Origin of the sequence: Seonamhaeicola sp. NFXS20, from assembly GCF_049132085.1 — a bacterium.
Taxonomy (GTDB): domain Bacteria; phylum Bacteroidota; class Bacteroidia; order Flavobacteriales; family Flavobacteriaceae; genus Seonamhaeicola.
This window is the reverse complement of the sequence record NZ_JAFMPU010000010.1, coordinates 1-57671: the sequence shown is the minus strand read 5'-3', so window position 1 is coordinate 57671 and position 57671 is coordinate 1. Positions and strand designations below refer to the sequence as shown.

At 32.2% G+C, this 57671-nt stretch carries 42 protein-coding genes and 1 tRNA gene; 13 read left to right on the top strand and 30 right to left on the bottom strand.

The genetic code is table 11. The features are described from left to right. The first annotated feature begins 150 nt into the window (after positions 1 to 150). The 4 genes from J1D01_RS13470 to J1D01_RS13455 all read left to right on the top strand — a co-directional run bounded on the left by J1D01_RS13470 (position 151) and on the right by J1D01_RS13455 (position 2373). Positions 151 to 789, top strand: a complete 639-nt coding sequence (locus tag J1D01_RS13470) for a peroxiredoxin (RefSeq protein ID WP_372938055.1) — start codon at positions 151 to 153, stop codon at positions 787 to 789. 12 nt (positions 790 to 801) lie between these two features. After that, a complete protein-coding gene (locus tag J1D01_RS13465) occupies positions 802 to 1116 on the top strand; it encodes a thioredoxin family protein (RefSeq protein ID WP_372938056.1) in 315 nt (104 codons plus the stop codon). Continuing rightward, on the top strand, positions 1097 to 1354 hold the full coding sequence (locus tag J1D01_RS13460; protein WP_372938057.1) for a DUF6952 family protein: 258 nt from the start codon (positions 1097 to 1099) through the stop codon (positions 1352 to 1354). The genes J1D01_RS13465 and J1D01_RS13460 overlap by 20 nt, the downstream gene beginning before the upstream one ends. 167 nt (positions 1355 to 1521) lie before the next feature. Further along, complete coding sequence (locus J1D01_RS13455) at positions 1522 to 2373, top strand: hypothetical protein (protein WP_421151182.1); 852 nt, start codon at positions 1522 to 1524, stop codon at positions 2371 to 2373. Positions 2374 to 2529: 156 nt separating this feature from the next. Here J1D01_RS13455 and katG read toward each other — a convergent pair whose 3' ends face one another. After that, positions 2530 to 4659, bottom strand: coding sequence for a catalase/peroxidase HPI (katG, locus tag J1D01_RS13450; protein WP_421151237.1), 2130 nt, complete (start codon positions 4657 to 4659; stop codon positions 2530 to 2532). A gap of 396 nt (positions 4660 to 5055) precedes the next feature. Between katG and tpx the strand changes: the two genes are divergently transcribed. The 6 genes from tpx to ribB all read left to right on the top strand — a co-directional run bounded on the left by tpx (position 5056) and on the right by ribB (position 12275). Beyond that, entirely contained in the window at positions 5056 to 5556 is a 501-nt protein-coding gene (gene tpx, locus J1D01_RS13445; RefSeq protein WP_372938243.1) for a thiol peroxidase, read from the top strand. A gap of 9 nt (positions 5557 to 5565) precedes the next feature. Next, positions 5566 to 5934: a diacylglycerol kinase gene (locus J1D01_RS13440; protein ID WP_421151181.1), complete on the top strand. Its 369-nt coding sequence runs from the start codon at positions 5566 to 5568 to the stop codon at positions 5932 to 5934. Between the two features lie 109 nt (positions 5935 to 6043). After that, positions 6044 to 8431, top strand: coding sequence for a DNA translocase FtsK (locus J1D01_RS13435; protein WP_372938245.1), 2388 nt, complete (start codon positions 6044 to 6046; stop codon positions 8429 to 8431). A gap of 19 nt (positions 8432 to 8450) precedes the next feature. Next, positions 8451 to 9107: a LolA family protein gene (locus J1D01_RS13430; protein ID WP_076702569.1), complete on the top strand. Its 657-nt coding sequence runs from the start codon at positions 8451 to 8453 to the stop codon at positions 9105 to 9107. An 8-nt stretch (positions 9108 to 9115) separates the two neighbouring features. After that, the gene (locus tag J1D01_RS13425; protein WP_421151180.1) at positions 9116 to 11095 is read left to right on the top strand and encodes an LptF/LptG family permease; all 1980 of its coding nucleotides are present in this window, start codon (positions 9116 to 9118) and stop codon (positions 11093 to 11095) included. Positions 11096 to 11111: 16 nt separating this feature from the next. Then, positions 11112 to 12275 (top strand): 3,4-dihydroxy-2-butanone-4-phosphate synthase, encoded by a 1164-nt coding sequence (ribB, locus tag J1D01_RS13420; RefSeq protein WP_372938296.1) that lies wholly within the window; start codon positions 11112 to 11114, stop codon positions 12273 to 12275. Here ribB and J1D01_RS13415 read toward each other — a convergent pair. From J1D01_RS13415 to J1D01_RS13385, 7 genes are all read right to left on the bottom strand, one after another. Next, a complete protein-coding gene (locus tag J1D01_RS13415; protein WP_421151179.1) occupies positions 12272 to 13237 on the bottom strand; it encodes a hypothetical protein in 966 nt (321 codons plus the stop codon). The two genes, ribB and J1D01_RS13415, sit on opposite strands and share 4 nt — an antisense overlap. Before the next feature lie 31 nt (positions 13238 to 13268). Then, positions 13269 to 13901: a T9SS type A sorting domain-containing protein gene (locus J1D01_RS13410; RefSeq protein WP_421151178.1), complete on the bottom strand. Its 633-nt coding sequence runs from the start codon at positions 13899 to 13901 to the stop codon at positions 13269 to 13271. Positions 13902 to 14038: 137 nt separating this feature from the next. Continuing rightward, the gene (locus J1D01_RS13405; RefSeq protein ID WP_421151177.1) at positions 14039 to 14608 is read right to left on the bottom strand and encodes a hypothetical protein; all 570 of its coding nucleotides are present in this window, start codon (positions 14606 to 14608) and stop codon (positions 14039 to 14041) included. 254 nt (positions 14609 to 14862) lie between these two features. Then, positions 14863 to 16551 (bottom strand): hypothetical protein, encoded by a 1689-nt coding sequence (locus tag J1D01_RS13400; protein ID WP_421151176.1) that lies wholly within the window; start codon positions 16549 to 16551, stop codon positions 14863 to 14865. A gap of 342 nt (positions 16552 to 16893) precedes the next feature. Beyond that, complete coding sequence (locus J1D01_RS13395) at positions 16894 to 20769, bottom strand: hybrid sensor histidine kinase/response regulator transcription factor (RefSeq protein WP_421151175.1); 3876 nt, start codon at positions 20767 to 20769, stop codon at positions 16894 to 16896. A 42-nt stretch (positions 20770 to 20811) separates the two neighbouring features. After that, positions 20812 to 22005, bottom strand: coding sequence for a DegT/DnrJ/EryC1/StrS family aminotransferase (locus J1D01_RS13390; protein ID WP_421151174.1), 1194 nt, complete (start codon positions 22003 to 22005; stop codon positions 20812 to 20814). A 110-nt stretch (positions 22006 to 22115) separates the two neighbouring features. Next, complete coding sequence (locus tag J1D01_RS13385) at positions 22116 to 22745, bottom strand: NAD(P)H-dependent oxidoreductase (RefSeq protein ID WP_421151173.1); 630 nt, start codon at positions 22743 to 22745, stop codon at positions 22116 to 22118. Positions 22746 to 22932: 187 nt separating this feature from the next. On the opposite strand from J1D01_RS13385, the gene J1D01_RS13380 reads away from it, so the two are divergent. Continuing rightward, positions 22933 to 23017: transfer RNA gene (locus J1D01_RS13380), tRNA-Ser, on the top strand. A 443-nt stretch (positions 23018 to 23460) separates the two neighbouring features. On the opposite strand, the gene J1D01_RS13375 is transcribed toward J1D01_RS13380, so the two are convergent. Genes J1D01_RS13375 through J1D01_RS13350 form a run of 6 tightly spaced genes read right to left on the bottom strand, consistent with a single transcriptional unit; the run spans position 23461 to position 33550 of the window. After that, a complete protein-coding gene (locus tag J1D01_RS13375) occupies positions 23461 to 24165 on the bottom strand; it encodes a M48 family metallopeptidase (protein WP_421151172.1) in 705 nt (234 codons plus the stop codon). A gap of 1 nt (position 24166) precedes the next feature. Continuing rightward, positions 24167 to 27430, bottom strand: coding sequence for a type I restriction endonuclease subunit R (locus J1D01_RS13370; protein WP_421151171.1), 3264 nt, complete (start codon positions 27428 to 27430; stop codon positions 24167 to 24169). Further along, entirely contained in the window at positions 27427 to 30306 is a 2880-nt protein-coding gene (locus J1D01_RS13365) for an NACHT domain-containing protein (protein WP_421151170.1), read from the bottom strand. The genes J1D01_RS13370 and J1D01_RS13365 overlap by 4 nt, the downstream gene beginning before the upstream one ends. A gap of 10 nt (positions 30307 to 30316) precedes the next feature. Further along, positions 30317 to 31489: a restriction endonuclease subunit S gene (locus tag J1D01_RS13360; protein WP_421151169.1), complete on the bottom strand. Its 1173-nt coding sequence runs from the start codon at positions 31487 to 31489 to the stop codon at positions 30317 to 30319. A 1-nt stretch (position 31490) separates the two neighbouring features. Beyond that, positions 31491 to 32978 carry a type I restriction-modification system subunit M gene (locus J1D01_RS13355; RefSeq protein ID WP_421151168.1) on the bottom strand — a complete coding sequence of 496 codons (1488 nt, stop codon included), beginning with the start codon at positions 32976 to 32978 and terminating at the stop codon, positions 31491 to 31493. Continuing rightward, a complete protein-coding gene (locus J1D01_RS13350; protein WP_421151167.1) occupies positions 32975 to 33550 on the bottom strand; it encodes a restriction endonuclease subunit S in 576 nt (191 codons plus the stop codon). Before J1D01_RS13350 ends, J1D01_RS13355 begins: the two co-directional genes overlap by 4 nt. 212 nt (positions 33551 to 33762) lie before the next feature. On the opposite strand from J1D01_RS13350, the gene J1D01_RS13345 reads away from it, so the two are divergent. Then, positions 33763 to 34827 carry an endonuclease gene (locus J1D01_RS13345; protein ID WP_421151166.1) on the top strand — a complete coding sequence of 355 codons (1065 nt, stop codon included), beginning with the start codon at positions 33763 to 33765 and terminating at the stop codon, positions 34825 to 34827. Between the two features lie 99 nt (positions 34828 to 34926). On the opposite strand, the gene J1D01_RS13340 is transcribed toward J1D01_RS13345, so the two are convergent. The 4 genes from J1D01_RS13340 to J1D01_RS13325 all read right to left on the bottom strand — a co-directional run bounded on the left by J1D01_RS13340 (position 34927) and on the right by J1D01_RS13325 (position 38872). Further along, positions 34927 to 35889 (bottom strand): NAD(P)-dependent alcohol dehydrogenase, encoded by a 963-nt coding sequence (locus J1D01_RS13340; RefSeq protein ID WP_421151165.1) that lies wholly within the window; start codon positions 35887 to 35889, stop codon positions 34927 to 34929. Positions 35890 to 35965: 76 nt separating this feature from the next. Further along, the gene (locus J1D01_RS13335) at positions 35966 to 36763 is read right to left on the bottom strand and encodes a CPBP family intramembrane glutamic endopeptidase (protein WP_421151164.1); all 798 of its coding nucleotides are present in this window, start codon (positions 36761 to 36763) and stop codon (positions 35966 to 35968) included. 151 nt (positions 36764 to 36914) lie between these two features. Further along, a complete protein-coding gene (locus J1D01_RS13330; protein ID WP_421151163.1) occupies positions 36915 to 37817 on the bottom strand; it encodes a hypothetical protein in 903 nt (300 codons plus the stop codon). A 26-nt stretch (positions 37818 to 37843) separates the two neighbouring features. Beyond that, the gene (locus J1D01_RS13325; protein WP_421151162.1) at positions 37844 to 38872 is read right to left on the bottom strand and encodes a serine hydrolase domain-containing protein; all 1029 of its coding nucleotides are present in this window, start codon (positions 38870 to 38872) and stop codon (positions 37844 to 37846) included. 472 nt (positions 38873 to 39344) lie between these two features. Here J1D01_RS13325 and J1D01_RS13320 point away from each other — a divergent pair, with 472 nt between their 5' ends. Then, complete coding sequence (locus J1D01_RS13320) at positions 39345 to 39614, top strand: helix-turn-helix domain-containing protein (protein ID WP_421151161.1); 270 nt, start codon at positions 39345 to 39347, stop codon at positions 39612 to 39614. 112 nt (positions 39615 to 39726) lie between these two features. Here J1D01_RS13320 and J1D01_RS13315 read toward each other — a convergent pair whose 3' ends face one another. From J1D01_RS13315 to J1D01_RS13260, 12 genes are all read right to left on the bottom strand, one after another. Further along, positions 39727 to 40362 carry a DUF6266 family protein gene (locus tag J1D01_RS13315; RefSeq protein WP_421151160.1) on the bottom strand — a complete coding sequence of 212 codons (636 nt, stop codon included), beginning with the start codon at positions 40360 to 40362 and terminating at the stop codon, positions 39727 to 39729. 775 nt (positions 40363 to 41137) lie between these two features. Then, a complete protein-coding gene (locus J1D01_RS13310; protein WP_421151159.1) occupies positions 41138 to 41440 on the bottom strand; it encodes a GIY-YIG nuclease family protein in 303 nt (100 codons plus the stop codon). 530 nt (positions 41441 to 41970) lie between these two features. Continuing rightward, a complete protein-coding gene (locus tag J1D01_RS13305; protein WP_421151158.1) occupies positions 41971 to 43248 on the bottom strand; it encodes a hypothetical protein in 1278 nt (425 codons plus the stop codon). 97 nt (positions 43249 to 43345) lie between these two features. Then, positions 43346 to 44842 carry a DUF4832 domain-containing protein gene (locus J1D01_RS13300; RefSeq protein ID WP_421151157.1) on the bottom strand — a complete coding sequence of 499 codons (1497 nt, stop codon included), beginning with the start codon at positions 44840 to 44842 and terminating at the stop codon, positions 43346 to 43348. 98 nt (positions 44843 to 44940) lie between these two features. Beyond that, a complete protein-coding gene (locus J1D01_RS13295) occupies positions 44941 to 46044 on the bottom strand; it encodes an acyltransferase family protein (protein WP_372938160.1) in 1104 nt (367 codons plus the stop codon). A gap of 109 nt (positions 46045 to 46153) precedes the next feature. Then, positions 46154 to 47056: a PKD domain-containing protein gene (locus J1D01_RS13290; protein ID WP_421151156.1), complete on the bottom strand. Its 903-nt coding sequence runs from the start codon at positions 47054 to 47056 to the stop codon at positions 46154 to 46156. A gap of 32 nt (positions 47057 to 47088) precedes the next feature. After that, entirely contained in the window at positions 47089 to 48456 is a 1368-nt protein-coding gene (locus tag J1D01_RS13285; protein ID WP_421151155.1) for a DUF4832 domain-containing protein, read from the bottom strand. An 11-nt stretch (positions 48457 to 48467) separates the two neighbouring features. Further along, positions 48468 to 49826 (bottom strand): Gfo/Idh/MocA family protein, encoded by a 1359-nt coding sequence (locus J1D01_RS13280; RefSeq protein WP_421151154.1) that lies wholly within the window; start codon positions 49824 to 49826, stop codon positions 48468 to 48470. Between the two features lie 94 nt (positions 49827 to 49920). Further along, positions 49921 to 51393, bottom strand: a complete 1473-nt coding sequence (locus tag J1D01_RS13275; protein ID WP_421151153.1) for a RagB/SusD family nutrient uptake outer membrane protein — start codon at positions 51391 to 51393, stop codon at positions 49921 to 49923. 18 nt (positions 51394 to 51411) lie between these two features. Then, on the bottom strand, positions 51412 to 54726 hold the full coding sequence (locus J1D01_RS13270; protein WP_421151152.1) for a SusC/RagA family TonB-linked outer membrane protein: 3315 nt from the start codon (positions 54724 to 54726) through the stop codon (positions 51412 to 51414). 578 nt (positions 54727 to 55304) lie between these two features. Then, positions 55305 to 56690, bottom strand: a complete 1386-nt coding sequence (gene glmM, locus J1D01_RS13265) for a phosphoglucosamine mutase (RefSeq protein WP_372938810.1) — start codon at positions 56688 to 56690, stop codon at positions 55305 to 55307. A 13-nt stretch (positions 56691 to 56703) separates the two neighbouring features. Then, positions 56704 to 57671 (bottom strand): PIG-L family deacetylase (locus J1D01_RS13260; protein WP_421151151.1); only part of this gene is annotated, 968 nt, incomplete at its 5' end.

Below are 57671 nucleotides of genomic sequence, written 5' to 3'. Positions count from 1 at the left end.
TTCTTATAAAACACCCTCTTTTTTTTTACCCATATTTAAACGCTATTGTTATATAAAATTTAATAATTGAAATCTATTTTTGAGGTTTGATTATAGTTATATTTTTGTCCGAGAAATAATTTAATAACCTAATTTATAAAATAGAATCTTATGTCATTAGTAGGAAAAAAATTTCCAGATTTAAATGTAGACGCCATGAACGAAATGGGCGACACTTTTAAGTTAAACGTATTAGAAGAAGCTGTAAACAACAAAAAGAAAGTAGTTCTTTTTTGGTATCCAAAAGACTTCACTTTTGTTTGTCCAACAGAATTACATGCTTTTCAAGCAGCATTACCAGAGTTTGAAAAACGCAACACTATTGTAATAGGAGCTTCTTGTGATACTCCAGAAGTACACTTTGCTTGGTTAAATACTTCAAAAGATAACGGAGGTATAGAAGGTGTTACTTACCCAATTCTTGCAGATAGTAACAGAAACCTTTCTAGCATTTTAGGTATTTTAGATATTACTAATGAGCAATACGATGAAGAAACTGGTACCGTTCAAGTAGAAGGTGATAACGTAACTTACAGAGCCACTTACATTATTGATGAAGAAGGTACTGTACAACACGAAAGTATTAACAACATGCCTTTAGGAAGAAATGTTGGTGAATACATAAGATTAATTGATGCCTTAACTCACGTACAAGAAAAAGGTGAAGTATGTCCTGCTAACTGGGAAGAAGGAAAAGAAGCCATGAGCGCTAATCGCGATGGTGTTGCTGAGTATCTTGCAGCCCACTAAAACACAACAATCATGATTAAAGAATTAGATCAAGATAATTTACCTGAATTAGTTTCAGGAAACGACACTGTAATTGTACAGTATTCTGCAACATGGTGTGGAAACTGTAGAATTATGAAGCCTAAGTTTAAAAAATTGGCTTCAGAAAACGAAAACATCACATTTGTAATTGCAGATGCTGAAAAATTTCCAGAATCTAGAAAACTTGCAACTGTTGATAATTTACCAACCTTTGCTACGTTTAAAAATGGCACATTTGTTAACCAAGTTCAAACTAATAAGTTTGACGTTCTAAAAGATTTAGTTAATGAAGTTACCAGTAATTAAGCACCTTACAAATTTCATTGAAGAAAATGATGAAGATTTTGTAGGAGAAACTATTGAAACTTTAGAAGCATTAACTGAAGTTCCGTCTCTTAAAGACGAAGAGTTAGACGTTATTGGAGAGCTCATTTCTAATATGTATGGAGCCATAGAGGTTAATAAAATGATTAAAGAAGGCACCCCTAAAAAGGAAGCTTTAAATAATTTTATGTCTCGTGTTCTAGGTTCTATTGATAAATAATACAGAAAAAGAAAAATTGGAACTAAAAACCACTTCAAATTGAAGTGGTTTTTTTATTTCTTATATTGATTTTGTAAAAATTTTCAGCTACTTTCGTTTAACGTTGGATTTAAATTGTTAAAAACAATGTCCTACTTTAAGTTATAATTATTAAATTAAAAAAAATAATGAATGAAAATAAAATTGATGTAAAGTTCATTAATGATGAAAATATTAATGAAAATGCATATTTATGGAGATATATGGATATCCATAAATTCCTTTCTTTCATTTTTAACAAATCCCTTTATTTTACAAGACTAGACAAATTCGAAGATAGTAAAGAGGGAATAAAAATTAATCACTTATTTTATCTTAATTTAAAAAGACAACTTGATAATCTTCAAATATTTGATAATTTACGAAAATATGTTTCTGTTGACTCTTTAGGCGGAGAAATGAATAAAATAGATGCTGAACTCGAAAGAATTCAAAAAAGTAATTTTGCTAACTGTTGGTTTATAGGTGAAAATAGTTATGAATCCGTTGCAATGTGGAATTTATATAGCGAACCAAATAGTTTAGCTATAAAAATAAAATACTCTGACTTTAAAAAACTTTTAACTGAAAAAGGATTACTTTGTTTTGATTCGACAAGAAAAGTTTTATGCAGTCCTATAAATTATATTGACTTTCAAAAACCTGATTTAAAAAAAATAAAAAATATTGATTCTGTGTTTACTAAAGATATTAGTTTTAAACACGAAAATGAATTTAGAATAATTGTAAAAGAAAAAGAACGAGAAATTTCCGAAATAAATTATAAACCAAATTTACACAGAAAAAAGATTGAAAAGCTACATAATGAGCTTTGGAATTACTTCGGAATAGAATTAGATTTTATTGATTTTGATGATTTTAATTTTGAAATAGTACACCATCCTAAATCTCAAGATTGGGCAAAAAAAAATATAGAAGAAATACTAAACATTTCAGATATCAAATTTAAAGTTAATGAATCAATATTAGAACTTAAATAACTAGTTAACAACAAAGTGCTTAATTAATCTAGGAATTTATACTTGCTTTTCATTTACTAAATTAGTTGTTAACATACTAAACAAAAACTACCTCATAAAAAAAGGATAAACATAATGCTTATCCTTTTTTAAATAGTGTATTTAAATTAAGGTTACTTAAATATCAAATCTATCGGCATTCATTACTTTTACCCAAGCCGCAACAAAATCGTTCACAAATTTTTCCTTGTTATCATCTTGCGCATAAACTTCGGCGTAACTGCGTAAAATAGAATTAGAACCAAATACAAGATCTATTCTTGTGGCTGTCCATTTAACCGTTCCTGTTTTACGGTCACAAATTTCATAAATACCATTTTCAGCTCGGTTCCACTTGTTAGCCATATCGGTTAAGTTTACAAAGAAATCGTTAGTTAAAGCACCTTCGTTATTAGTAAATACACCGTGTTTTGTACCGCCATAATTGGTTCCCATAACACGCATACCTCCTAGTAACACTGTCATTTCTGGTGCTGTAAGTCCCATTAATTGTGTTCTATCTAACAGTAACTCTTCCGGACTCACCACATAATCTTTTTTCTGCCAGTTTCTATAACCATCGGCTAAAGGTTCTAATGGTTCAAAAGATTCTACATCGGTCATATCTTGTGTAGCATCGCCTCGTCCAGGAGCAAAAGGTACTTCAATATTCATACCTGCATTTTTAATTGCTTTTTCTACTCCAACATTTCCAGCTAAAACAATGGTATCTGCAATACTAATTCCAAATTCATCTGCTATAGGCTCAAGAACAGATAGAACTTTTGATAATCTTTCTGGTTCATTTCCTTCCCAATCTTTTTGTGGTGCTAAGCGTATACGAGCACCATTAGCACCTCCTCTATAATCTGATCCTCTAAATGTTCTTGCACTATCCCAAGCGGTAGAAACTAATTCTGCAATTGTTAAATCTGTAGCAGCTATTTTATTTTTAACAGCATTTACATCATAATTGTAATTTCCTTTAGGTACTGGGTCTTGCCAAATTAAATCTTCTTGTGGTACATCTGGACCAAACCAACGGTCTTTAGGTCCCATATCACGATGCGTTAGTTTAAACCACGCACGTGCAAAGGCATCAGAAAAAGCTTCAAAATCATCTTTGAATTTTAATGAGATTTCTTTGTAAATAGGATCCATTTTCATTGCCATATCTGCATCTGTCATCATTGGGTTATGTCTTGTAGTCATATCTTCTACATCAACAGGCATGTCTTCTTCTTTAATACTAACAGGTTCCCATTGCCATGCTCCGGCAGGACTTTTACGTAATTCCCACTCATGATTGAAGAGCATTTCAAAAAAGCCATTATCCCATTTTGTTGGATGGGTTGTCCAAGCGCCCTCTAATCCGCTTGTAACGGTATCTCTACCTTTACCAGTTCTTGTTGGGTTAAACCACCCTAAACCTTGTTCTTCTACAGGTGCTGCTTCTGGATCTGGTCCTAAAATACTAGCATCTCCATTTCCATGAGTTTTACCTACGGTATGTCCACCTGCAGTTAGCGCTACAGTTTCCTCATCATTCATTGCCATACGTTTAAAAGTTTCACGTACTTGCGCTCCTGTTTTTATAGGATCTGGTTTTCCATTCACACCTTCTGGATTTACGTAAATTAATCCCATTTGTACAGCTGCTAATGGATTTTCCATTGTTTCTGGAGCATCAACACTGCCATAACGCTCATCACTTGGTGCTAACCATTCTTTTTCTGCTCCCCAATACACGTCTTTTTCTGGATGCCAAATATCTTCACGCCCAAATGCAAAACCGTAAGTTTTTAAGCCCATGCTTTCGTATGCCATGGTTCCTGCTAAAATAATTAAGTCTGCCCAACTTATTTTATTACCGTATTTTTTCTTTATTGGCCATAATAAACGTCTAGCTTTATCTAAACTTACGTTATCTGGCCATGAATTTAATGGAGCAAAACGCTGGTTTCCAGTTCCTCCTCCGCCACGTCCATCTGCCAATCTATAACTACCTGCAGCATGCCACGCCATTCTAATCATAAGCCCTCCATAGTGTCCCCAATCTGCTGGCCACCAATCTTGACTATCAGTCATTAAATTTTTAAGATCTTTTTTTAGCGCTTCTACATCTAATTTCTTTAACTCTTCTTGGTAATTAAAATCTTGTCCAAGCGGGTTGGTTTTAGTATCATGCTGATGTAAAATATCTAAATTAAGGCTATTAGGCCACCAATCTGTAACAGTTTTTTCTGTTGTGGTAATAGATCCATGCATAAAAGGGCATTTGCCTGATGTGGTACTACCACCGTGTTTTAATTCTTTGTTTTCAGCGTGAATTGAATTTGCTGAATCATTAGATAAATTTTCCATATTTATAGTTTTAAAGCATTTGAATTTGAATACATCCAAAGATATAATGCGATTTAGTACAAAAAGAGAATAGTTAATTCTTATGATCTATAATAATATTGATAAAAATTATCGATAATTAAATTATAATAATAACTTCTTATAAAGATAAAAAATTCTATTCTGATAACTAAATTTTATTAGTTAATAAATACTTATATTTTGTAAAATTGATTTATTTGCAATTAAATTTTTAACGTTAGTTTAAAAGACTATCATTTTAATTATTCTTATTTTTAAAAAAATTTAAAAACATAATTTATGGCAACAGTAACCTTAAAAGGAAACACAATAAACACCTCTGGAGAATTACCTAAAGTTGGAACCAAAGCTCCTGATTTTACTTTAACAGCAACCGATTTATCATCTAAAACTTTAAATGATTTTTCAGGGAGCAGAGTAGTTTTAAATATATTCCCAAGTGTAGATACGGGTACATGCGCAGCGTCTGTTAGACAGTTTAACACTGAAGCTAGCGAATTAGAAAACACTAAAGTACTTTGTATATCTAAAGATTTACCCTTTGCCCTTGCGCGTTTTTGTGGTGCAGAAGGTTTAGATAATGTGGTAAGCTTATCTGATTTTAAAACAGGTGATTTTGGAACATCATATGGCGTAAACTTTGTTGATGGTCCATTAGAAAGTTTACTTTCTAGAAGTGTTGTAGTTTTAGATGAAAACGGAACTATTTTATACACAGAGCAAGTTGCTGAAACTACAGAAGAACCTAATTACAAAGCAGCTTTAGAGGTTCTTTATTAGTATTACCTAATGAATAAAAAAGAATCCTTCTTAGTAAATAGGCTTAAGAGTGTTGGATACGCTTTTAAAGGTGCTATATACCTTATTAAAACTGAATCTAGTATTAAAATTCAGTTAATTATAGCTATTTTAGTTACTATAGCAGGATTCTTTTTTAACATATCTGTTACAGAATGGATTCTTCAATGTATTGCTATTGCTTTGGTTATGTCTATTGAAGGTGTTAATACCTCTATTGAAGCCATAGCAGATTTTATTCATCCTGAACATCATAACAAAATTGGAATAATCAAAGATACAGCTGCAGGAGCTGTTTTTATTTCTGCTTTTTTTGCCGTAATAATTGGTTTAATTATATACATACCCAAGATTTTTTAAAATAATAATCTAACTAGGATTAACGTTAGTAATTTGTATTTTTGCTCAATCATGATTACGAATCAACTCTAAACTAGTTTTAGAATTAATTTGATACCTTAAACCATTAATGGCAAAGAAAAAAACCAACACAAAAAAAACACCGAAGAAAAAACTTAAAGCTCCAAGTTTTAAACTATCAAGCCAGCAAAAACTGGTATTAGGTAGCTTTTTGGTAATTTTTGGTATTGTATTGTGTATTGCCTTTATTTCTTTCTTTTTTACTGGCGATATTGATCAAAGTACACTATCTAACTTTACTTCCAGAGAAGCTAAAGCTAAAAACTGGTTAAGTAAATCTGGTGCTTGGTTAAGCCACTTTTTTATTCAAAAAGGTTTTGGTGTAGCTGCTTTCATTATTTCTGGGCTTATATTTCTATCGGGAGTTTATGTTTTAATGAATCTGCCCAAAGTACGTTTAAGAAAACATTGGTTTTGGGGTTTATTAATAATGGTATGGTTGTCTATCTTTTTCGGTTTTTTCGCAAAAACTAACGATGTTCTTGGGGGCACTATTGGGTTTGAAATTAACACCTTTCTTCAAGATTATCTAGGTAAAATAGGTACTTCGCTCCTATTACTTTTTGGCTTAATCACTTATTTAGCTATTCGTTTTAAAGTAACTTTTGAAAGTATTACAAACCTTTTCAAATCTGCAAAAAAAGACATAAAACAAGAGTTTTCAGATTTAAAAGAAGACAATGTGGTTGTGGTTGATAATAACTTATCTGAAGAAGCCGAAGCTATTAAATCGGCCTTTGAAGTTTCTTTAGACAATAAAGAAGAAACCATAAATAAAACAACTTCTAATAAAGAAAAGCCTGCTGTAAAAGTTGAAGTAACTCCGCAAACGCCAGAAGAAGAAAATGATATTGAAATAAAAGTAGAAAAAGTAGCCGAAGAACAATCAGAAACTGATAATCTTTCTAATAAACTGGTTGAAGACTTCGGGTATTTTGACCCTACTTTAGAACTTAGTAAATACCAATTTCCTCCATTAGATCTTCTAAAGAAATATGATACAGAGGGTATTACAATAAATCAAGAGGAATTAGAAGAAAATAAAAACAGAATAGTTGAAACTTTAAACAACTATAAAATTGGTATAGCAAGTATAAAAGCAACAATTGGGCCAACAGTTACACTTTATGAGATTGTACCAGATGCAGGGGTTAGAATTTCTAGAATTAAAAATCTGGAAGATGATATTGCTTTGTCGCTATCGGCATTAGGTATTCGTATAATTGCTCCTATTCCTGGTAAAGGTACTATTGGTATTGAGGTGCCTAATAAAAAATCTACCATTGTTTCTATGCGTTCTGTTATTGCTTCAAAGAAATTTCAAAGTTCAGAAATGCATTTGCCTATTGCTTTAGGTAAAACTATTAGTAATGAAACTTTTGTTGTAGACCTTGCTAAAATGCCTCACTTGCTTATGGCAGGTGCCACAGGACAAGGTAAATCTGTTGGATTAAATGCCGTTTTAACATCATTACTTTACAAAAAGCATCCTGCTGAAGTTAAATTTATTTTAGTAGATCCTAAAAAAGTAGAGCTAACACTTTACAACAAAATAGAACGCCACTATTTAGCCAAATTACCTGATAGTGAAGAAGCAATCATCACAGACAATACTAAAGTTATTAATACGCTAAATTCACTTTGTATTGAAATGGACAACCGCTATGAGTTGTTAAAAAATGCCATGTGTAGAAACATTGCAGAGTACAATGCTAAATTTAAAGCCAGAAAACTAAACCCAAATGATGGGCACCAGTTTTTACCATACATTGTTTTAGTTGTTGATGAGTTTGCAGATTTAATAATGACTGCAGGAAAAGAAGTTGAAACCCCCATTGCGCGTTTAGCGCAATTAGCACGTGCTATTGGTATTCATTTAATTATAGCAACACAACGTCCTTCTGTAAACGTTATTACAGGTATTATAAAAGCAAATTTCCCTGCAAGAATAGCGTTTAGAGTAACATCAAAAATTGATTCTAGAACCATTTTAGATGGTGGTGGCGCAGACCAATTAATTGGTCGTGGTGACATGTTGTTTACCCAAGGTAATGATATGATTAGAATTCAATGTGCATTTGTTGATACTCCAGAAGTAGAAAAAATAACCGATTATATTGGGGCTCAAAAAGCCTATCCAGATGCTTATCTTTTACCAGAATATGTTGGTGAAGAAAGTGGCACAGGTATTGATATAGATATTGCAGATAGAGATAAACTATTTAAAGAAGCCGCTGTGGTAATTGTAACCGCACAACAAGGCTCTGCTTCATTGTTACAAAGAAAATTAAAATTAGGGTATAATAGAGCTGGCAGATTAATAGATCAATTAGAAGCTGCTGGTATTGTTGGTCCGTTTGAAGGTAGTAAGGCAAGACAAGTTTTAATACCAGATTTAGTAGCATTAGATCAGCATTTAGAAAATGAAAGTCTTTAATGACATTAAAAAAATGAAAATGAAATACTTTAAAATGAATCTTAAACTTTTTATCACACTAATAGTTTTAGTGTTATCGGTTAATGTATTTGCACAAAATAAAGGTAAAGCTTTATTAGATGAAGTTTCTAAAAAAGTGAAAAGTTATGACAACATTTCAATAGATTTTAAATACACACTAGAAAACCTTTCAGAAAATATAAAACAAGAAACCAGAGGCGATGTTATCATGCAAGGTGAAAAATACAAATTAAACATACTTGGTGTAACTAGACTTTTTAATGGCTCTAAACTTTACACTATTAGTCCTGAAGATGAAGAAGTAACCATTTCTAGTGAAGGTGAAAACGAAGAAGACGCTATTACTCCAAGTAAAATGCTATCTTTTTATGAAGATGGTTATACTTACCAATTAGATATTCAGCAAAATATAAAAGGTAGAAAAATTCAATATGTAAAACTTACTCCAATAGATTCAAACTCAGAATTAGAAAGCATTTTATTAGGTATAGATGCTCAAACCAAACACATTTACAACCTAATACAAATTGGTAAAAATGGGGCTAAAACCACTTTAACAGTTAATTCTTTTAAAACAAATCAGCCTATATCAAATTCCTTATTTACCTTTGATGCCAACAAATATCAAGATTATTACATCAATAATTTAGACTAGGTTATCTCTTGAAAATACTAGACAGATACATACTAACCACTTATCTTAAAACTTTTATCAGTGTATTTGTAATACTCATACTGATATTTATTTTACAAACGCTGTGGTTATATATTAAAGAATTAGCAGGTAAAGATTTAGATTTAGAAATAATAGCTAAATTTCTTTTATATTTCTTACCAAAATTAATCCCTTTAATATTACCGCTTACCATACTACTATCCTCTATAATGGTTTTTGGTAATTTTGCCGAAAATTATGAGTTTGCTGCAATGAAATCTACTGGTATTTCATTACAGCGTGCTATGTCTGGTCTAAGCATATTTATTGTAGGGCTTGCTATTGTTACCTTTTTCTTTTCAAATAATGTTATTCCGTGGGCAGAACTTAACTCTTATAATTTAAGACGAAATATTGCCAAACTTAAACCTGCCGCAGCAATTGCAGAAGGTCAGTTTAACGAAATAATGAATTATAACATTAAAGTAGAAAAGAAAAGTGGAGATAAAGGGCAATATCTTGAAGATGTTATAATACATATTAAAGGGTCTGATGGTAGAAAGAATGCCACAACAATTAAATCTAAAACTGGAGAATTTGTAAGTGATGAAAAATCAGAAGTAATAAAATTAATTCTTTTTGACGGAAACTATTACAGTGACGTATACCCCTCTAAACAAAAAGAAAGACTAAAACATCCATTTGCAAAAAGCACATTTGAAAAATATATCATCAATATAGATATATCTCAAATGGATGATGTTGATTTAGATGAAAAATCACAAACAGACAAATATAACATGCTAAGTATTAGCGGACTAAACAAAGCTATAGATTCACTAGAAATAAGAAAAAAACATGAGCATGAATCTTTGTCTAAAATTTTGTTACAACGGTCTTCAGTTATTCCTAAACCTAAGCCGGTATCTGTAAATAAGCACAATACCGAGAAAAAAATTGATTCTGTTTATACAGGAAACGTTTTAGACTTGTTAGACACAAGAAGAAAAAACGAAATGATAGACGCCGCAATAAGAGGCATTACTAGTGCAAAGCAAATTCTTATAACTAAAAAATCTAATCAAAAAAAATCTAGAGAGTGGTTAAACAAACACTACATATCATTACATGAAAAATTTGCTCTTGGGTTTGCTTGTATTATTCTGTTTTTTGTGGGAGCTCCTCTTGGTGCCTTAATAAGAAAAGGAGGCATTGGCTTACCAATGGTTATTGCTATACTCCTATTTTTAACATATCACTTTATAGGTATTTTTGCCACAAATAGTGCCAAAAACGGAAGCTTGAGTCCTATTTTAGCTAGTTGGTTTTCTACATTAATTATGCTGCCTCTAAGTGTATACCTTACCAGAAGAGCAACAGCAGATAGAACTTTATTTGAATTTGGAAATATAAGCACACCTCTTAAAAAGATTTTCAAAATAAAAGAGAAAGATAGTGTTGATTATAAATTCTTAAATTCATTAAAAAATGAAGAACTTTTCAATATTATTAAAAATTATGACACTTTAGGTCATGAAGAAAATGTAAGATTTGAAGCCGTTAAAATACTTAACAGTAAAGGTATTCATAATGATGAATTAAGAGCTAACGGTATCAATATTAATTCTAATTTTGACACCACTAAAACAATTGTTAACAACTACCAAGATCATTCTAAATTTGCTATAACATTATACGCCATTGGTATAGTTTTATTGGTTTTATTCTTTGTGTTTAAAAACAATAAACTTCCACATTTAGCATCAGCTTCTATACAGTTAAGCATTGTTTCTCTTATTTTGTTTGTAATATATTATGTAAAATCAATAATAAACATGCGCCAACTATATAACCATATTAATAAAGGTAATAAATTAGTAGCGCTGTTTTTAATACTAGGAATCCCCTTTTACATGATTGTATACCCTTTTTTAAATGTAAAAATTAAGGAAGACTTAAGACTTAATTGTTTAGAATCTTTAAAATAAACAATATCTTTGTTACATGATAGCACAAACTATGACAAAAGACACAGCAGCCAAAACGTTTAAACTAAACACCATACAAGAAGCTATTGATGATGTTAGAAAAGGCAAAGTAATAATTGTTGTTGATGATGAGAATAGAGAAAATGAAGGCGATTTTGTAGCTGCAGCCGATAAAGTTACCCCTCAAATGATAAACTTTATGGCAACCCATGGTAGAGGACTTATTTGCGCTCCACTTACTGAAAACCGATGTAAAGAACTAGACCTTAACATGATGGTTAGAAACAATACAGACCACATGGAAACGGCTTTCACCGTATCTGTAGATTTAAGAGGTGGTGGCGTTACAACAGGTATTTCTGCTAACGACAGAGCAAAAACCGTTAAGGCCTTAATAGACCCTAACACAAAGCCTTTTGAGTTGGCTCGTCCTGGTCATATTTTCCCTTTAGTAGCAAAAGAAGGTGGGGTTTTACGTAGAACTGGACACACCGAAGCCGCTATAGATTTTGCTAGATTAGCTGGTTTAAATCCTGCTGGTGTTATTGTTGAAATTATGAATGAAGATGGTAGTATGGCAAGACTACCAGAACTTATAGAAGTTGCAAAAAAACTAGACTTAAAAATTGTTTCTATTGAAGATTTGGTAGCTTACAGAATGCAACACGATTCTTTAATTGAGAAAAAAGAAGATTTTCAAATTGAAACTCGCTTTGGAAGTTTTAGATTAAGAGCCTACAAACAAACCACAAATAACCAAGTACACATAGCTTTAACTAAAGGGCAATGGAAAAACGATGAAGTGGTTGCTACCAGAATTAATTCTACATTAGTAAATAATGATATTTTAGGAACACTTACCAACAACGTTGATGAGCAACTTAATGATATGTTTAGGGTTATTGAAAAAGAAGGTAAAGGGGCAATTATCTTTATTAATCAGGAATCTCAATCCATGAATATTTTAAAACGTTTATCATATTTAAAAGAAAATCAAGTAACTAACACCGTTACTAAAGCTCCAAGAATAAACATGGATAATAGAGATTTTGGTATAGGTGCTCAAATTTTACATGATTTAAATATCCATAAATTAAAATTAGTAACAAACTCTTCACAAACTAAACGTGTTGGTTTAATTGGATATGGCTTAGAAATTGTAGATTATATAAATTATTAATCTTTTACTTCAAAAACCCTAAATAGTCCTTTGCTTTTAGTGTTTGGAACCTCTGAAATAAGAGCGTATTTACCAGGTTTTAAGTCGGCATAAAAATAACCTGTACTACCTGCTGGCATATCATTAACGCCTCCTAAAAAGGTAATACCATGAGGCACAGGTGTAATTAAGCCTTTAGGGTCTGACCAATCCATCCATGCTTCTAAAGCGTCTTCACTGGCATCATCCTCTAACTTTACTAAATTAACATCGTGTTGCATAAAGTTTTCGTGATGTTTTTGTTCTTTATAAAACACAGAAAATATATGTTTACCCTTAGTAATGCTTTTATCATAAACTATACCTGCATCATTAGATACAACAATGTTAACAGTAGATTCTGGTGGTGTATTTCCGCTATCTTCTTGAGTAACTATGATAGGTTTTGCCATTCCCATAAGTGTATGAAATTTTCCATTAGGCATTTTCACATAACATTCCATAATGTAATAACCAGGTTCTAACTTTACTGTTATTACAGCGGTGTGTTTAGGAGCAATTAAACCAGATCCGCCAGAAAATACAATGTCTCCAAACCATGCGGGCAATTTACCAAAGGCAGCAAATCCTTCTTCTGGTTTTCCTTGATTAATTAAATCCATTCCTTCAGCAAAAACAGGTGCTACATCTGTTAAGGTATTTGCCACAGTTTTTCCTTCAGGATATTTATCTAATAAAAAGAAATGGGTTTCGTTAGAAAGATTCTGGTATTTAAAGGTGTTCCACCCTGATGGTATAGTATCTACACTTTGAAATTCCATGCTATGTGTTATAATATCAATAACATTGGTTGGTTCTTTTACTACTTCTTCTACATCAACTATAGGGTCATCAATGAGGTTTGTTTTTTTGTTGTTTTTGCAATTGAAAAGAAAAGAAGATATTATAAGAAACAGAAAAACTGGTTTGCGAGATTTTTTCATGACTTGGTTTTTAATGGTTAGACTCAAATTTTTAGTTAATTATTATATTTTTTGCTACACTACCTTTATCTGTTTCTATTTTAAGCAAATAAATTCCGGATTTAAAGCTACTAACATCTATTTGATTACTACGGTATTCAAAAACAATCTCTCTTCCTAATAAAGTATAAATTGCAACAGACTCAATTTGTTGATTAGTTGAAATGTATAAGGTATTTGAAACTGGATTTGGATATATCTTAACTGTAGCATTAAGACTTCCTTTTATAGATTCAACACTTAAAGTACCACATAATAACAATTCTATTTGTTTGGTTTGTTCACAAATAAGCTCTCCTCCCCAATAATACTCATAAGAATTTATGGTAACAGCATACTCCCCTACAGGTAATACACCAAAATAATGAAGATACGAATTATCCAAATTAGCATCTTCATTAGTTATAATAAATTCTTCTAAAATGGTATTTGATGAAAGTTCTTCAAGCTTAATATTTACCTCATTTTGCAACGGATAATTTACTGACATACCTAAACTTGGTCCTTCTGGACAATCTATTTGATAAGAATAAAGATATACATTAGGACAGTCTATATTTTGTCCCATAACTGTATAAGTAGTAAACAAAATAGAATATATAAAGAAATGTAATTTTGTTTTCATAGCACCTGTGGTTTTTTGTCTAATTTATATAAGTCAAACTCCTTAAAAACTAGCTAGAGTTCATTTTGTTCAAATCTTTTTAAAAGCTTGTTTATTTAGTAAAAACTATAATGTATTTTTTTAATAACTTAAATTTGTTACAATGTTTTGAGTTTATTCAAGTTTAACTCTGATATGGCTCGCCAAAGTGCATCGTGGTTAATCCCTAAGCTTACTACGGTTATCCCAAAACGCATATCTACTAAAAATTTAACTTCATAGTAGCTATCTTTTTCAACGTACGTCTCTAATACTTTTAAGCCATTGTTTTCATATGTTTTTTGATAGCTCGATGATTTTTTACTCCTAAATTTCATAGTTTGAGCCATATAATGAGAGTTTATTGCTAATAACCCTTCTTTACTAGCACCATCAACAATAGTGATTTCTATTTTTTTAGTGGCATCATTATTTTTATAAATAGCACCTGCTGATGCGATATCGTTTTGGGAAATACGACTTTTAGTAAACTCCATTCTTTTAAAATCTCCAAGATTGGTTGGTAACCAATTTTTAAATTGTGATTCTGTAGCTGGTTTTGTGACTTTTAAGCGCTCTCTAAAATTGTTTATTTTGGGTGTTTCTTTAACAGTTTTTGTGGTTTCTTGAATAATTACCTTATTTTCTTTAGTACTATTATTACAAGACATCAATGTTAATAATAACATGATTAATAGATTATTTAGTAACCTCATAATTTTAAATTATTATTTTATTTATAGACTTATTTAGCAGGTAAGAAACCTGCACAGTTTTAATGGATATAAATAGTTTAGACATCATATAAATTTAAACCTGTATTATAGAAAACAATAAATATTCTTCCCTCTCTAAAAAATGCATTGCAGTAAGCGCTCCATAATTTAGATAGCTTCATGACCAACATTAAGCGTTATATTTATTAATTCTCTTGATATTTGTTCTAATTTTTAAACATTCCTCCTGAAGAAAATAAATCCATTGTTTTGTATTCTGATTTCTTAATAGTGGTAAGTGTCTTTTTTAAATCTTTTGCCACAATGTTTACATTATTTTTAGATTTCTTTTTATCTATAATATCCATTTCCATAATTAACCCATTAGAGAATTGCTCCACAACTCTGGGATCCATATCAGGAAAATTTGAAGGTTTTTGGGTACCAAAATTTAAGAAGTTTGCTAACTTCAAACCTGCTTCTGGAGTATGGTAAATTTTCATAACATATCTATCATCTTCAAACTGCAAACCTTTACAATTGTATCCTATTATTGTTTTTGTTGGAAGATTAGATATTTTGTGTTTATCTATATTTTCTTTTGTCTTACCTGGATCAGGGATAGGATGGATTTGCAAGAACTTACTGCCTTGTGCTTCCATAAACATTATCATTGTTTTTAAGTCTATATCAAAAAGCATAGTCACCAGCCCCATATTTTTATTTTCTTCACTCCTCATTCTGGTGGCTTGATAGTTAGCTCCTTCTTTAATTAAGAAAGTTAACTCCATGGTTTCCTTCTTTTTGGTATTAAATGTCATTTGAGTTTGGAGCTCCCAATTAAATTCATAGGCTTCTGGAAGATTATTAGCCGTTACCTTATGATCTTTAAGTGATTTTTTTAAGCGTTTGGTCATCCCCTTACTATCACTTGTGTTGTAATCATCTTCATCAATATCATCTTTAGGTTGGTTACCCCCTTTAACAATATTTTTCATGACACCTTCCATTAAATCTTGACCCTGTGCTCTTACTTCGCGGGCAGCGGGTAAGTTTACTTCAACTGGTTTATAATTGTAAATTAGTAAACTTTCTCCGGGAGGCATCATACTCATTTCAAAACTATCCATTGACTGCCCCGTATCTGATTTATTTGTATAAATTTCAATTAAGCGATTTTGACTATCAAAAAGCACATAACTACCTTCATATCCAGGTTCGTTAAGAAATTTAAACTTAGTATAGGTTTCTCCACTTTTGGTTTGTGTGGTTTCTTTGAAATCTTCGTATCTAAAATCATTTGGTTTGTATATAAAGGCAAATTCAACAATACCGTTGAAGGGGTTTGCTGTTAAGCCTTGGTCTGTTTGTTTTTGATATTGTGCCATAAATGGCTCTGGTGGCAATTTATAGGCCTCTATCATCATGGTTGGTACCATCATGCCTTGACTTTGTAATGCAATTAATGATGACTTAGTATATTCGCCATCTTTATATACATACATAAAGCCTTCACTGTCAATATAACCTGGTTTTGGCGTATTATCCTGCTCTAACCTTACAGCAACTTCATTGGCATCAAAATACTGTGTTTGATTGAGGTTTCCGTTTTCATGTAATTGAATAACGACATCTTCGTTATAAAATGCTTTTTTGGTATTGGTGTTTTTAGTTAAGGCAGTATTTGCTGCTTCAATAGTTTCTGGGACTTCTGACTTTTCTTTATCCTCATTTCCATTTACAACATCATCAATAGTTTTTTCGGTTTTCTTAGAAACTACTTCATCTGTTTTTCTTAAAATAGTACGCTCTGCAGCTTCTTCTGCTTTCTTTTTTAGCTTTTTTAAAAATTGTGCTTGTGTTGTTGATGTAACTAACAAACAAACCATTATTAATAGTATATTTTTTGATTTCATATGTATAGATTTAAGAGAAATAGGGAAACAACTCATCTCTCATTTGTCATCCCCCTATTCAGAATTGATTAATAGCCTCTTTTATTCCTTTAATATTTTTACAGATTTTACAACCTTATTATTTAACAAAATATGTAATGTGTAAGTCCCATTTTTTAGGTGGTCTATACTCATATAAATTTTTTCGTCATCGTTCTTTTTGGAAGAATTGAACATTGCTTTATCTACTACAAATTATTCTTTGGAATAAAATTAGTCTCTTAACTCTTTTGTTAATACAAGAGATGTTTCAAAGTATGCAACAAATGTTACATCACTCTGTTTATGAAGGTTTACAGACTTTTACCCTCTTTTAGAATACTCTACAGGCGTACAGTTATATGCTTCTTTAAAACATTTAATAAAATAAGAAGGCGTATTAAAACCTATTTGATAGGCGATTTCTGAAATAGAATTATCTGATGTTTTCAATAAATTAATGGCTAGTTTTAAGCGTTCATTTCTAATAAATTCAGAGGTACTTAAACCTACAATAGCTTTTAATTTTCTATGCAGTTGCGTTCTGCTCATTTGCATTTTTACTGAAAATGTTTCTGTATTAAAATCTGGGTTAGTTAGGTTTTTATCTAATACCTCTTTTAGGCGCTTTAAAAATTCTGCTTCTGTTGATGAAACCGTTATTTCTGGAGTTAAAGTAATGCTTTTGCTAAAGTGTTGTTGTAATCTATTTCTGTTTTCAATTTGTTTTTCTACTATTAACTTTAGTTTTTTACTACTAAAAGGCTTTGTTATATAGGCTTCTGCTCCAGTTTTTAACCCTTCTAGTTCATTATCTTCTCCTACTTTTGCTGTCAAAAGCACTATTGGTATATGGCTTGTTAGCTCGTTATATTTTAAAGTATTACACAGGTCAATACCGTTTTTAATAGGCATCATAATATCGCTAATTATTAAACTAGGCATATGCTTTATTGCTTTTTTTATGCCTGCTTGTCCGTTAGATGCCTCTATAATTTGGTAAGAGTTTTCAAAAACTGATTTTACAAATGTTCTTATATCTTTATTATCTTCTACAATAAGCAAACATGGTTTATTATTGTTATTCAACACATCATTGCTTAAAACAATTTCTTGTTCTGTGTTTTTTGAATTTAATATTTCTGAAGATTTAAAAGCGTCTTTAGTTATTGGTAAGGTAACGGTAAATTGAATTTTATCTAAATCTATACTATTGGCTATGATACTTCCGTTTGAAAGTGAAACCAGCTCTTTTACTAAAGCAAGCCCTACGCCTACACCTTCTGAGGCTTCATCATCTTTATAAAAACGTTTAAATAGTTTACCTAGGTCTTTTTTGGTAATTTCTTTATTAGTATTGATAACAGACAATACTAAGTTATTCCCTTGCTCATTTGCATCAAAAATAATCTCACTAGATTCTGGTGCATATTTTATAGCATTAGCTAGTAAATTAGAGCTAATCTTTTCTATTACATCTTTATCATACCAAACGTTTTCAAGACCTTCTATCCTACTTGATATAATCATGTCTTTTTCTTTAGCTTTATATTGAAATGCGGAAACTATTTGTATTAATAAAATTTTGAGATTCCCATTTTCTATTTTTAATTGTGCTTGTCCTGAATCTATTAAAGCTAAATCTACCATTTGATTTACTAAGCCTAACAATCTATTAGCATTCTGCTTTATTAAATTAAGCTCTTTACGGTCATTGGGTTCTAGATTATGTTTAGATAACTGATGATCTATGGGGCCTGTAATAAGTGTTAAAGGGGTTCTAAACTCATGAGAGATATTGGTATATAGTTTTGTTTTAAACTCGTCTAGTTTTTTTAAACGCTCTGTTTCGGCCTGTTTAAGTTGTAATTGAGTTTTAACTTTCCACCTAAATTGTAAATATTTATAAATACCAAACAGGATTAAAATTACTGTTAAAGCGTATAATATTTTTAAGAGGTTGGTTAAATACCAAGGTTTTAATATGGTAAATGAATATGTGGCTGGTATATTACTCCAAACCCCATCATAATTACTAGATAATACTTTAAATGTATAATCACCAGGAGGTAAATTTGTATAATGTGCTTTATTGTTATTTCCGGTTAAAACCCAGTCTGAATCATGATTTAATAATTGATATTTATATTGATTTCTATCTGGCTGAGAATAATGTAAACCAGAAAAGGTAAAAGTCATGGTGTTTTGTTTTGAAGAAAATTTTTCACCTTGTTTAATTGGGTGTGGTTTAGAAAAAATATCAAAATTTGTAATAACGGTTTTAGGTTTTATTGTATTATATGATAGGTTATTAGGGTTAAACCAATTTAAACCTTCTAAACCACCAAAATACAACATACCATTATTGTTTTTAAAATATGCACCTGTGTTAAATTCATTTGTTTGTAAACCATCATAATTATTAAAATTTTCAATTTCAACTACCGAATCTTTACTAATAGATGCTCTTGTTAAACCGTTATTAGAACTTAACCAAAGGTTATTATTACCATCTGGTAATATCCCGTAAATTACATTATTTGCTAGTCCATCTTTTATTGTAAAATGGCTGATTTTTTCTGTTTTTGTATTATACGCTTTTAAACCATTACCGTTAGTACCCACCCATAAAATATGATTGTTATAGTAAAGTGATTTTATTCTATCTGGAATTGCTTTAATATTTACTAAACTGTCATTAAGGGTATTTAAACGAAATAAACCATCGGATTCTGAACCTATCCACAAGGTGTTGGTTTCTCCTGCTTCAACAGTTCTAATAGCATTTGATGTTAAATTTGAATTTTCTGTATTATAACTTTTTACAATTCCCTTTTGTTCTTCAAAAAGCAACAACCCGTTAAGAGTACACAACCACAATCTATGGTTTTGAGCCTTATATATTTTCCATATAGATATAGTGTTGGTTTCATCAAAATCTTCAAATTTATGACCATCTGTTAACTTTTGTAAGCCGTCATTTTGATGCCCAATCCATAAATTTTTATTATCTGTAAACAAACTCATAATTCTATCACTTTTTAAAGCCGAATTATTTGTTGTAAACTTTTGGTAAGCATTATTATTTAAGTTAAAACTAGTTAGTCCTTTATTTGATGTGCCTAACCAAACCACTCCTTTTTGTTCAGTAATGGCTCTTACAAAATCTATATTTATATTATCTGGTGCTTGTTTATTGGTTAACACATTAAATTTAACCAAATCTTTATCATAATAACTTAAACCTGCGCCATCGGTTCCTAACCATATTAAACCTGTAAAATCTTCATATAAACTAAGTACATCATTATAATGCAAAGCGTACGGGTTTGTTTTATTAGCCGTAAAATGATGAACGGTTTCTTCATTAAAGTTTACAAGAAAAGCGCCATCTCCGTAAGTTGCTACCCAAAGCTTGTCATCATTTACTAATATATCTTGAATGATTAAATTTGTGGGTAAACTAGCATTTTTAAAACCTGTAAATTGTTTAAAACTTAAAGTAGTAGAGTCTTTAGCCACAAATAACCCATTACCAAAACTACCTAAAAACAACTGTTTACTTTTTTTTAATTTAGCTAAAGCACTAAAGTTAGTTTTAGGAAAAACACTTATAAATTCATAGTTACTTTTAGAAAATACTTTTATAATACCCTTTGATGTTGCTCCTATAATTTCATCTTCACTTTCTAGAAAATCATATGTAGTAACATCTTTTTCATTTTCTTTTAAAATTTGAGTTGTATCATGCTCTTTATCATTAAAATGATATAAACCAGAACCATAAGTGCCTATAAAATAATTATTGTTAGTATCTTGAATAATGGTACTAACATTTTGAATGTTTTTTACAAGTTCAAATTTATCTGATAGTTTATTTAGTTTATATAAAATTCCGGAGTTTACTACAATCCATACATTATCTTGTCTGTCAATGTATATCTTGCCCAATTTACTATAAGTACTTCGGGTAACATCTTCAAATTGAAAAGGGTAATATTTAAACTGATTACCATCGTATTTATTAAGGCCATCTTGGGTTGCAAACCACATAAACCCAGTACTATCTTGAGCAATACTTACCACACTGTTTTGTGATAAACCATGCTCTACCGTTAGCTCTCTAAAAGCTATTTGCTTACTCTTTTGAGAGAAAACAATACAAGTAAAAAACAGGAAAATTATTTTAACCCAGTTCATGTTAGTTACTGATTTACAGCAACTAAAGTTAGCTAAAAAAACTTACAAAACAGTTTTTATAATTTCTACCATTTTATTGGCTCTTGTTTTTACCGCTTCTTCGGTCCACGATAATTTTATTAAACATGATATGTTTCTACCAATATAGTGGTCAGACATTTCAAATGTTTTGGTTTCTAAATATTTTAAACCTGCTTTTACTTCTTTAGAAATTGGGAATAAGGATTTTTGTTGTTTTAAATGGTCCCACTTACGTATGTAATGCCAGTTATTATCAAAATAATTCCAACAAGCATCAATACCTTCATTTTTAAAGGTCTGCATTACTTTTCTAACAGTTTCTAAATCTGGTAAAAAGAAATTGAAAAAGGCGCCACTTTCCTCTCCCCCACTAGGAACCGTTCTTAATGTTACTTCAGGTATTTTAGACAGGGTTTCTTTAAAAATATTTAAATAACGTCTTTGTATTTCTAAAAACTCTGGCAAACGTTTTACTTGTGCTAAACCAACGGCAGCATGTAGTTCTGAAATTCTAAAATTATATCCTAAAAATGGATGTGTTTCTGCGCCTCTATCATTGCCTATATGGTCGTGACCATGATCACTGTAATGGTCGGCATTTTGGTAGTACTCCTTATTATTAGTTACTACGGCTCCACCTTCGCCACAGGTTATGGTTTTTACAAAATCGAAAGAGAAACACCCTAAATCTCCTATGCTTCCTAATGGTTTGCCGTTATAAGTACCGCCAATAGCTTGACATGCATCTTCTACTACCAATAAATTGTGCTTTTTGGCTAGTTGTTGTATAGCATTCATATTAGCCATACTACCACACATTTGCACTACCATAATGGCTTTTGTTTTTGGTGTTATAGCTTTTTCTATGGCCTGTGGGTTTAAGCCCAAAGTATCATCTACATCAACTAAAACGGGTATGGCACCTAAAAGCATTATGGCCTCAAAACTGGCAACAAAGGTAAAGGTTGGCATAATGACTTCATCTCCAGCTCCTATTCCTGCAGAGGCTAGGGCTACTGAAACGGCTGCTGTACCGCTAGATACTAATTGTACGTGTTTAGATTGAAAGGTGTTTTGAAGTTCTGCTTCTAGTTCTTTGGCTTTCCAATGGCCATTGCGCATACCATCAAAACCATAGCGCATTAGTACGCCGTTTTCTAATACATCGTTTACTTGTTTACGTTCTTGTTCTCCAAATAATTCAAATCCTGGCATGAGTTTATGTTTTGTTTTGCGTTAGGGATTGAGGGTTTGTTGAAGCTCCCCGACCTAAGGAGGGAGCGACTCCCGAAAGCCCGACCCGATAGGGTAACGCCCTGTTAATTTTAAATTTCTAAGACAGTTTCTGTTACATGCATCCTAACTTTTTTAAAGTCTGCAAACATATCGTCTTCTGCTCTATAACCTACTGGTAAGAGTAAAACAGATTTTAATCCTTTTTCTTGAAGTTTCAAGGCTTTGTCATAACCTTCTGGATTAAATCCTTCCATGGGGCAAGCATCTATGCCTTCTACAGCACAAACCGTCATTAAATTACCTAGGGCTATGTATGCTTGATTTTTAGACCATTGTTGTTGTTCTTTTATTGTCATGTTGCTTAACATGTCTATTAAATTAAGCCTGTATGGGTCTAATATTTTGTTGGGTGTATTACGAATGGATTGAATGTTTTTAAAGAATTTATTTACGTCTGCCTCTAGTATTTTTTCTTGAATACATAATACTAATAAGTGAGAGGCCTCAACAACTTGGTTTTGATTGTAGGAATGTTCTAGAAGTGATGCTCTTATACTGGTGTCTTCAACCACAATCATTTTAATTGTTTGCAAACCATAGGATGTTGCTGTTAGGTTAAATGCTTCTTTTAAGGTATTTAGTTGATTTTTAGTGAGTGTTTTAGTTGGATTAAACTTTTTTGTTGCGTATCTCCACTTTAATTTTTCTATAATATCCATCTGCTCATTTAAGTTTTTTACAAATGTACTATTTGAATTTTCAATTTGATAAAATTATATGATAAATTGAACCAGTAACTAAATAGGGCAAAATTATTTTTTAAAAAATTTGAATTTTATTTGAAAGAATTAAAAAAGGGTTCTATATTTGCACCCGCATTCAGGCGAATAGCTTGATGAGACACTTGGAGAAATGGCAGAGTGGTCGAATGCGGCAGTCTTGAAAACTGTTGAGGGTCACACCTCCGGGGGTTCGAATCCCTCTTTCTCCGCAAAACAAAAACCTTAACAATTGTTAATCAATTAGTTAAGGTTTTTTTATCTTTTATATCTAGCCCATAATTAATAAAGCCTCTCCCCGTCAGTTCGCGTTTCGATACATTTTTGCTACTGCTACCGTGTAGCAAAAACACTCAACATGACGAAAGAGAGCTGAATAACATTCCTGTAATCAATAAAGCCTCTCCCTCCGTCAGTTCGAGTGATTTGCGACGCAGGAGCAAATTGTATCGAGAACCTCGCAGTGACGGCTGGGTCATTGCAAACCTTTCGACGAGACTCAAGACAGGATAGGCTGAAGCAATCTCTACATCATTAAGACTAAACATTGATGAGACTGCTTCGTCGTTACCTCCTCGCAGTGACGCTGGTATTGAAAGTCATGGCAAACGCAGTGATGCAATCTCTAAGTCCAAAGAGATTATTCTAAAATGTATTAAACCATCAACCTTTCTAGCTTATCTTTAGTTGCCTTCCAATCTGGGTAAACCTGTTCTAAAAGGTCATAAAAAGCGGTACTGTGGTTTAAGTATTTTAAATGACAAAGCTCGTGAACAATAACATATTCAATACATTTTTTTGGGGCTTTCATAAGCTCTAAATTCAAATGAATTTTACCATTCTTATCACAACTTCCCCAGCGTTTTTTCATCCATCTATAAGATAATTGTGGTTCAAGCTCATAGACCTTCTTTGAAATAGGTTTTAACTCATTAAACAATTGATTAAAATGTACTTCGGCTTTGCTCTTGTACCATTGTTTTAAAAGCTCTTGAATATGTGTTTTATTAGAAAGGTCTTGCGTATATACGTGAATATAGCCTCCCGATAATTTAACCGACTCTGATTTATCTTGATGAAGCTTTAATCTGTATTGTCTTCCTAGATATAAATGAGTTTCTCCACTAACATACTTGCGGGCAGGTGTTAAAGGATGAAAGGATAAAAAGAAATCTTGCTGCTTAACTATCCAAGAAGCTTTGCTTTTTACTTTTTCTCTTATTTTTTCAACAGAACTTCCTATTGGTGCACAAACGTTTACCGATTTATCGGGATGTACTTTTATACCTAAAGTTTTACGCTTAGCAAATTCTAAATTGTAGTTGATTAAGGTATTACCATATTGTATTTGGTCTTTCATACTACTTATATTTTTGTTTAGCCACTTTAAGACATTCTTCAATCAAATGGTCTATTTTATCCCAATTCGTGTCTAAATCAAACTTTTTTAAAAGTTCATAAAGCCTATCACCTAAAGCAATATTAATTTTCCCAGTAATATCATTGTTTTTATGCCAATCTATAATCTTATTTCCATTTAAATAAATGTGCTCTTTAACGGTGTTATCAATAGCCAAACTTACCTCAATATGAAATGATGTTTTTAAAAGCTCAGAATCATCATAAATAGATTTACTAAAGTTATAAAAAGCCAATGCAGTATCATTATTGGCCAACTCTTTAGGAGCTTCATCAGACCTGCCATTAAAAAAACGGTCTTCATACTCTTTGGCTTTTTTTAAATACTCGGCTTCGGATATTCTTTTTAAATAATATTCTTCTATGGTTTCTTTTATTAAGTCTGCCAGTTTTTTATAATATACTGGGTCTTCTTGCATTTTTACATTTATAGCCTTTATAGTTCGGCTTGCAATATGATCTGCCTGAGCAGCCTTTCCTTTGATTTTTTCGACTTCAGCTTCCCTTTCCTCTTTGTTAAAAATATCTACCAGCTCTGTAACCTTCATAACTTCACCCTCTGTTGAAATATGCTTGTCAATAAGCTTTTGAATTTGAGGCTCAAACTCTTTGTACGACAAGTCGTCGTTATAGCGTCTTTTTACATCAACACGTAGTTTTAAAAAGAATTTGGCATCCTTCTTATACGTATCAATTTTTTGTTCATCTGTATTGTTCATAAAATCAACAGAAGACAATGCTACTTTTAGTAAACGAGCAAAAAGGCTTAACTTTTCATAAAATTTATTCCTAATATCTTCAGGAGCTAATAATTCTTCATAAGCCGAAGGTTCAAGATTTTTGTTTTTAAGTGTCTTGAAAATATCCCAAAGTTCGGAATGTGCTTGAGGCAGTTTTTTGATTTCCTCATTAAGATTAATCAAGGTACCCTCCAATTCTTCTTCATCAAATTCTGAGAGTCCAGAGTAAGTGTTTAGAGCATTGTCTAAATTCTCTAAATTTCCATAATAATCAATAATGTAACCATAATCCTTACCAGGATATACACGATTGACCCTTGCCACAGCCTGTAATAGGGTATGTTCTTTTAACGACCGGCATAAATATAGAACCGTATTGTTAGGAGCATCAAAACCCGTTAATAATTTTGCAACCACAATCAATATTTCGGGATGTTCACGCTTTTTAAATTGAGTAATAACACTTTTCTCAAAACGCTTTAAATCTCCGTATTTATCAATCATCGCATTGAAGTAGGTATCTTCACGCTTTTTGTCTTCATTTACATTGTAAAAGCCATCTTCAGTGCCTTCTCTTTGGTCTGATTGGGTTACAATGACTTCGGAACTTACTTTTCCAATATCATCTAAAATCTCTTTATATAACAGTGCCGTTTTAATACTTGGTGCTACTAATTGAGCTTTAGGCTTGTATTTATCACCTTGCGTTTGGAAAAAACTGGTGTAATGTTCCGAAATATCCCAAGCCCGTTCAAAAATGACCTTTTCAGCTTTATTTAATTCGTTAATAGTATTAAACTTCTTTTTTAAATTGGCTTTCCCATATTCCGATAAAGGCTCCGAAATCTTATCAAAAAAGCGATTTATAGGTTTCTCATCAACCGTAATCAAATTATGCCTGCCTTCATAAAGCAAAGGCACTACTGCTCCATCTTCTACCGCATCTTTAACCGTGTATGGACGCCCTATATACCCTCCAAACTTATTAGCCGTACTTTTCTCCTTTTTCATTAGAGGCGTTCCTGTAAAGGCTAAAAAACAAGCGTTGGGGAATACACGCTGCATACTTACGTTAAAACTACCGTACTGTGTTCGGTGACCTTCATCAATCATCACAAAAATATCAGGTGATAAAAACGGCTTTTTACATTGTTTTACAGCAGCTTCAAACTTGTTGATAATAGTGGTAATAATAGCATCACTTTTGTCGTGCAAAAGCTCTGTTAAGTGAGTTCCTGTTTTGGCTTGCTTAACTTCTTTTTGACATTTTTTAAAAGTGTCCGATATTTGGTCATCTAAGTCAATCCTATCGGTTACCAATAGAATTTTTGGATTGGATATTTCTGGGCTTGCTGCTATCATTTGAGCCAGCATGACCATAGTAAGGGATTTTCCACTTCCTTGTGTATGCCAAATTACGCCACCTTGCCTTTTGCCTGTATTGTCAAAACGAGATACTCGGTTTAAGGTATCCTTAATGGCAAAATACTGCTGGTATCTAGCTATTTTCTTGATGCCTTCGTCATAGACTATAAAGTTTCTTATCAGGTCAATAAACCGTTCTGGTCGGCATAAACTGTATAGCAATTCGTCTTGTTTGGTCAAGGGGCGTTCTTCTTGTTCCAAACCGTCAAAATAGCGTCTTACATAGTTAAACCCAAAACTTCTCTCGGCAAATAGCTGGTCTTTTGTAGCTTCTAGCAAAGGGGTGTTTTTTAACCTTTTTAATTCGTTCCAATATTGGGTTTCGGCCTCTTTACTAGAAAACTGCTCTTTCCATTTAGACCAAAACTCCTTACTGGTGCCTGTAGTAGCATAACTTCCTTCGTTAGAGGCAATACTTAGCAACAGATTGGAATACATATAAAGCGAACGAATGCCGGTTTTACTAAAATTTCTTATATGCTGTTCTATTGCCAATTCCGTAGGAGATTTGGTACTGTTTAAGGCAGGACTTTTACACTCAATAATTCCCATAGGAATACCATTGACAAACAACACTATATCGGGCCTATAAGTATCGGTTCTGCCTGTTCTTAAAACCGCATACTCTTCGGTAACGTGAAATACATTGTTTTCAGGATGTTCCCAATCTATGTATTGTAAGGTGTGGCTCTTTTTATCACCATCAATGCTTTGCTCCAAGGCTTTACCTAAGGTAATGAGGTCGTAAAATGCGGCGTTGGCATTTAAAAAACCTTCATTAATAGGCAAGTCTTTTAATGCCAGTACAGCTGTATTGATATTGGCATCTGAAAATGCATATGTTTTTCCTTTTCTGTGAATGCTGTTGATTTCTTTTAGCTGTGTTTTTAAAACATCTTCAAACAGCACATACGACTTTTTACCACCACGCCACTCCAAAGCCTGCTCTGGACTTACATAATGATAGCCCATATTGATAAGCAATTGAATTGCCGGTATTTGTGATATATGGTCTTCTATAAATGATGGTGTTTTACTCATGATAAAAATTCATAATAATTTTGGTTTATATCACAGATGTCATCAATCGTCTCAAACAAGGGAATAAATTCTTTAAAGATATTTGGATTTGTTAAGGATTTGAGGTGTTTAGAGAATCTCTTTTTAGCTCCAATACTATCTTTGATTTTAAAAATTTTTGGTATGGAAGTTTTTTTGAGCATATTAAATTCGTTAAGAATATCGTCTGAAAAGTAGTGCTCAATGGCTAAATAGTTTGATTCAATTTCCGTTTTTGAATAATCCAATCGAAATTCTGGAAATGGTATTTTTACACCAAAGACATTTAAATTCTCCAGTTTTTTTACTCTCTTATAATGTTTCCAATTAGTAAAAGCCTTATTTAATCCGTTGTAATTATTGATTCCAGAAGAATCAGCATCAAAAATCCCTATTATAGTTTCTCCATCAACTAAAGTTGGAGAGGATTTATCCAAGCATAATCTTACTTCCTGAGCTCCTCCAGAATTTATTCCTGCTGGTTTAGCTCTCCAATAAGGGATTTTATTTCCAGTTAAAACAGTGTAGGCATGTTCAAGAATTTCAACATCAGTTTCCCCCTCTGTTATTAAAACAACCTTTTTGTTTGATTGGATAACATCCAAATTTGAGAATCTTAGCTTAGAAATAGGATGCGTCCTCAATACGTCAGTAACTTTTTCTTTACTAGAAAAAGCCTTATGAATTTTTCTTTTTAGTTCTTGATGATATTTAGAACTGTCAAAATACAAAGCGAATTCGGCAATAGTTGTTAAATAAGGGTCGTTTAGAATATCCGTTTCATCAATTAACCTATTAAGATATGATGAGTTATGAATTCTAGTAGAGTGAAATATTGCTGCTAGAGTAAGTAACTTATAACCAATTGAAGAGTCATTACTTTTTTTATATTCCCCTAATAGTCTTTCAAAAGCCATTCCTAATGGTTGAGTAAGGGTGTGAGATAAAAAGTTTAGATAAAAGAAATACATATTAAAAATAGACACTGAGGGAAGTCTCATATTCCTAAAGAATGGTATTTGATTATCAGTACTTATTTTTTTGTACCAATCGTGCAGAATAAGATGATGATTCAAGACCGTATGAACCGCTTCTTCTCTAATGTTATTGTTGGTTTGATAAAGAGCTTGCAATAAATACCCAATACCCATAATTGAATTAGTATACTCCTCAATAGTTTCAGCTCTTTTGATTTTATTAATAATCTGTTTTAAGAAATCAGGCATATCTTTAGACTGTCCTCCATAAAAAACTGATACATTTTGCCAATCTAATTCATAAAAATTATCTACCAGACTGCTTTCTAGGTTTCTTTGGTGTTTGAAAATTTCTAGGGAAGCATAATATTGCAAAAATGATTTATGTGAAAACTTAATAAATGAATCGTTTTCACAAACTAGGATGCCTGAATTACTAATGAAGTAGTTCAAAAAATCTATCAATACTTCGTCTTCAATCGGACTAGATTTGGATTTAAAATACTCAAGAAAAAAGTCAATAAACTCTGTTTTTGTAAGTGGTTGATGATGTTTTGCTTGCAATAGTTTTAAAGCATAAACCGACAATATTCTTTCCCTAAAGTTGAATTTTATTAATTCAAACCGATTATTCGCTGTTGCTTTTCCAAGTATCAACTGATTAAAGTTATCATAAATATCAGAAATAGTTGCAGGAATCTCAAAATTCTCTTTTTCGTAAACTAGTGATATAAGAGACATTGAAAGTGGCGACAATGGAATTCTTTCTAAAATTCGATTATCTGTTAAAGCTTCAATAAGATTTTTAGATAAATTTTCATCATCAAAAAACCTATTAGCAAACTCTCTAATTTGTTTATCGTTAAATTTTCGAATCCTAAATAGTTCAGTATGATTGCTAATTGCATTTAGGTTGTTAGACTCAATGGATCGAGTTGTTAATACATATCTAACTTTCTTGTTTTGAGATAAATTATGAAGTTGATTAACAATAGATTCTTGGTCTTGTTTATCAAATTCATCTATCCCATCTATTAGTAATACCAAATTGTAGCTTGTCAATATTTCCTTCCAAGTTCCAGCAATTTTGCATGTTAAAAGACTCTCGCAAGCATTCAATATATTAAATGAAAACTTTCTGATAATAAAGGGTGATAGATATATTGGTAGTGATTTCCTTTTATCTTGTTTTTTAATAATTTGTCGCCCCAATTCCTTAAGCAGTGTACTTTTTCCTGAACCTGTATCACCTTCTATAATAGCAGAACCTTTTCGATTTACAAGTTCATTAGAATTTACTCTTATCAATTTAACAGAATCACTTTCTAAATCTTTCTTTAGTTCATACAATTGAGGTTTGATATATATTGAAAGGAGTTTTTTTACCCTAGTCTCCAGTCCTTTAATGTTTAGCAACGCTGATTTCTCAGTCATTTCTTCAAGAAAAAACCTTTCGTATTCAATTAAATCAAAACTTTCATAAAGTAGATAGTTTGGGTAATGTTTTTCTATTAGTTTTTGTAATGCATCTCTAGGAATAAATTTCAGAGATACTTTTGAACTACCTTTAAGCTTTGCTTCAATTGAATTTGATATTGTAGTTGTAGAAATAATACTTATTGAGTCGATGTTTCTCTCCAGAATATTTGCAATTAATGCTTCCAAAGTACTCAAGTCTACATCATTGCCAGAAAGAGGCTTAGTATTTAATATAAAGGCTTCCCTAGTTGGCTGTAAACCAATGTTTAAATTAGTAAGAATAAAACCATCCTTTTTTTCTATAATTTCATAATTCTCTCTAGATAGGATGTTTCCCAGCAGTTCAAATAGTTTATTGAATTCGATATTTTGAATTTGTTTTTTAAATGATTCATTTTTCATAATAACCAATTTACAGTTTTACCCTTATTTTACCCGTCAACAACTGCTGCATTAAACCTTTTTTCTGGCTTTGTAGCTGCTCTAAATACTCTTGTTGCAAACTTATTTCTTGGTCGGCTGTTTCAATCACTGATGCTATGGCTTTTTGTTCCTCTAAAGATGGAATATAGAAACTCATTGATTCTAATCCATCAAAGGATAAACTATCACGAACACTACCTTGTACAAATTGAGGGATATGACCAATAAACCACCAAGTTTTAAGTTGGTAATAAAGAAAATCTGGGTTCAAAATTCTATCATCAGTTTCAAAAATTATATACATTGGACTCAGTAATCCCTCATCGAAATTTCTTAGCAAATCTATAGAGCCAACATTTACTCTAGAAGGGTTATAAGCAAACTGACCTTTGCGAACAATTTTGTAATTAGACAAATCTTTACTTGCTACTTTTCTATCAAATTGTTCTGATTGATTTATAAACCCTCTAGAATTAGTAACTGAAAGAACACGCTTTACACCCAAGGATTTATTTCTATCACTTTTCTCTTTTAACAAACCTTTTAGTTTAGTCAAGGTGACACCACCATCAAACCCACTCAATCGCTTTCTCCCCGTTAGCAACTGTTGCATCAAGCCTTTTTTGCGAAGCTGGAGTTGTTGGATGAGGTTTTGGGTCTTTTCTATCGCCCTGTCCCAAGTGGAAAGGATTTCAGCGATTTTTTGTTGTTCTGGTAGTGGGGGAAAAGCTAGTTTGAGTCCAATCAATCTTTTCACTGATAGCCCAGGTTGAGCAGATGATTCGGATAACCTATTGAGCTTTAAATGTTCTAAACGATAAGATAAAAAGTCCAAATCATTTTCTGTGTCGGTTTGAACAGCAATTGCATGTTCACTAACAAAGTTCTTTCCAGTAATTCGAACTATATTTCCGCACAGGGCTCCCTGTCTACCTATCAAAAAGTAATCTCCTTCATGTGTGAATTCACTGCTGTATCCTCTTAATCCATTACCTCCGTATACAGGATATTTACCGATTGAACTGATAGATTCTGATGTAATTGAATTACCACTTTTGAAATTTACACAGACGTCACCTAGTTTTTTGATGGGCCAGTCAATTGGAGCAATTCCAAACTTGGTTTTTTGGAACCCAGCTTTAGTTTCTGTAATAACTTCCATATTAAAATCCCAATTCAGTTAAATACTTTTCCATTTGCGTTTCCACCTCAGCAATTTTAGCTTTAAGAGCAGCAATTTCTTCTTGTGTTGCTTTAATATCTACAGGTTCTTCTTCTTCAAAAGTATCGACATAACGAGGGATGTTTAGGTTGTAGTCGTTTTCCTTTATTTCATCCAAGGTAGCCACATAGCTGTATTTGTCAACGCTTTCCCAGTTTTTGTAGGTGTTTACTATTTTTTCAATATTGGCATCGGTAAGCTTGTTTTGGTTTTTGGCGTTTTCAAATTCCTTGCTGGCGTCAATAAACAATACATCGGTATTGTCTCCTTTATTTTTATCAAAAATCAAGATACAAGCAGGTATGCCCGTGCCATAAAACAAATTGGCAGGCAGGCCTATAACGGCTTTCAGTAAGTTTTCTTCAATAAGCTGTTTGCGTATTTTGCCTTCGCTACTACCTCTAAACAATACCCCATGTGGTAAGACCACGCCTGCTTTTCCGTGTTCGTTTAAGGTTTCAATCATATGGGTTAAAAAGGCATAATCGCCCTTGCTTTTAGGAGGAACTCCTCTATGGAAACGGTTGTACCTATCGGCAGTGGCATTTTCGGCTCCCCATTTGTCTAAAGAAAAAGGCGGATTGGCTACCACAATGTCAAATTTCATCAAGGCATCGTTTTCTCTTAACAATGGGTTGTTTAGGGTATCACCCCATTCTATATGAGCATTGTCCATTTCGTGCAAGAACATATTCATACGAGCCAATGCCCATGTACTTCCGTTAAGTTCTTGTCCGTTAAGAGCTACGTTTTTACTACCAATTTCGTCTGCAACTTTTAACAACAAAGAGCCAGAGCCACAGGTTGGGTCGCAAACTCGATTTCCTGCTTTAGGCTCTACCAATTTTGCCAATAAGATAGACACTTGAGCAGGCGTATAAAACTCACCAGCTTTTTTACCAGCATCAGAGGCAAAGTTGGCTATTAGGTATTCATAACTGTCTCCAATAACGTCATTGCCTTCAAGGTTAGAAGGTCTGAGGTCTAATTCCACAAAATCGGTCAACAGGTTTTTTAGTCGTCTGTTACGGTCTTTGGTTTGCCCCAAATTGGCTTCGGAATTATAATCGATGTTTCTAAATACCTTTTCGAGCTTAGAACGGTTGGCATCTTCAATGTTTTCTAAAGCAATGTTGATAAGCTCCCCAAGATTGTCGGCATTTCTGTTTTCGTATAAATAATCAAAAGAACAGTTTTCTGGCACTTTAAAACGTTCGTGCTTCATGGCACGTTCCACACGTTCCAAATCACCATTGTACTTTTTCATATAATCCGCTCTTTTTTCTTTGTTTACATCAGAGATGTATTTGATAAAGAGCATGGTTAAAATGTAGTCCTTATACTGGGTAGCATCTATGGTACCTCTAAAAGTGTCGCAGGCTGCCCATACTTTGTTGTTTATTTCTTGTTGTGTTAGTTTGTTGCTCATAATACTGAACTGTTTTTGTTTATCATTTTATTAATAAGCCCATTTTTAAGAGCTGTTTTCTTTTTTAATAAATCTTGCGTTAGTTGTAAATCCTCATCCAAAATAGCAACAAGCTCAACCAGCTTTTTTTGTTCGTCTAAAGAAGGCAAGGCAATGGCAACCTGCTCCAATTCCTTTTTAGGAATAGAAGTAATACTTGCCCCTGCACCAATAAGCTTTAATTGATATTGTAGTTTTTCGGAATTAAGATATTGAGCTAAATAAGCCCCTAATACTTTTGTAGGGTCTGTTCTTATGATATAAAACAAGGAAGAAGGAATTAACTGTCCAAATTCGGGTTGGTAAGCCCAAGCAAAAGTTCGAAGACCTTTGCCAGCCAAAATCACATCATTAGAACGCAGCAAAAATTTATCATTCTTACCATCAAGCTCAACGAAACTTTCCTCAAATTTTGTTGGCTTAAACAACTCATCAAAATGCCCAGCATGAAGGTATTTGACAGTGCCCGATTCTTGAGGTTTTTCGTATAAACCGAACTGTATTTCTGCGATGTTCCCGAGTTTTTCTACCATAAAAACAATCTACTTTCTATCATTTAACGGTACAAATATATAAAAAATTTTTATTGTAGAGCATTTCAAATCATGTTTTTTATTTTGTAGAAGATTTCAAATATAAGTTTTTATACTGTAAAAATAAATAAAAAACCTGTTTTTTAAGAGATAATCCCCCTTTAGTTATCGTATTTGCTTAACTTTACTTCCACCCAAATCTTATTTTAGTTATGCGTTTATTAAGGCTATACATTTCACTTTTAGCAGTATTTGTTTCAATAACAATAAGTGCTCAAATACCTACTTATTACAGCAATATAGATTTCTCTCAAACCGATGATGCTCTTAAAAATCAAATAAGTACATTAATAACAACCACACATACAAACCAATTACCATATACAAGCGCTTCTACAGATACTTGGGATATTATTAAAACAGCAGATTTAAACCCTTTAAATAACCAAAATGTACTTTTAGTTTATGGTTATGATGATTTAGATAATACCTATAAAACAGATAGAACACGTAGTAAAGACTTAAATTGTACCTCAAACTCTTGTATAGGTTTGTGGAATAGAGAACACGTTTTTGCAAAATCATTAGCAAACCCAAGTTTAGACACAAGTTATCCCAGTGCAGGTACAGATGTACATAATTTACACGCTTCAGATTCACAAATGAATTCTTCAAGAAATAACAGAGTATATGCATCTGGTAGTGGTAACGCCACCATAACAGCACAAGGTTATTTTTATCCAGGCGACGAATGGAAAGGTGATATTGCACGCATCATTATGTATATGTATGTACGTTACCCCAATCAATGTTTAGCAAATGATGTTGCTTTTAGCTCAAACAGTACACATTCTGATATGCCCGATGTTTTTCTTCAATGGAATAAAGATGACCCTGTTTCTGATTATGAAATACAAAGAAATAATGAAATTGCACATGCCCAAGGCAACAGAAATCCGTTTATTGATAACCCTTACATAGCTACATTAATATGGGGAGGTACACCTGCAGTAGATAGTTGGCAAGTACTCGCTTTACCAAAATTATATAATCAGGAATCTGTTTCAATATACCCAACTATTGCTACTAATTATTTAAATATAGTATCTAATAAAACAAATAACTATCAATATACAATTGTAGATTACAGTGGTAGAGTATTACTTAATGCAACTGTAGCCAATAAAGTTGATATTTCCAGATTAAATACAGGTAGTTATATACTATATTTAAAATCTAATCAATCTGAAAGTACTTTTAGGTTCATTAAAAAATAAAACAGCCTTATCAACGCCACAAGAACATCTGCTTTCTTTTTTCGTTTTTCTTAATAAAACCCCTTTAAACTCTACGTTTAGAGGGTTTTTTATTAATGATTATAGATTAACAATTACTATATTGCCTACTTTACGACCCGTTTCTAGATAGTGATGGGCGTGTCTTATATCTAATAAGCTATATTTTTTTTCAATTTTTGTTTTAAGTTTTCCTTGTTCAAAAAGATGTATTAAATCTTTTAATAAACACTTCAATGCTTTAGTGTTTTTCATACCTGTAGCTGCAAACTTTACTTTTTTTGAATTCCATAACATGTGCCAAAGTATTTTTCCACTTAATACTGGCGTCATAAACATGCCACCAGAGCTTATTAAATTTTTAACGCTTTTATAAGATAGTTTCCCTACAGTATCATAAATCACATCATATGTATGGGTTAAATTATTTAGATTGACTTTAGTATAATCTAAAACTTCATCGGCTCCTACAGACAACACAAAATCTATATTCTTTGTACTACAAACTCCTGTAACCCTAGCGCCCATTACCTTTGCTAATTGCACTGCAGTATTACCTAAACTTCCAGAAGCGCCATTAATTAAAACATGTTGTCCTGGTTTTACATTGGCAATATCTTTTAAAAAATTGTATGACGTTAAAAACCCATCACATATTGGTGCGGCTTCAATATGAGAAATATTATTGGGTTTTTTATCTACAACCAAATCTTCGGCAATACACAAATACTCTGCATTAGACCCATTGCTAAATAGTTTTTCGCCAAAAACCGCATCGCCTATTTTAAATTTTGTTACTTGGGCTCCCACAGATTCAACAACACCAGAAAAACCAGTTCCTAAAAACCTGTTTTTAGGTTTAAATATGCCTAAAAATAATCTACCGTATTTAGGTACTCCTTGGCGCATCATGGTGTCTGCTCTGGTTACAGATGATGCCTTAATATTTACTAAAACTTCGTTATGCTTAGGTAATGGTTTTTCTAAGTTAGTTATCTTGATAACTTCTGGCGAACCATAAGTTGTATAAATTGCTGCTTTCATTATTACTATTATTAATGCTAAAGTTTAAGGTTTTCAATTTATTAATCGCTCGTATTTTATAATCAGAATAATATTTCTACAAATAAGGTGAGCCCATTACATGAAAAACTAAATCCCAAACAATGTGTACAATTATTGCTATTAGTAAACCACGTTTCCAATACACCCAACCAAAGAATGATCCCGTAATGAGATTTCCTATCATAGTAGCACTCACTGTTACCAAAGTGAGATTTGAAAAGTTTTTTGATAATGGTAAATGCATTAAACCAAAAAATACTGCCGTAATTATTATACCCACCCAAACCACAGTTGTTGATGGTTTTACTCCTTTTTTAAAACGTTGAATTAATGCTATAATAAAAGACATTAACCCTAGCCTAAAGATAATTTCTTCTGTAATTCCAGCCGAAAATGATACAATGGCATAATAGAGTTTAGAAGGTCTTTCAATAAGGCTTGTTGCAGGAAAGGCATCTCTTATTTGCTTATGAATTAGAAGTAATACTAGTGCTAAAACTACACTAAGCCCCATAAAATACAATAGCCCTTTAAACACATTTGAAAGCTTTATTGTTTTTCTCTTAGAAAACAAACTTTCTATAACTGGCGCGCCCAAGTGTGCTTTTTTTGATAACCATAAACCAACAAAAACCACAATTATACCTATTATAAGTCCATAAACTACTGTTTGTATTATTTCTGTAGCTATAGAATTAGATAATTTTACACTTGTATTACCTGCCTCTATTTTTAACCGTTTTAATTCTCGGCTAAAGGGAATGTTTAAAAGTGTGCCTACTACAAATAAAATAACTACAAAAAAAGCTGTTGATAGGCTATGATGTGTTTGGGTTGAATTTGGTGATTTCATTTAATAAATTTTTGCTAAATATGACCTTGTAATATGGGAGTGTGTTAAAATTATTGCTTAGTTGTTAATTTAAACAGAACACACTAAACTAAAAATATACGTCCTTAAAAAACTACAGCTAGAGGTAATTACATTTGCCAAAATACCTGCATTAATTACAAAAAACATTTAATTCTTGATGAGCTGCTAATGACACCATTGGTATATCTTGATTACTATCTATTTTAATACAACTTAAATGGGGGTTTCTATCTACTTTTAAATCTACAAGGTTGCTATTACTACTAACATCTAAATTTGTTAGTAAATTACTGGTTATATACAAATGGGTTAAGCTACTATTCTCTGCAATATCTATGTTTTCTAATTGATTATCTGATACTAACAAGGTTTCTAAATTGATATTTGAAGAAACATCTATATTGTAGAGCTTATTTGTAGTTAATAACAGATTTTTAAGACTTACAGCTTCTGTAATATTAAGTGATGTTAAATCATTATTGCTTATATGCAAAATTTCTAATAATGGGTTATTAAGGCTTATCGCTTCAAGGTAATTAAAAGATAAATTCAATATCTTTAGCTTTTGTAAATCTGTTAAGCCTTTAACAGATACAAGTTCATTAGCCGATACATCTAACAGTTCTAAATTAGTATTATTACTTACATTAATACTTGATATATTATTTCCTGCAAGATATACTGAGTCTAAAAGCTTATTAAAACTCAAATCAATCTGCTCTATATCGTGTTGGTTGGCTACTAACTTTTTTAAACTTACAAAGCCTTCTATACCAGACAAATCAGCAATAGCTCCATACTCTAAAGTAGCCAAATCTAATACTTCAATGTTATTAGCATCTGCTTTAAGCATTTGTTTATTAAGCTCTCCATCTGTATCTATGCCTTGATGTATTAATATAGCTTCAAAACTAGCATCGGGTATTTCTAAATAAATATCAGTATGTAAACTACCATCATCTGTAGCGCATGAAGCTAAAAAAACCATAATTAGAATTAGCCTTGTAAGTAAGCCTACTAGAGTATTTTTCATTTTATTATAATGTGTTTTTAAGTTGGTTATTGAGTATTCTGGTTTTTAATAATTTTATAAATTCTATTATTTATTATTTCAGACAAGTTCCAATTGAGTAATTTGGGGTCTGTTGTACTATAAAAATGAACAACCACAGCGTCAATATCTTTATAATATTTTGCAAAACTTTGGTATCCTGGAACCCAACCTGAATGTTCATACTCATAAATAGAAGCATAAATTTCTTGCTCTTTGTTTTTAAATAATGTTCCGTTGTTCAATGCTCTCAAAAATGTTCCCACATCTTCTGCCGTAGCATGCATACCATAATCGTTTGTTTTTAAATCATGCGGGTATCCTACATGGTAACCACTCATTACATGGTTTATGTCAACTTGCTTAAGCGAACTAAAAGTGTTTTTAAGGTTTAACGGATTTAAAATTGCTTCTTGTATGAATTTAAAATTACTATAACCCAAAACATTATCCATAATCTTATTAATTAACAAGTAATTGGTATTACAATATTCATAGTCTTCACCAGGTTCAAAGTTTGCGGGTTTCCCTTCAATTAAGGCTAGACTTTCTTCAAAAGATTCTGTAGGCGATGCCCAAAAGTTTGGAGCATCTGTAAAATTAGGGATACCACTTTTATGCTGTATCATTAATCTTAGAGTGATTTTGTCTGCATTTTCAATTTTATTAGAGAGCTCTGGTAAATAATCGGCTATTGTTTTATCTAATGAAAGACGCCCCTCACTTACCAATTTAGTTACAGCCACAGCATCATATAACTTACTAATACTGGCTATTTTAAATAAAGCCTGGGGGTTAGCATGAATTTTTAATTCTCTATTATGCCAACCAGCACCGTAATACTGCGGTTCTTTCCCTGCCTGGTCTACATATACAATCACTCCTTCAAAACCATGATTTACAGCTTCATCTACTTGTTCTTGAACCGTGTTTGGTAGTGGTAAAATCCATGCTTTTACTAAAATCCATGGTACAAAAAACATAGAAACTATAGTACCAATTAATAACGCTAGCCTTATAATGAGTTTAGTTTTCATAAATTATATTATTAATAGTTTTGTTTTTCTTTTATAAGGCAAATATCTAGCAAGTTGAAACTTTAAAGAATATTAATTAACTGAACTGTATAATCTTAATGATAAATTGTATTCTTAATCGCTTTTGTTGTTTTTTTTAGAATAAAATATTAACACAAAAACATCACTTGATATATAGTTTCATTTAAAAAATCAATTTATAAATACAAGACAAAGTTAGGCATAAGCCTTATATTAAAAGTACTATATTATAAATTAGAACTAATTCTTTTTATGAGGTTTTAAATAAGAACTATGGGGTATTCCTTCTATTTTTTTTTAAGAATGTATTAAAAAAACGGCCTTTATTATGCCGTTACTTAAAAATAAATCAATATAACATATCGTAGTTTACCTCCTACACACTTGAAAATTTTCATACAAAAATGTACTTTTAAAGCATAAATCTGAAAATTATAAATTTTTATGAAACATGAACACTTCAAAAAAAAATGAACCCAAACCATTTTTTAATGAATCTAAAACCTCACTTATTGATGGTAACATTGCAAAAGACGAAGAATGGCTAACTACAGAAGATGTTATGAAACACCTTAACATAAGCAAGAGTAGTGTGTACCGTTTAAGGGTAAAAAAGCTCATTCCTGCCTATAAATTAGGTGGCACCGTTGTTTATCCTAAGAGCTTAATTAACAAAATGCTACTTAACAAGGCTTTAAAAAACCTTAATTCTGGCAGTTAGGTCTTATAATTCTCCCTAAAACTAGTATTATACATAAAAAATGCCAATCATTATACCGTGTAAACACTTTATAATAACTGGCACTTATTGGCTAACTGTTACGTAATATGCTTTAACTTACAGTAAGCTCTCCTAAATAATTGCTTATAGCGGCATTGGTATTGCTTACAAAAGTAGCCCAAGTTTGTACATCTATTCCCGAAAGAAAAGCAGGTAAAGTTACTTGTGCACTTTCATCTTCTCTAGAAGCAATTTGCTCATAGGTTTGAAACAACTGTAAAGTTGGCGCATAAAACACCACTACCAACTGGTCTGTAGCACTGGCATTACCTTGTCCGCTATTATCCACCCAACTTAGGTTTATAACTTGATTAGCTGCAGCCGTAACTGTTGGCGAGTCTATATCTCTTAAATCGCCTTTGCTAATAAGTACTTTTTGGTAATCTATAACAAACCCTTCGGGGGTCTCTACCAAGGCATTTTTAAGATGGTACGACGTAGCCAAATTGTACGTAGACTTATCGCCTTGTGATTTGCCAAAATAGTGACTCAATATACTCTTAATAGGTGTTAAAAAATCAACTACTGTTTTAAAACGCTCGCGTTGTAACAGTTGTGCTTCGGTTGGAACATAGTTACCACGTTGTGGTACACTACGCATAACATTTTTGCCTCTCCAGCGTGCGCCAACAACATTGCCCACTTTACCAGAAAAGCCTCCTAAAATGCCTTTTTCAAAAGTTGCCATAAGTTCATGGTTTTTGGGGTTAATAATGCCCCCAAGATATAACGCCTTAAAAGTATTATCCAAATTATGACACGTATTGACTGCTATTGACACCTATTGACTACTATTGACATGTTTTGACATCAATTGACATCAATTGACATCTATTGACCACTATTGACTACTATTGACATCTATTGACTACTATTGACCTATTTTTAGCAAATTTTAGGGGTTTTGTTCGAGTTTTGTTCGAGGATTGTTCGTCTCAGCTAAGGGTTTATTTTTTTAAAATGGATTTTTGTGGGAGAAAGGTGGGAGATAACTACTCCCTAGTTATTGAGAATCTTTCGACGAGGCTCAAGACAAGCTGTAGTGAAGCAATCTCATCACGTCATTGCGAACGCAGTGAAGCAATCTCTAAATCATTTAGACTATAATTAAAGAGACTGCTTCGTCGTTACCTCCTCGCAGTGACGGATGGCGTCATTGCGAAGCCAATAGGCTGAAGCAATCTCATCACGTCATTGCGAACGCAGTGAAGCAATCTCTTGGCTAATCAATAGAAAGATTACTTCGTCGCTGTGCTCCTCGTAATGACGTTGGTATTGAGCGTCATTGCGAATCTTTCGACGAGGCTCAAGACAAGCTGTAGTGAAGCAATCTCTAAATCGTTTAGGCTATAATTAAAGAGACTGCTTCGTCGTTACCTCCTCGCAGTGACGGATGGTGGTGAGATTACTTCGTCGCTGCGCTCCTCGCAGTGACGGAAAGGAGTGCTTCCTCTTCATGACGATTAATTATCAAAATAAAACAACCACCCCTCAGATAAATCTTTCCAATCTAGATTAACAGCATTAATAAGCGCTTCTTTTCGCTTTCTATTTCCTGCTTTTAGCTGTTTTTCTCTTGCTATTGCCTGATTAATATCTGTGAACTCTTCATAATACACAAGCTTATTACAATTATATTTAGCTGTAAATCCCTTAAACTTCTTTGTTTTATGTTCATAAACACGCTTAACCAAGTTACTGGTCACTCCTATGTAAATAGTGGTATTATTCTTATTAGCCATGAAATAGACATACGACTTATTCATATTTCTAAAATACTAAATTTTGACATTGTAATAATATAATCATTGTTGCTTGTATAACATGATAATCTCTAAGTCCCAAAGAGATTACTTCGTCGTTACCTCCTCGCAGTGACGGATGGCGTCATTGCGAAGCCAATAGGCTGTGGCAATCTCATCACGTCATTGCGAACGCAGTGAAGCAATCTCTAAATCGTTTAGGCTATACATTAATGAGACTGCTTCGTTCCTCGCAGTGACGGATGGTGGTGAGATTACTTCGTCGCTGTGATCCTCGTAATGACGTTGGTATTGAGCGTCATTGCGAATCTTTCGTCTATCGCTCAAGACAAGCTGTAGTGAAGCAATCTCTAAATTATTTAGGCTATATATTAATGAGACTGCTTCGTCGTTACCTCCTCGCAGTGACGGATGGCGTCATTGCGAAGCCGATAGGCTGAAGCAATCTCTAAATCGTTTAGGCTACACATTAATGAGACTGCTTCGTCGTTACCTCCTCGCAGTGACGGATGGTGGTGAGATTACTCTTTTAATTAAAAAGACCTTATAAAATCTATTGTTTGTTCACTTAAAAGTTTATCGCATATTATTATTAAATCTTCATTGCCATCATAATTTATGGTAAAAACGCTTTCTTGATTAGGCATTAAGGTTTTTAAAGATTTAGTAGATTTATTACCGTTTATAGAAAAATAAGCATCATAATAAATTGGAGCACAACCAATATTTTTAACTGTTAATAAGGATTTGCCATTAACTTTTTCAAACTTTATAACTTCAAATTTATAACCTGAACTTATACTTGCTTCTTTTATACGTTCTTTGGTTTGATACTTATATTGGTCATTACCAATCATGTATGAAACAAAAAAGCGTTTAGCAAATGATTCATAGGATTCTCCATAGGGTCCAGAAGGCGACAATACATTTTCTTGATCGTATTGAGTGTAATAATTAAACTCTCCCCCAATAGGTGCCTTTTGATATCTGGTGTTTAACTCTAAGAACTTAAAACGTTGCTCATTAAAACTCTTATGTTCTTTACTCATAAAAGAATCATCAAATAGCCCAAAAGAAAGGTTTAATAAAGATTCATTACTTCTAAAAGGCGTAACATTACCATCTTCAACATCAATAGAAATAGACCATTTTAAATTAACAAAAAAACTATCCATTTTAGTTAAAAAAGAGGTTTGAAATTCTTTTGATGGAAATGTTTTTCCTAATTCAAAAGGGCCGTCATAAATATGATATTCTCCCCATAGCCCAAACCCTACTTGTAAAAATGCAAGTCTGTTATCATCGTCATAACGTTGGGCAAATTTTTCATAAAACTCTAATGTAAAATCTTTTAATTCTTGGTGAGACCAATCTGGAAACCAGGTTTCTTTGTTTTCACTTATTCCTTTTGTTTCTTCATAATCTGGCAATTCTTTTATATAACTTGGAACCGATGTGGTTTTACCAACATATGCATACCTAAAACGAAGAATGGCTTGATGATTTCTTGAGGCTATAGCATTTAATTTATCATCTACTACCTGCCAATTATATACTCCTTTTTCTGAAACTATCTCATCAAAAAGCATGTATGAAAATTCTAAGGTATGCGCTCCTGAGTTTGCATTAGGGTTTCCATCCCAAACAACTATACCCGTCATAGGCTGAACCTTAGTAATCTTGGTGACTCCTCCTTTATTTAGAATTGAATCTGTTGTATCTATAACCTCTTCAATGGTATTTTTGTTTTCACCCCCACATGATGTGAGTAAACAAACATTAATTAGAATTAATAATAACAGATTTTTCATTTTGTGTTTTAATCAGTTCAATATTTTGTTCAGAAATTTGAATAAGTGATTTTTGATTGGATTTGAAAATACTTTTCAACTAAATCAAAATTGTAATTTATTCAACCTTAATGTTAGAAAATAAAAGGTTCCAACCTGTTGATGAATCCCATACTGATTTTGAGTTTAATTTTCCTGCTAATCTAATGGCATATTCTGGACGATTATAAATTTTAGGGTCTGGATCTGGTAAATTTATAAAAAGCTCATAGTTTCCTTTAATTATGGTTTCTGGCCACTGTACAGCTAATTTAATTGTTTGCAACTCATCTGTAAACCAATATCTAGGATCGCAATCTATTTTAGTTTTATATACTTTTTTACTAGCTTTATTTCTTAGAACTAATTCTACAAACCTGTAATTATATGTAGATGCATAACCTTCATTAAGAATATCTAATTCTAAATTAAGCGCTGTACCGTTTTTTATTTTAGTTGGAAAAATACCTCTTTTTAATGCAAACCTATACCCTAAATTTCTTTTTATTTCATCTATACATTTATTGGCCCAATCGCCATTTACGGCTCCAGACCATGATGTGTTTAAAAATGAGGTATGAAAACGTTTTAAATATTGTTGTGCACCGCCACCTTCAGAATCACAGTCGTTATAAGGACTATATACATCTTCTCCATTTTCACCTCCAGGACATGTTTCTCCGCCAAAAACAAGAAACTTAGTTTCTGAAGCTATATATTCTTTTAAGTTCAATGTATCACTTACTGCTGGCCATTCATGAAACGAGTTGTATGTCCAATAATCATCATAATTAGCTAAAATACAATCGTTATGATGTGCAATTCTAGCTATTGGCGATTCATTAAAGGCTTCTGCTTTTGTTATTGCTTTTGCTTGCTCTGGATGTGCATTTTTTCCATCAAGATATCTTAGTTTATAATAAGGCGCACGTACTTGTATCATTCTAGATTTTGGAACAACTTCTAGTAATTTATTTATAACTTCTGCTCTATCTAACCAGTTTTTATCTGTAACTGGGCCATGTTCTAAATCTCCAAAAAAATCTGAATAATACTGCTCTCCCCAGGGACCTATAAGGCCCATTTGCACTACTGCTATAACATCTTTGTTTTGTTCTAAAATTGGTTTTAATTGGTTTAAATGCTCTAAAATAATTGATTTAGGAGCGTCTTTAAACGGTGGGTCACAGCAAGTGTTACTATATGAAAATCTTAAAACAATTTTATTACCAACTTTACGGATAATATCCATATCTGTTTGAATTGCACTTAATGTTTTATTAGATATTAATTTATCTTTAAAAATATCTAGTTGGTATGATCTATAAGTTAGAGAACTTGCAACCTTAAAACCTCCGGCAGCTGGCATTAGTGTTCTTAATTTAAGTAAGGTATCTGCATTTAATGGTACAAAATTACTTGCATTGGTACCAAATGGTCTATAAAACCCTCGTTCTGGATTTATAAACTCATCTATATCATTTTCATAAAAAACTTCAACAGTTTGTTGTTTATATTCTGAGCAAGATGCTAATACTAAAAGTAAATAGCATATGTGTATTAATTTATTTTTCACAATTATTGTTTAATTACCTTATATAACTAAAATATATTTAGTTTTAAATTATAACTCTTTTTGGTTATTGTTTATTAACGAAACACCTATAATAATCTCTAAATTTTTATATATGTTTTGTTTCTATGCATATACCATAGTAATAAATAAATGAGTCCAAATCCTCCTACGGTAGCAAAAGCGTTGTAATAAGCACCTAAATATTGTTCAAAACCAAATAGTAGGTATTTAGCAACTTCAGGAAAATCTATTACATGTGAAATTACATAAGCTGTAATAGCATTAATACCTATAATTTTTAAAGGAACGCCCCATTTAACATAACCTTTTACATCTATAATCCAATAAAATGTTGCCATTAATAGCATGCATATACCAGAAGATAAAAGTACAAAAGTGCTATTCCATATTTTCTTTACGCTTGGATGAAATATATTTAAAATTAACCCAATTACTATGAACGCTAAGCCTATTAAAAGTATATTTTGTGCTATTTTTTGTCTTGGTTGTTTAGAACGTAACATTTCTCCTGTAAACAAACCAGAAAGTGTAGTAGCTATAAAACCAAAACCAGATAATAACCAGGTATATTGGTAACCATCATCAAAACGTCCAAAAACATAATGGTCTATATATAAAGCTATATTTTTATCGGGTAACAACTCACTATTACCTATTCCGGGTACGTTAGCAAACTCTAATAACAATCCATAAATTAGTAAACAAACTATAAACAAGAAATATCTAGCTTTTTTGTTTAAATGAATATAGGCTACACATGAGAAGAAATACCCCACTGCAATGGCCTGTAGTGTATTGCTAAATATTTTAAATTTATTAATATCTAAGGCTAATAAATTACCTTGAACTACCCAACCTAAAATGAATAAGATTATAAAACGTTTAACTAAATGTGGGTATAATTTTGATTTATTATCTATTTCTTTAACACGCCTTTCCATTGAAAACGGAATAACAACTCCAACTAAAAAGAGAAAAAGAGGCATAATAATATCATAGAAATGAAAACCAAACCATTCAGGATGCTCAAATTGAGTGGCAAAAAAGCCTGAAGTTTTTGTTTGAGCAGCTTCATGAAGGTGTGCAAAAAAACGATCTGCAAAAATAATCATGAGCATATCAAAACCTCTTAGCACATCTATTGAAAGTAGCCTATTGTTTAGTAATATAACTTTATTCATAAAGTTTAATTAATATTTTGTTTATGGGTGTAATAACTTAAAGGCTATATTCTACTCCATTATGAAGTGCCTCATTGTATGTTGCATAAAATTTATTGACAATTATGTACTACTCACAAAAACCAGATGACTCTACAGGTAATTCGTAGGTTACAAAACTACTAGTGCCTGTTACTTCTGGAAAACTAGCTACTCCTGCCCAACCAATAGTTAATTCTGTAATGGCTAAACTTATTGTACTACCTAATGAACCAAATTGTGTTTTTGGTATACTAATTTCTATAGCATTAGTTTCGGCATCAATGCTAACAATTCCTGAAGCAATAAAATTAGCACCAGAACCGGCTAACCAGTTCCAAGCCCAACCTCCGTTGGGATCAGCATGTTCATAAAACGCCCCCCATGAACCTGTTAAAGCAGGACCTTCAAACAAATAATCTGCACCAGATCCTTCTGGCCATTGCCAACTTAAAAGCCCTGTGCTTGAATCTCCATCAGAATTTATATACATATCTATTAATTCCATCTGCATAGTAGTAGTACCTTCTATGTAAATATTAATGTTATCTCCGCCACCCCACATTTTAATTTTTTGCATAGATATACCGTTTGGTTCTTCGTATAAATAATCTAAATCTGCCCAATCATCAAAACTACCATCAATTTCTATATCTATATTTAAAACCTCAGGAGCTGTAATAGTTTTTGTTATATAAGCCTCATTACCAGCATCATTCATTGCTGTTAAAGTAACTTGAATTTCTCCTCCTGCTTTTGTATATCTGTAAGATGGATTTTCCTTTTCACAGTAAAAATATAAATCTCCAAAATCCCATCTATAACTTGTAGCGTTTTGAGATAGATTTGTAAAGGTAAATAAGTTACCATCATTGGTAAATGTAAAATCTACCACGATGTCTCCTGGGTCTGATCCTGTAATATCACCATCTGAGTCACAACTTATAAATAGTGACACAGCAATGATGAAATAGAAAAGTTTTAGTTTTTTCATGATTATATTGTTTTAGCGATTGTTAATTAGTTTTAATTTATAGTTAATGTGTGTGATAATTTATTGTAGCCTTCTATTGAATCCCAAACATTACTGTTGGCTAATTGAATGGAATATTCTGGTCTATTAGCCAATGTTTCATGGCTATCTTCAATTTTTAAAAACAAGTTGTATTCTCCTGCCGGAATTCCTGATAGGCTAACAGACTCGTTTAGTTCATAATTTACCGCTGGAATTACTTTTCTTACATCAAAATCTAGGGCTTTTTTATAAGTAGTTTCTCCTGTAGTTGATTTAAAAATTAAAAAAGCATTCTTTTTGTTATATACTGGTGCAAAACCTGCATTATCTACAACTAGATTTAATTCAAAATTTTCATTACTGTTAGCTTCATATTGTAATGATGCGCTTTTTAGTAAAAGCCTATAACCAAGTTCTCTTTGAAAATCATCAAAACAACTGTTGTCTCTCCATACATTTAATACAGGCCCATACCAATCTAAATTTAAATACGTCCATTTTAGTAAAGCCATTTCTGTATCTGCAGTAGCACAACTAGCTGTAGGTATGCCACTTGGAGGGCAAGTTTCTCCTCCTGTTGGCACAAAAAGAGCTTCATTGCTTATAAAACTTTTCTCTATAGTTACATTTTGATAGGTACCATAATCATCTGGACTAGCTAAAAAGCAATCGTTATGAAATCCTACACGAGCAATATCTGAACTACCATAACCTACACTAGCATCTATTGCCGTAGTATAATCAAAAACCTCTTGTTTGTACAATGGTGTTCTTAATTGAATTTTTATTTCTTCTGGTAAAACTTCTAACAATTTATTTACAACAGCTTTTTTATTTTCGGTTGTTGTTAAATTGTTTGTTGTAGTATGCCATTCACCCCAAGAACCAATAAAACCAGCTTGCACAAAAGCAATTACATCTGCATTATCTTGAAAAATTGGTTTTAATTGATCTAAATGAGTTTGAATGATATTAAGAGGAGCATCTGTTTCACTTTGATCATCGTTATAAGCAAAACGAAGTATACATTTTATTCCTGCCTCTCTTAATCTTTCAAAATCTGTTTTTATTAAATCTAATTGGGCAGTACTTAAATCTGAATCTTTAAAAGCCTCTAAATAGTAAAGACGTAAAATAATAGTTACATTCTCATTTTTTAAACTATTAAGAGTAACCAAATTTAATGGTGTTCCTTCAGAATTAACACTCCAACTATGCATAAATCCTCGCTCAGGATTTGATATAACTTCTAACGACGCGGTATATGTTATTTCATTTACAGTAACATCATCTATAGTATTATCATCGTCTGAGTTTGAGCTAGAACTACAGCTAATGATTATAAAAAGAAACGCCAAAATTAAAACTCTTTTTTCCATAGTATTTTTTATTAGTAAGTGTCTTTAATCCACTCATACGGTTTTCTTTTTACCCAATTGCCTCTTGTAAAGTCTGGAAAATCTTGAGGTTCGCCATTATTTTCAATAGAAGCTTCCGATAAAGGAGTTATAGCACTCCACGCAGCGGCATCATAAGCATCCATAGGTGGCGCTATATTTTGTTTAGCAGACTCAACAAAGGCGTGAATTACAAAAAAGTCCATTCCTCCATGTCCTGCTCCGTTAGCATGTTCTCCGTACTTTTGCCATAATGGATGGTCATATTTTTTAAGCCAATTATCTGCATCATCCCATTTATGAGCTTCTGTTATACCATCAATATGCATTCTGTTTCCATCAACTTCCCATAAACCATTTGCCCCTTGAACCCTAAAGCCTAAAGAATAAGGTCTAGGAGAGTTTGTATCATGTGTAACTATGATGGTTTCTCCGTTTGCTGTTTCTATAGTAGATGTTATTATATCTCCTAATTTGAATTTCAATTTTGCATTAGGATGATTTTCACCGCCGTGTTTAACTATATAATTATGTAAGCCAACAGCTTTGGTTGCATTTGATGTTATAGACATAAATCTATTACCTCTGTTAATATTACACATGGCTGCAATAGGTCCTACCCCGTGTGTTGGGTATACATCTGCATTTCTTAATAGTGAATGCTGAGTTCTCCAAACAGATTCTGAAATTCCTTTCTCTCCAAATTCAACTCCTTTACCATAAGCTGTTTTACCATCATTAAACTTTACGTGTCTTAAATCGTGTTGATAACCACATCTAAAGTGTAATAGCTCCCCAAAAACATTTTGTCTTACCATGTTTAAAACTGCCATAATATCTCTGCGGTAGTTTACATTTTCAAGAATCATTAAATGTGTTCCTGTTTGCTCATGTGTGTTTACTAAATCCCAACACTCTTCCATGGTGTTTGCGGCAGATACTTCTAAGCCCGTATATTTACCAGCTTTCATAGTATCTTTTGCCATTAAAGTATGCCATAGCCATGGTGTTGAAATTACTACTGCATCAACATTTTCTAAATCTAAAAGGTTTCTGTAATCATAATTGTTTTTACCAAAAACTAAAGGTTTTTTTTGACCACTTTTTGTAATCATATCAACCGCTATATTAATTCTGTTTGGGTCTATATCGCAAATAGCAGTTATTAAAACATCATCTCTTAATAAAAGATTATTTAAATGGTTAGTGCCTCTTAGCCCCACACCTATCATTCCTATTTTAAGTTTTTGAGAACTATTATTTTTGGTTGACCCAAAAGTGAAACCTGGAAGTACTGAAATTCCTGCTCCTACTATGGCTGTTTTTTTAATAAAACTCCTCCTTGAATCCATTTATCTGTAATTTTATTTTTAAATTATGATTAATTAAAGGGCTGTAATATGTTTTTAAAGGTTACTACAACCCTTTCTCCTAAACCAAACTCAATTAATTATAATCTGGGTTTTGTAAAAACTCACCTTTACCCTCGCTTATTCTTTCTAAAGAAAAAGGATATACTACTTTATGAGATGCTGTTTCACTAGCAGAACCTGTAAGTTCTAAGTTATATTCGCTAAACTTACCATGTCTAATTAAATCTGAACGGTATTGCCCATTTTCGCACCAATATTCATGAGATCTTTCTAAAAGAATCATGGTGTTAAATGAATCGATATCAGCATAATCAGTTAATAAAATATCATCTAAACCAGCTCTTTCTCTAACAATATTAACTAAGTCTATAGCTTCTTGTGTAGGTGCTCCTAGTTTATTAGCTATAGCTTCAGCTTTTGATAATAGTACATCTGCATATCTGTAAACAATAATATCTACCGTTGTTATACCTGTTGTTCTTGCAACGTCTTCTGCTATTTTTAGAGGTATAGGTCCGTATTGCATATTTGTACCTGGGTTATTTCTATTATAAGTTACCCCATCGGTACCCACATATTCTGCAATAAGGTTTGTTTTTCTAATATCATTAGCTTCAAAAGAGTCATAAAATTTCCAAGAACTTTGTATGGTACCCCATCCTCCTTTGTCTGGATAATTACTAGGTAAGACCATTAGTTGCCATTGGTTTTCACTTGTACCAGCATAGTCTGCAGGTATTGCCCACATAACTTCTTTACTATCTACAGGTGCTTGTACATCCCATAAGCCTACGTAATCATCTTCTAACTCATAGTAATTCATTTCCATTATTAAGTTTGCTTGTTCTTCTACATCTGCCCATCTTTTTTGGTGTAAATACAATCTAATTAATAGCATTCTTGCCATACCTTGACTAAATCTTCCATAATTAGTTTCAGAAGGGGGTAATAAATCTTCTGCTGCATCAAGTAAATCTTGCTCAATAAAACTTACCATTTCATCGTTAGTTAGTCTTGCTAAAGGAACTTCTTCTAATGGGTTTTGAAGCAATTCTAATGGAGCTACAACTAGTGGCCCATACATATCAAAAAGTTCATAGCTTAACAATGCTCTTGCGCATTTAATTTCTGCTATACCTAACTTTTTTACATTATCATTAACTGAAGAGTTTTCTATTAAATCTATACTTAATGTATTGGCACTAATTTTATTGTAAAAATCATCATAAAAACGAGTTACACTTTCATGTATAGGCTCATAACTATGGTAAGTAGCGTATAATTGCACACCATAATCTCCCATTAAAATTTCAGTTGTAGCATCATTAATAAACATAACGCCTCGTTCTGAAGTAGTGTGAAAACCATCCCACCAAGCACCTCTTAAAGGGTAGTATGCTGCTGCAACTAAAGCTTGTACATCATCTTCTGATTGTGGAAATATAGCGGGGTTTATTTCATCATAATTTACAGACTCAAGTTCTGGACTACATCCATTTGATAGGACTATAGTTAACCCTATCAGAAATAATTTAAGATTTTTCATAATCATATTATTTTTTTATTAAAATTTTAAATCTAAACCTACTGTAAAGGTTTTTACGTTAGGGTAAGAAGCTACTAAGTTTGTTGGATCTCCACCTGTTGAAACTACATCTGGGTCATAACCATTTGTTTCTGGGTCTGCACCATCATAAGGTGTTATTACAAAAAGATTTTGTGCGCCTATTCTTAATGCTGCACTAGTTGATGAATTTTTACCAAATGCATTTTTTGGAAATTGATATGTAAGTGATATATTTTGCAGACGAATAAACCAAGCATCTTGATAAAAGAAATCTCCAGAACCATAGTTTGAATATCCATAGTGAGACCCTGGTCTTGTAGTTGAAGGATTGTCTGGAGTCCATCTGTTTAGTATACTAACTAATGCATTATTACCTTGAACAGCAACACCATCTGCAGATACCCCATAAGCAACATCTGTAGCATCTATAATTTCTCTACCAAACATACCATTAAAATGGAAGTTTAGTTGTAAATTTTTATAAGTGAATACATTAGTAAAACCAGCAATAAAATCTGGATCTGAACTACCTAATAATACAGTATCTGCTATATCTATCTGTCCGTCTGGTTCTCCTGTACGCTGAAAAACTCCATTTTCATCAACTACAGGGTTTCCGCTTGCATCTCTAACAAAACCATTAACATCTTTAATTTTTATTTGACCAGGGAATAAATCTGGTTGCGCAGGCACCACTTCTCCTATTTGCATTATACCATCAGATAAGTAGCTGTAATTTGCACGAATAGGGTCATCTACCTTTTCATATACAGCAGGTTTCCAGTCTGGTGCTCTTTCTAACCATTTATCATTATATGTAGAATAGGTTAATGTACTTCTCCATGAAAAGTTTTTAGTGCGAATATTAACAGAATTAAGTGTTAATTCTAGCCCCCTACTTTGTGTTGAACCTATATTGGCATCTACCGTAGGTATTACATGATATGAATTAAGGTCTTGTACATCTAAAAGATCTGATATTTCTCTATTAAAATACTCTATAGAACCAGATACTCTGTTATTAAAGAATCCAAAATCTAAACCAATATTAGTTTCTTTTGTAGTTTCCCATCTTAAATTAGGGTTAGCTATTCTGTCATAAAGCACCCCTGTTAATATAGATTCATCTGGATTTAACCATGCATTAACAGCTATTAAAGCGTCTTTTGCATTAGCTGGAATTTCTTGGTTACCAACTTCTCCATATCCTGCTCTTAATTTAAATTGAGATACAACATTGCTAATATTTTCCATAAATGGTTCTTCGGCAATATTCCATCCTAAAGCAATAGAAGGAAAAATTTCATATTGATTTTCTTTAAAAAACTTACCAGAGCCATCTCTACGAACTGTAGCCGTTAATAAATACCTATCTTTATAAACATAGTTTATTCTTCCAAAAACAGATGCAAGTTCATTTTTGCTTTTAAATGAAGAAATACTGGCTACACCTGCTGCAGAATTCATACTATTCCATAGGAAAGCATCTGTAATGAAATCATTATTTTGCATAGACTCTTGAGTATCTTCATTATTTTGATAAGAAGCTCCCACCATAGCAGTTAATTTATGAGACTTATTAAACTCTGTGTTGTATGTTAATGTAAAATCTATTAACTTATCATTTTGTGTTGAGTTAGCTATTGAAGCTCTACCGTTTTCTAATTCTCCCCATAGAGTTGTTCTAGGTAAATAAGTATATCTATTACTCACTCCTTGATCTATACCTCCAGATAGTCTTGCCACTAAACCTTCAATAGGTTTTATTTCTAAATAAAAGTTAGCAAGTGTTCTATCGGTTTTTCCTTCATCTGTAATTGTAAGCATTGAAGCTGGGTTAGATGTTGTGGCATTATCTGGATTAATAGGATAATTTCCATACTCATCAATGGCATCAATAAGCGGAGTGGTTTGTATTGCAGATCTAATTATACCTGAGTTTTCATAAGCTTGTCCTCCTAACTGAGTATTATCATTGTTAATTGTACTTTTAGTAAACGTAAGACCTACATTAATGAAATCATTAATTTTTTGATCTAAATTTAATCTAAAAGAAGCTCTTTCAAATTCAGAATTTTTTAGAACTCCTTGATGTTCATATAAATTTCCAGACAAATAATATCGTGTACTTTCTGTACCTCCATTTATTGATAAATTATGTTGTTTTATGCTCCCACTTCTTGTTACTAAATCAAGCCAATCTGTACCTTTACCTGCGTTGTTTATTTGATCATCAGAATAGTATCTAGAAAAAGCAACGCCGTTAACAGGGTTTGCAACAGCTTCTTCTAAGGTTCTACTACTTTCTACTCCGCTAGCATAGGGCGTTACTCTATTTAAAAATGCCCAATTTTCATAAGCAGCCTCATTTCTTAACTTCATATATTCAGAAGCGTTTAAAACCTTGTAATTATCTTCATAACTCTGAAAAGAAGTTGAAGTAGAATAATCTACATTAATTTTACCCGCTTTTCCTTTTTTAGTTGTAATAATAATTACCCCGTTTGCTGCTCTAAGTCCGTAAATAGCAGAAGAACTGGCGTCTTTTAAAACCTCAATAGATTCAATATCATTAGGATTAAAAGAATTTAAAATTCCTTGAGTACCACCACTAAATCTGTTACCATCATCAGGCTCATTAAATTCTGTTAAAGGGAAACCATCTACAATAATTAAAGGAGAATTACTTCCGTTTACAGACGCAGCACCACGAACGTATATATCTATACCTCCACCAGGTTGCGCACTGTTTTGAGTAACTTGTAAACCTGCTGCTTTTCCTTGTAAAACATGTCCTATAGAGGCGGCTTCTGACAATATTAAATCGTCTGTTTTAACTTGAGAAATAGCTCCAACTAAATCTCGTTTTCTTTGAGAACCATAACCAACAACAACAACTTCATCTAAACTGTTATTATCTGTAATTAATTTAACATTTATTATTGTTTCTCTACCTACTACAACTTCTTGGGTAACAAAACCAAGAAACGAAAAAACCAAAGTTGATTTTTCTTCTGCTAATGTAATACTGTAGTTTCCATCAAAATCTGTAGCAACACCTTTACTGGTACCTTTTACAACAACTGAAGCTCCAGGTAATGGCACACCACTTTCATCGGTTACCACACCGGTAATAGTAATCTGTTGTTCGTTCTTAATATTAGCTTCTAAAGAGCTATTAAAATTTAGTGAATGCGTTTCCGCATTAATTTGAATAAAAGAAACTATAAAGACTAACATAGTTAGCTTCTTTTTTAAATCAAACCTTAATTCATTACTCTTTACATTGAGCAGTGTTTTGATTTTTTTCATAGTTTTGTTTGTGATTTAGTTAGAATTAGAATAGAATTAAAATCACTGTATTAAAGCCGAAGAATGCCACAACATTTTTCGGTTTTTTTAGTAACAGTAATTAGATTTATTTTGTCATTAGTTTTAATATTAAATTCGCGTCTCTAAGTATCAATTTACTTCTACTTCGGAATACGCTTTCTAGAACATTTAGTCAAATAACACCCACTTAAAGCATTAAGACTTTTATTATAAAAACATTTACTTTTTAATGTTTTTTTTGTAAGCAGGTTAATTATTTTTTTAGTATTAGGCAATTATTTTTGAGTGCTTAAAAAACTCGATTACACACTATAAAACAGAGAGTTACCAGTAAATTACTATCTAATAAAAATATGCTTTTATTATTTATTTCTTTAGCTAATATATATGATTTTATCAAATAAACAATGAAAAAACCAAAAAAATGTGCTCGAACACATAAAAAAATGTTATCGAGCACAAAAAATTAACAAAATCATTGAAAATAACTCATTTTTAATGTAAAAATACATGTGTTACAATTCATGTTTTTATGAGTTAACATTTTAAAATTGGTCTTAAAGAATATTAAACTTGATTTCATTAATAATTTTTTTTGCTAATGCATCTGCTTTAAATTGTGAGGTACTCTCTGTATAAATTCTAATAATTGGTTCTGTATTTGATTTTCTTAAATGAACCCATTCTTTTTCAAAATTAATTTTAACTCCATCTACACAGCTCACTTCTTCTTTTGCATAATTTTTAGCAATATTGTTTAAAATTAAATCAACATTAACTTCAGGATTTAATTCAATTTTATTTTTACTCATAAAATAAGTTGGATAACCTGCTCTTAATTGTTTGCAAGATTTAGTTGAAGTTGCTAAAAGGGATAGAAATAAACCTAAGCCAACCAAAGAATCTCTACCGTAATGTGATTCTGGATAAATAATTCCTCCATTCCCTTCTCCACCAATCACAGCATTTGTAGACTTCATTTGTTTAACTACATTAACTTCTCCTACAGCACTTGCACTATAATTACCTCCATATTTTTCTGTAATATCTTTTAAAGCTCTTGATGAAGACAAGTTAGAAACTGTGTTTCCTTTATTATGTTTTAATACATAATCTGCGCAGGCTACCAAAGTATATTCTTCTCCAAACATAGTTCCATCTTCATTTATAATAGCTAACCTATCAACATCTGGATCTACTACAACACCAAAATCTGCTTTTTCCTTTTTAACTAACTCTGAAATATCTGAAAGATGTTCTGCTAATGGCTCTGGATTATGAGGAAAATCTCCGTTTGGCTTACAATATAACTCAACGCACTCAACACTTAATTTTTTAAGCAACATGGGTATAGCTATTCCTCCTGTAGAATTAACAGCATCTACAACAACTTTAAAATTAGCTTTTTGTATAGCTTCTACATTTACTAGCTCTAACTCTAAAACTTTATCAATATGCTTACTAATGTAGTTTTCCTTTTTTGTATATGCTCCTAAAGAGTCAACTTCAGAAAAAATGAAATCTTCATTTTTGGCTATTTTTAAAATCTCATCTCCCGATTCTGCATTTATAAATTCTCCTTTTCTATTTAACAATTTTAAGGCATTCCATTGTTTAGGGTTATGACTTGCTGTAATAATAATGCCCCCATCTGCTTTATCCATTATTACTGCCAATTCTACGGTTGGCGTTGTAGATAGACCAATATCTGTAACATTAATACCTAAAGCTATTAATGTATTACAAACCAAATCACTAACCATTTTTCCAGAGATTCTAGCATCTCTACCAATTAAAACAGTTAAATCTTTATTGGTAGAATTGTTTTTTAACCACATACCATAAGCTGCAGCAAACTTTACCGTATCAATTGGAGTTAAGTTTTCATTTACTTTGCCTCCTATTGTTCCTCTTATTCCTGATATAGATTTTATTAAACTCATCTTCTTCTTTTGTTTAATAATGCCATCTTACAAAAGCCTCCATAGCAGCGTAATGCGCTAAACCTAATTGGTGGTATATATCGGCTGTTTCACGGTTACGATCTTCTGCGCGTTGCCAGAACTCTCTACTATCGGATCCTTGAAAGACCACACCATCCTTTTGCGATTGGTGCTTGAATATGGCATGACGTTTTTCCAGTACTTGGTCTGGACCCATTGGTACTGCCATTTCTATTTCATCAATACCCCATTCTTGCCATGCACCTCTATAGAGCCAAAGCCAGCAGTCGTCCATAAATTTCTTGGGTTTTAAGCGTTTTACCGCTTCAAAAACAGCATCTAAACAAACTTTATGGGTACCATGTGGGTCTCTTAAATCACCTGCTGCATAGATTTGATGGGGTTTTACTTTTTCTATCAAATCCATAGTGATTTGTATATCTTCTTCGCCAATAGGGTTTTTCTCTACTCTTCCAGTTTCATAAAATGGTAATTCCATAAAATGAATTTGTGCATCTGGTAATCCTACATAGTGGCAGGTTGCTCGGGCTTCTCCTTTTCTAATAAGGCCTTTTATATACCTTACCTCTGGAATGTCTATTTCACTGGCTTTTTTGTTTTTAAGAAACTTTAATGATTTTTTGTAAATAGAGTCTGCTTCTTTACTTTCAAATCCAAACTTATCATTATAATCGCATACAAAGCTTGCAAATCTTAAGGCTTCATCATCTGCCACTGCTATATTGCCTGAGGTTTGATAACCTACATGTACTTCATGTCCTTGTTCTACCAATCTTTTAAAAGTACCTCCCATACTAATAATGTCATCATCAGGATGTGGGCTAAAGATTAACACGCGTTTTTTGGCTGGTTCTGCACGTTCTGGACGTTTACTATCATCGGCATTGGGTTTTCCCCCTGGCCAGCCGGTGATGGTGTTTTGTAGCTTGTTAAAAATTTTAATATTTATGTCGTAGGCAG

What these genes read in the sequence shown, in the direction of transcription:
- J1D01_RS13470 (WP_372938055.1), top strand. Translation starts at nt 151, where the DNA reads ATGTCATTAGTAGGAAAAAAATTTCCAGATTTAAATGTAGACGCCATG.
- J1D01_RS13465 (WP_372938056.1), top strand. Translation starts at nt 802, where the DNA reads ATGATTAAAGAATTAGATCAAGATAATTTACCTGAATTAGTTTCAGGA.
- J1D01_RS13460 (WP_372938057.1), top strand. Translation starts at nt 1,097, where the DNA reads ATGAAGTTACCAGTAATTAAGCACCTTACAAATTTCATTGAAGAAAAT.
- J1D01_RS13455 (WP_421151182.1), top strand. Translation starts at nt 1,522, where the DNA reads ATGAATGAAAATAAAATTGATGTAAAGTTCATTAATGATGAAAATATT.
- katG (WP_421151237.1), bottom strand. Translation starts at nt 4,659, where the DNA reads ATGCATGGATCTATTACCACAACAGAAAAAACTGTTACAGATTGGTGG.
- tpx (WP_372938243.1), top strand. Translation starts at nt 5,056, where the DNA reads ATGGCAACAGTAACCTTAAAAGGAAACACAATAAACACCTCTGGAGAA.
- J1D01_RS13440 (WP_421151181.1), top strand. Translation starts at nt 5,566, where the DNA reads ATGAATAAAAAAGAATCCTTCTTAGTAAATAGGCTTAAGAGTGTTGGA.
- J1D01_RS13435 (WP_372938245.1), top strand. Translation starts at nt 6,044, where the DNA reads ATGGCAAAGAAAAAAACCAACACAAAAAAAACACCGAAGAAAAAACTT.
- J1D01_RS13430 (WP_076702569.1), top strand. Translation starts at nt 8,451, where the DNA reads ATGAAATACTTTAAAATGAATCTTAAACTTTTTATCACACTAATAGTT.
- ribB (WP_372938296.1), top strand. Translation starts at nt 11,112, where the DNA reads ATGATAGCACAAACTATGACAAAAGACACAGCAGCCAAAACGTTTAAA.
- J1D01_RS13415 (WP_421151179.1), bottom strand. Translation starts at nt 13,237, where the DNA reads ATGAAAAAATCTCGCAAACCAGTTTTTCTGTTTCTTATAATATCTTCT.
- J1D01_RS13410 (WP_421151178.1), bottom strand. Translation starts at nt 13,901, where the DNA reads ATGAAAACAAAATTACATTTCTTTATATATTCTATTTTGTTTACTACT.
- J1D01_RS13405 (WP_421151177.1), bottom strand. Translation starts at nt 14,608, where the DNA reads ATGTTATTATTAACATTGATGTCTTGTAATAATAGTACTAAAGAAAAT.
- J1D01_RS13400 (WP_421151176.1), bottom strand. Translation starts at nt 16,551, where the DNA reads ATGAAATCAAAAAATATACTATTAATAATGGTTTGTTTGTTAGTTACA.
- J1D01_RS13395 (WP_421151175.1), bottom strand. Translation starts at nt 20,769, where the DNA reads ATGAACTGGGTTAAAATAATTTTCCTGTTTTTTACTTGTATTGTTTTC.
- J1D01_RS13390 (WP_421151174.1), bottom strand. Translation starts at nt 22,005, where the DNA reads ATGCCAGGATTTGAATTATTTGGAGAACAAGAACGTAAACAAGTAAAC.
- J1D01_RS13385 (WP_421151173.1), bottom strand. Translation starts at nt 22,745, where the DNA reads ATGGATATTATAGAAAAATTAAAGTGGAGATACGCAACAAAAAAGTTT.
- J1D01_RS13375 (WP_421151172.1), bottom strand. Translation starts at nt 24,165, where the DNA reads ATGAAAGACCAAATACAATATGGTAATACCTTAATCAACTACAATTTA.
- J1D01_RS13370 (WP_421151171.1), bottom strand. Translation starts at nt 27,430, where the DNA reads ATGAGTAAAACACCATCATTTATAGAAGACCATATATCACAAATACCG.
- J1D01_RS13365 (WP_421151170.1), bottom strand. Translation starts at nt 30,306, where the DNA reads ATGAAAAATGAATCATTTAAAAAACAAATTCAAAATATCGAATTCAAT.
- J1D01_RS13360 (WP_421151169.1), bottom strand. Translation starts at nt 31,489, where the DNA reads ATGGAAGTTATTACAGAAACTAAAGCTGGGTTCCAAAAAACCAAGTTT.
- J1D01_RS13355 (WP_421151168.1), bottom strand. Translation starts at nt 32,978, where the DNA reads ATGAGCAACAAACTAACACAACAAGAAATAAACAACAAAGTATGGGCA.
- J1D01_RS13350 (WP_421151167.1), bottom strand. Translation starts at nt 33,550, where the DNA reads ATGGTAGAAAAACTCGGGAACATCGCAGAAATACAGTTCGGTTTATAC.
- J1D01_RS13345 (WP_421151166.1), top strand. Translation starts at nt 33,763, where the DNA reads ATGCGTTTATTAAGGCTATACATTTCACTTTTAGCAGTATTTGTTTCA.
- J1D01_RS13340 (WP_421151165.1), bottom strand. Translation starts at nt 35,889, where the DNA reads ATGAAAGCAGCAATTTATACAACTTATGGTTCGCCAGAAGTTATCAAG.
- J1D01_RS13335 (WP_421151164.1), bottom strand. Translation starts at nt 36,763, where the DNA reads ATGAAATCACCAAATTCAACCCAAACACATCATAGCCTATCAACAGCT.
- J1D01_RS13330 (WP_421151163.1), bottom strand. Translation starts at nt 37,817, where the DNA reads ATGAAAAATACTCTAGTAGGCTTACTTACAAGGCTAATTCTAATTATG.
- J1D01_RS13325 (WP_421151162.1), bottom strand. Translation starts at nt 38,872, where the DNA reads ATGAAAACTAAACTCATTATAAGGCTAGCGTTATTAATTGGTACTATA.
- J1D01_RS13320 (WP_421151161.1), top strand. Translation starts at nt 39,345, where the DNA reads ATGAACACTTCAAAAAAAAATGAACCCAAACCATTTTTTAATGAATCT.
- J1D01_RS13315 (WP_421151160.1), bottom strand. Translation starts at nt 40,362, where the DNA reads ATGGCAACTTTTGAAAAAGGCATTTTAGGAGGCTTTTCTGGTAAAGTG.
- J1D01_RS13310 (WP_421151159.1), bottom strand. Translation starts at nt 41,440, where the DNA reads ATGAATAAGTCGTATGTCTATTTCATGGCTAATAAGAATAATACCACT.
- J1D01_RS13305 (WP_421151158.1), bottom strand. Translation starts at nt 43,248, where the DNA reads ATGAAAAATCTGTTATTATTAATTCTAATTAATGTTTGTTTACTCACA.
- J1D01_RS13295 (WP_372938160.1), bottom strand. Translation starts at nt 46,044, where the DNA reads ATGAATAAAGTTATATTACTAAACAATAGGCTACTTTCAATAGATGTG.
- J1D01_RS13290 (WP_421151156.1), bottom strand. Translation starts at nt 47,056, where the DNA reads ATGAAAAAACTAAAACTTTTCTATTTCATCATTGCTGTGTCACTATTT.
- J1D01_RS13285 (WP_421151155.1), bottom strand. Translation starts at nt 48,456, where the DNA reads ATGGAAAAAAGAGTTTTAATTTTGGCGTTTCTTTTTATAATCATTAGC.
- J1D01_RS13280 (WP_421151154.1), bottom strand. Translation starts at nt 49,826, where the DNA reads ATGGATTCAAGGAGGAGTTTTATTAAAAAAACAGCCATAGTAGGAGCA.
- J1D01_RS13275 (WP_421151153.1), bottom strand. Translation starts at nt 51,393, where the DNA reads ATGAAAAATCTTAAATTATTTCTGATAGGGTTAACTATAGTCCTATCA.
- J1D01_RS13270 (WP_421151152.1), bottom strand. Translation starts at nt 54,726, where the DNA reads ATGAAAAAAATCAAAACACTGCTCAATGTAAAGAGTAATGAATTAAGG.
- glmM (WP_372938810.1), bottom strand. Translation starts at nt 56,690, where the DNA reads ATGAGTTTAATAAAATCTATATCAGGAATAAGAGGAACAATAGGAGGC.